This window comes from Cryobacterium sp. M23, assembly GCF_002929655.1.
GTDB classification, from domain to species: Bacteria; Actinomycetota; Actinomycetes; order Actinomycetales; family Microbacteriaceae; genus Cryobacterium; species Cryobacterium sandaracinum.
This window is the reverse complement of record NZ_PJJV01000076.1, coordinates 56,089-112,789: the sequence shown is the minus strand read 5'-3', so window position 1 is coordinate 112,789 and position 56,701 is coordinate 56,089. Positions and strand designations below refer to the sequence as shown.

The following is a 56,701-nucleotide window of genomic DNA, read 5'->3' as shown; positions in this document are numbered from 1 at the left end:
CCTCATCCGAGGAGGAGATCTTCGCGGTCATGCCGCGGATGAGTCCGAGTGACATCACGGCGAGCAGACTGGATGCATCCCTGCCGTTCACGGTGACTCGTGCCTCGAACGTACTGGCGAGCTTCACGAAGTCAGCAGCCGGTCGGGCATGCAGACCATCCTTGTTCACCAGGGTAACGGTTCGAGTGACCACCGGCGGCAGCGCTGGTTCCGCCCCAGGTGCGGAGACGGCCCCGGCTGCGGATTGCGCGGCCCGCACGACAGACTCGATGTCTCCCCCAATCTCGGCGGCGACGGCCGCAGCCACACCACCCTCGACCAGAGGCGCATCCACGATTCGTACTCGGGCACGCGCCGCGTCTCCGAGGAAATCCAACGCGGTTTCGGCCGTCAGGATCGCGGAGCCCAGGTCGCAGAGGAGCACGACGCCGGCGCCGGCGTCAGCCTGTGCAATGCCGCTGACCACCTTCGTGAAGCTCGTGCCGATACCCCCGTCGTCTGTCCCACCGGCCGGGACCATCCTCGTTTGGGGTGCCATCTGGGTTGCCAGATCGAGGAGACCGTCGGCGATCTTCGAGCTGTGGGAGATGAAAACGAGGCCGACAAGCCCCTCTGTGGCGGTCATTTCAAGCGGTCGCTGCGGTGTCGGCAGCTGCTCGCAACAGCAGGGCCGAAGACTGCGCTCCCGGGTCGCGGTGACCGATGGCCCGTTCGCCGAGGTAGCTAGCCCGTCCCTTGCGCGCAACCCAGGGTTCCGTCGCCTCTGCCCCTGCCTCGGCAGCAGCTGCCGCCGCCATCAAAATCGCCAGGTCGTTCGCACCGTCGGCACGGGCTGCTTCGGCGGCGTCGACCGCCGGAGTCCAGGCATCGACCATGGTCTTGTCTCCGGACTCCGCCTTGCCGCGCAGGACGATGCCATCACGCGCGGCCGCCAGGAGTGCGACTAGAGCGGCCCCGTCAAGGTCAGCCGAGCCGGAGATGGCCGCGGCCGCCTTGAGGAACGCTGTTCCGTACAGTGGACCCGCCGCACCGCCCACGGTTGAGATCAACGTGGTTGCGACGAGTTTGAAGACGTCCCCGGGGTTCGCCTCGGACGCAAGGTCATCGAGTTTCAACAGCACCGCCTGGAAACCGCGGTCCATGTTTTCGCCATGATCACCATCGCCGATTTCACGGTCCAGATCAATCAATTCCACACGGTGCTCATTCATTACCGCCGCACTGGTCCTGATCCAGGCTTTCGCCCACGTGCCGTCTAAATTCATTGGATCTCCTTCTACCGGCCTATCGTCCCCACCGTAGCGCTGCCGTCTGGACCGGCGCATCCCACAGGGCAGTCAATTCGTCATCGAGTTTCAGCACGGTGATGGATGTTCCCTGCATCTCGAGAGACGTCGTATAGTTCCCGACGAGTGTCCTGGATACTTCGATCCCCTGTTCGGCCAACACCTCGGCGGCCCGTCGAAACACGATGTACAGCTCGATTTGCGGTGTGCCGCCCATTCCGTTGACGAAGAGAAGCACCTTGTCCCCGGCTACGAACGGGATGTCCTCAAGGATAGGGCCGAGGAGCCGGTCGACGATGGCGTCGGCCGGCTCCAGCTTGATGCGCGCGCGCCCCGGCTCGCCGTGGATGCCGATCCCGATCTCGATCTCATCGTCGGCGAGCGTGAAGCTGCCTTCCCCGGCGTGGGGAGCAACGCACGGCGTCAGCGCCACACCCATCGAACGCACATCGGAGATGACCCTCTCTGCGATCGCGGCGACGGTCTCCAGGGCGTCTCCGCGCTCAGCCGACGCTCCAGCGATCTTCTCGACCAGGACCGTTCCGGCCACACCACGTCGCCCGGCCGTGTACAGCGAGTCCTTCACGGCGACGTCGTCGTTGACGATCACCGAGCGGACCTCGATTCCGTCCGCGGCGGCGAGGTCGGCGGCGGTCTCGAAATTCAAGACGTCCCCGGTGTAGTTCTTGACGATGTGGAGCACCCCCGCTCCCCCATCGACCGCCTTCGTCGCGGCGAGGATCGGGTCGGGTGTCGGTGAGGTGAAAACGGCCCCTGGTACGGCTGCGTCCAGCATCCCGAACCCGACGAACCCACCGTGAAGTGGCTCGTGTCCGCTTCCTCCTCCGCTGACCAGACCCACTTTCCCGGCAACGGGAGCTTCCGTGCGCACGATGTAGATCGGTTCCGTCGAAATCCGGACGATATCGGCGTGGGCCGCGCCGAAACCGGCCACGGCCTCAGCGACGACGTTCTTGGGATCATTGACGAGTTTCTTCATGTCTCTTCCTTCGATCGAGGTGGTTGGACGGCCCGTCGACGGGCTGTTGTGGAGCGCTGTGCACTCCAGGCTCAACCTACGCGCTGCCCTCGCTGCCGGTAAGGGGCGGTGAATTACGCGTCCACCGGCCCATTCCGCTGCGTTAATCGCCGCGCTATGGTAACGCCGATCGCTCACCGCTCAGGGTTGCTCCGGCATCTCCAGCCTCACCAAGAAAGGTCAACGTGGACAATATTGGAGTCGTATTCTTATCGGAAGTGCTGGGCACGGGGATACTCGTCCTCCTTGGAACCGGTGTGGTCGCCAACGTCGCGCTGGCCAAGAACAAGGGCCTTGGCGGCGGATTCCTCATGGTCACCATCGGGTGGGGTTTCGCGGTCTTCGCCGGCGTCATCGTCGCTTACAATTCTGGCGCACACCTCAACCCGGCAGTCACCCTCGGCCTGGTGACATCGGGTGCAACGGAGTTCGGTTCGGGCGTTCCCGTGAACTTCCTGTCTGTCCTCACCTACATCGCGGGTCAGTTCCTCGGCGCCTTCATCGGAGCCGTTTTTTGCTGGCTGGCCTACAAACAGCACTTCGACGCTGAGCCCAACTCCGCCAACAAACTCGGCGTCTTCTCGACCGGTCCGGCCATCCGCTCCTACGGCTGGAACCTGACAACCGAGATCATCGGCACATTCGTGCTTGTCTTCGTCGTTCTGGCGTTCGGTGGCGGGCGCCAGGGCGAGAGTGGCGGACTGGCCGCGCTCGGCGCACTGCCCGTCGCGCTGCTTGTTATCGTCATCGGCACCTCGCTCGGTGGGCCGACCGGATACGCCATCAACCCGGCTCGTGACCTGGGGCCCCGCATCGCGCACTTCGTCCTGCCGATCAAGGGCAAGGGAACGTCTGATTGGGCATATTCCTGGGTTCCTGTCGTGGGTCCGGTCATTGGCGGCATGCTCGCCGGATGGGCTTCCCTGTTCTTATTGCCCGTCCTCACGTAATCCTTCCCGCGGGCCGGTTCAGTCATTGAATCGGCCCGCACTGTGTGGCTTCACGCAACGGCGTGCGCCGCGTCAAGCACCGATTCTCGCAATCCAAGGAGGTATTTCAAGGCCGAGTACGTCATCGCGATCGACCAGGGAACCACGAGTTCCCGAGCGATCATCTTCGACAAAGCAGGCTCGGTGATCGCGATCGGTCAGCTCGAGCACGAGCAGATCTTCCCCCGGGCCGGCTGGGTCGAGCACGACCCGATGGAAATTTGGGACAACACCCGTGAAGTGATCGGCCAGGCTTTGTCCAAGTTGAACCTGACTCGGCATGACATCGAGGCCGTGGGAATCAGCAACCAGCATGAGACCGCAGTGGTCTCGGACCGCCGCACCGAGCTGCCCGTCCACAACGCGATTGTCTGGTGAGATTCCCGCACCCAGCCCATCGTGGACCGTCTCGCCGCCGACGGCGGAGTCGAACGGTTCAAGGCCCAGGTGGGGCTCCCCCTGGCGACGTACTTCTCCGGAACGAAGATCGTCTGGATTCTCGAGGACGTGAATGACGCGCGCGCAAGGCTGAAGCCGGCGATCTGATGTTCGGCACGACGGACTCCTGGGTGCTGTGGAACCTGACCGGCGGTCTCGAAGGCGGCGTGCACGCGATGGACGTGACCAACGCCAGCCGCACCATGTTCATGGATCTCGAGACTCTGCAATGGGACGACGACATCCTCGCCGCCTTCGGGGTACCCAAGTCGATGCTGCCCGAGATTCGTTCCTCGTCCGAGGTCTACGGCATCGCGAGCGGCCACTGCCTGCTGCGCGAAACCCCGATCGCGGGCATCCTGGGTGACCAGCAGGCCGCCACATTCGGTCAGGCTGCCTTCGACCAGGGTGAGGCGAAGAACACCTACGGCACCGGTAACTTCCTGATCTTCAACACGGGCACCGATATCATCCACTCCAAGAACGGTCTGCTCACCACGCTCGGCTACAAGCTCGGCGACGCCGAACCCCACTATGCGCTGGAGGGCTCCATCGCGGTCACCCGCGCCCTCGTGCAGTGGCTGCGAGACAATCTGGGAATGATCAGTACCTCCGAGGAAATCGAGACGCTTGGCAAAACGGTCGATGACAATGGCGGCGCCTACTTCGTGCCCGCCTTCTCCGGACTCTTCGCGCCGTACTGGCGCTCGGACGCCCGTGGTGCCCTCGTCGGCCTGACCCGATTCGTGGACAAGGGCCACATCTCCCGCGCCGCCCTCGAGGCGACCGCGTTTCAGACCCGGGAGGTCCTGGACGCGGTCAACGCCGACTCGGGTGTTCCATTGGCCGAGCTGAAGGTTGACGGGGGCATGATCGGCAACAACACGCTGATGCAGTTCCAGGCCGACATCATCGGCGTGCCAGTGGTGCGACCGGTCGTGGCCGAAACCACGGCTCTCGGCGCCGCGTACGCCGCCGGACTGGCGGTCGGTTTCTGGGGTGACCTTGACGAGCTGCGGGCCAACTGGCAAAAGGACAGCCGGTGGACCCCGCAAATGGGCGAAGAAGAGAGGAACCGACAGATGCGCAACTGAAAGACGGCCGTTACCAAGACGTTCGGCTGGATTGACGAAGACGTCGTCTAGCTCGTCTCGTTTTGTCTGGGCCAGCCGGGTCACACCCGACTGGCCGCGACCCACTCAGCGAGCTTGGCCGTGGCCGCACCGGAGTCGACTGCCTCCGCGGCCACGACCATTTTAGTGCGAAAGCGCTCGATAATATTGACTTGAGACTGCGCGGGATCGTTTGCAAGGTCAAACGCGACCAGGCCGGCGGCCGCGTTCAGCAGGACGATGTCACGCACCGCACCGACCTCACCGGCCAGCACTGAATGAACGACGGCCGCATTGTGCTCAGCGTCCCCGCCAACGAGCTCATTGATCAAGGCCCGTCGGATTCCCAGGTCACGCGGATCGATGTCGTGCTCCGTCACCAGGCCCCGCGACACCTCCCAGACATGGCTGTGGCCCGTCGTGGTCAGCTCATCGAGACCGTCGTCACCGCGGAAGACCAGGGCCGTCGCCCCGCGTGTCTGGAATACACCCACGATGAGCGGAACTCGGTCCAGGTTTGCGACTCCCACTGCTGACGCCTCGGGACGGGCCGGATTGCACAACGGGCCGAGGTAGTTGAACACCGTGGGGATGCCGAGCTCCTTGCGCGCAAGCGCTGCGTGACGGAACCCCGGGTGAAAAGCGGCAGCGAAGGCGAAGGTGATCCCGGCCGTATCCAAAATGGCAGCAACCTTGTCGGCAGACAGTGTCAGGTCAATGCCGAGGGCAGCAAGCACGTCCGACGAACCGGACGCCGAGCTTGAGGCCCGGTTCCCGTGTTTGATCACGGGAACGCCGACCCCGGCGCAGACGATGGAGGCCATCGTCGAGATGTTGACGGTGCCGAACCGATCCCCACCAGTGCCGACGATGTCCAGGGCCATCGGGTTCACCGCCAGCGGTACGGCATGGTCGAGGATCGCATCCCGAAACCCGACGATTTCGTCCACGGTTTCGCCCTTGGCGCGCAGGGCTACGAGGAAGCCGGCCAGCTGCGCCGAAGTTGCCTCCCCCAGCATGACCTGCTCCATGCTCCACGCGGCATCGGAGACGCTGAGGTCCTCCCCCGAAAGCAAAGCACTAAGGACGTTTGGCCAGGACTGAATTTCAAGCATGGATCGATTTTAGCGAGATCGACGATCCGTCCCGAATTCGCTTCCCGGGGCGCGTTTGTTCCAATCAGGTAGTCATTCCGGTAATTGAGCGACAGGTCCGCCCCGATGACAATAACCGATACGCAAATCGGCCATAATGGAAGAGTGACGAGTCCATCAATTACTTACACGGTCAATGCGCCCGTTGTTAACCGGCCCAACAGCGTGGCTGTTGGCACCATCGTCTGGTTGGGCAGCGAAGTCATGTTCTTCGCCGGGCTCTTCGCCATCTACTTCACGCTGCGGTCGACGTCGCCTGAATTGTGGTTATTCGAGACGGAGAAGCACGGCTTTGGATTCGCCCTTGTGAACACGCTGATCCTCGTGTCCTCTTCGGTGACCTGCCAGTTCGGAGTGTTTGCGGCAGAACGCCTGCAATCACGTTCGACCGGATGGAAACCGAGCCAGTGGGGCATGGTCGAGTGGTTCTTCCTCACCTACGCCCTCGGGGCCATATTCGTGTCCGGTCAGGTCTTCGAGTACGCGACTCTCGTTTCCGAGGGCGTCTCGCTTACCAGCAACGCGTACGGATCCGCATTTTACCTCACCACCGGTTTCCACGGTATTCACGTGACTGCCGGCCTGATCGCGTTCCTGCTCGTCATCGGGCGCGCCTTCGCGGTCAAGAACTTCGGTCACAAGGAAGCAACGAGCGCCATCGTCGTGTCGTACTACTGGCACTTCGTCGACGTTGTCTGGATCGGGCTGTTCCTCGTCATTTACGTTCTTAAATAGAAAGTCGGAGTGGACACCACGTATGACCACGATTAGCACACCGAAGCAGTCCGACGGTCGCAAAGCCGGCCGTCGCAGCCCGCTTGCCAGCGTCGCCCTCATCGCGATCGGACTCCTCTTCACCGGAGGCGCATACGCCGCTTTCAGCACGAGCAGTGCCAGTGCGGAGACGAACGCTGCGTCGCAGCAGACCGTCGGCGAAGGGCAGAAACTCTTCGCGGCCAACTGCGCCACCTGTCACGGATTGAAAGCAGCGGGCACCAATGCTGGCCCCAGCCTGATCGGCGTCGGCGCTGCATCGGTCGACTTCCAGGTGGGCACCGGACGCATGCCGATGCAGTTGAACGGACCGCAGGCTGAGAAGAAGGCCGTCCAGTTCACAGACGAGCAGATCGTGTCCCTCGCCGCTTACGTGGCGTCCCTTGCGCCGGGTCCGGCACTTCCGGATCCGTCTCTCCTCGACGCCGACGGCGATGCCGCCAAGGGCGCCGAGTTGTTCCGCATCAACTGCGCGATGTGCCACAACGTCGCCGGCGCCGGTGGTGCCCTCACTCAGGGCAAGTATGCGCCTGCCCTGGCCGGGGTTACGGAGAAGCACATCTACGAGGCCATGGTCACCGGCCCGCAGAACATGCCCGTGTTCAACGACATGAACATTTCCCCGGAGAGCAAGCGGGACATCATCACGTACCTCAAGTATCTGGACAACAACCCGTCCCCCGGTGGATTCGCTCTGGGCGCCCTCGGACCGGTCTCGGAAGGTCTTTTCCTCTGGATCTTCGGTCTTGGGTCCATCGTTGCCCTGACGGTGTGGATCACCGCCAAGTCGAACTGATCACCGACCAGGTCTGACACAAACTGTTTTATGAGAATTCCGATGAAGGAGAACAATGGCCAAGGACGATAACAGCGGGAAGGACTTGACCGCTGCTGACTCGTCGAGCGTCGGGCATGAGGGGGCTCCCGCAGGCACCGCCGTCGTCGTACGGGATGCCGTGGCCAATCCGGGTCTCCCCCCGCACCGACTGCGCGTCACCGACCTCAACCCCAGCGCGGAGCGTCGCGCCGAGCGAACCGTCTACACGCTCTTCTACCTGTCGATCGTGGGCAGTGTGTTCGCAATCGTGGCGTATATGGTCTTCCCGATCATCCCTGAGGAACCGGATTCGGTTCGTCTGAACAACCTCTTCATTGGTCTCGGCCTCACTCTCGCCCTGCTGGCAATCGGCATCGGCGCCGTGCACTGGGGCAAGGCGCTCATGTTCGACCACGAAGGCGTCGACGAGCGCCACCCGGTGCGGGGGTCCGACGAGACCCGCGAACGCGCGGTCGAGATCTTTCACGAGGCCAATGTTGAATCGGGCATCGGTCGCCGTACGCTCATCCGAAACAGCCTCATCGGTGCCTTGATCGCCTTTCCGCTGCCGGCCGTCGTGTTATTCCGCGGCTTGGGCCCGCAGGACACCAATCCGGCTGCAGCTCTCGAACACACCATGTGGAAGAAGGGCACCAGGCTCGCGATCGACCCCACGGGCACACCGATCAAGGCCTCCGACGTCACCCTCGGCTCGGCCTTCCACGTGATTCCCGAAGGACTGCAGGACCTCGGCCGCGGCAAACTCGAAGAGAAGGCCAAGGCCGCAGTTCTCCTGATGAGGCTGAAGCCGGAAGATATCAATGAGCCCGCCGACAAGAAGGACTGGTCGTACGACGGCATTGTTGCCTACTCAAAAATCTGCACGCACGTCGGATGCCCGGTCGCGCTTTATGAACAGCAGACCCACACGCTCCTGTGTCCCTGTCACCAGTCGCAGTTCGATGTGACGAACCAGTGCGAAGTCATCTTCGGACCGGCCAAGCGCCCGTTGCCGCAGCTGCCCATCACGGTAGACTCCGAGGGGTATCTCATTGCACAAAGTGATTTCACTGAACCCGTCGGACCGAGCTTCTGGGAGCGGAATTGAGCACTGCAACTACGACTACTGACCTGGTCGAAACAAAGAAGTCCGGTGGCCTCACCGGGGCCGCCGCGAACTACATCGACGAACGCACCAGCATTTCGACCGCGGTTAAGGAACTGGGTCGCAAGATCTTCCCCGACCACTGGTCTTTCCTGCTCGGTGAGGTTGCCCTCTACAGCTTCGTCATCATCCTGTTGTCCGGTTCGTTCCTCACGTTCTTCTTCAGCGCTTCGATGACGCCGGTGGAGTACGACGGTTCGTACATGCCACTCAAGGGTGTGGAGATGTCTGCCGCGATGGCATCCTCCCTGGACATCTCCTTTGATATTCGTGGCGGGCTCCTCATGCGCCAGGTCCACCACTGGGCAGCACTGCTCTTCGTGGCTGCAATCGGCTTGCACATGCTCCGCATCTACTTCACCGGTGCGTTCCGCAAGCCGCGCGAGCTCAACTGGGTCATCGGGTTCGTTCTGTTCATCCTGGCCATGGCCGAAGGATTCACCGGCTACTCCCTCCCCGACGACCTGCTCTCCGGAAACGGCTTGCGCATCATCGACGGAATGGTCAAGGGCATCCCGCTGGTCGGAACCTGGATTTCGTTCCTCCTCTTCGGCGGAGAGTTCCCGGGCGAGGCGATCGTCGGACGCCTGTACTCCCTCCACATTCTGCTGCTGCCGGCCATTATCGTGGCTTTGATCGCGATGCACCTGCTCTTCGTCGTCGTACACAAGCACACGCAGTACCCCGGTGCCGGACGCACCAACCAGAATGTAGTTGGCTACCCGGTTTTTCCCGTGTATGCGGCCAAGGCCGGTGGCTTCTTCTTCATCGTCTTCGGCCTCGTGATGTTGATGGCGTCGCTGTTTACGATCAACCCCATCTGGAACTACGGTCCCTACGATCCCTCCCCCGTTTCGGCCGGAACACAGCCGGACTGGTACATCGGTTTCGCTGACGGCGCCCTGCGCCTGATCCCGCCGGGACTCGAGATGGTCTGGCTGGATCGCACCTGGTCCTTCAACATCCTGATCCCGTTGGTGTCGCTGGGCCTGTTCATCCTGGTCGTGCTTATCTACCCGTTCATCGAGGGGTGGGTCACCGGAGACAAGCGTGAGCACCACATCCTCGACCGTCCCCGGAACGCCCCGACACGCACCGCCATCGGTGCCGCCGGAGTCACGTTCTACGCGGCGCTGTGGGCCACGGCCTCCTCGGACATCATCGCAACGCACTTCAAGGTGACGATGGAAGGCGTGATCCACACCATGCAGTTCCTGGTGATTGTGGGGCCCTTCATCGCCTTCTTCGTGACGAAACGTATCTGCCTGGCTTTGCAGAAAAAGGACCGTGAGATCGTTCTGCACGGTTACGAGTCCGGGCGTATCGTGCGTCTACCCGGTGGCGAGTACATCGAGGTTCACCAGCCCGTTGATGAATACGAGCGCTGGAAGCTGGTCAGCTACAACGACTACAAGCCGCTCATGATCCGCCCGAACGCCAAGGGCAAAATCACGGTGGGCCAAAAGGCTCGTGCCGGACTGTCCCGCTGGTTCTTCGAGGACCGGATCGAACCGGTATCGACCACTGAACTCGAACGGGCGCACGACCACCACCACTAGGCTCCGGCCGCGAACACAGAACGGGCATCGATGTCCCTCCAGACCCTGTCGGAGTGGCTTCGGTGCCCAAACTGTTTTCTTCCGCTTTCCCCCGCCGGGCCGCTGACGCTGCGCTGCGGGGCCGGTCACTCCTTCGACGTGAACAAGCGCGGATACGTGTCACTGGCAGGCGGTGCGCGCCGGCTGATCGGCGACAGCGTCGCGATGGTAGACGCGAGAGCACTTTTCCTCGAGACCGGCTGGTACGAGCCGCTGCGCAGCCGCCTTGCTGAGCGGGTGGCGGCTGAGAACCCCTCCCGGGTCATGGACATCGGCTGTGGAACCGGATACTACTTGCAGGGGGTTTTCGCGCTCTGTCCAGATGCGCGCGCCCTGGGCATGGACCTTTCCCCCGTGGCGATCAGGCGCACAGTGAGCGGCCGAGACAACGTCGACGGGCTCGTGGCGGATGTCTGGTCCCCGCTGCCGGTGCGGGACGCGTCAGCAGATGTAATCCTGAACGTCTTCGCTCCCCGGAACCCGTCCGAATTCCACCGGGTCCTGCGCGAAGACGGCCTGCTCGTCGTCGTCGTGCCGCAGGCGTCCCACCTGCAGGAGCTCTGGGCGTCCGGTCTGGCGTTGGACGTGCCCGCGAACAAAGGCGAGCACCTGTCCGAGGCGCTGTCCCCCGCCTTCGAACTGGAAACACGGAACGAGTTGTCGTATTCGCTGCGCCTCAACCTCGCCCAGGCATCCGCTCTAATCGGGATGGGTCCGTCCGCCCACCACACGGATGTCGACGCGCTGACGGACCATCTGAGTGGCGTGCAGACCGTCACGGCGTCCTTCGAGTTACTCGGCTACCGTCGCATCACGATCTGAAGCCCGGCAACCACGCGAAGCATCTTACGACCTGAACGAATTCGACGGAGACTCTGGCAGAATCGTACCCCGACGGGCCGGGAAGACGCGAATACCCGAGAATCCCCGTCGAATTCGTTCGAGGCCATGCAAGCGGGAACTGCGGATCAGGCTGCGTGGAACTGTGAACTTGCCCGGCCGTGTCACTCCGAGGCGATGCGCGGTGCATAAACATAGGTGGCGTCCAGAACCTGTGTCCTGGACGCCGCCGTACGTGCCAGAAGCACGTGTCTCAATTCAGATCAGCGAGCGAAGTTGCCCCGATAGTACTCGTATACCCAGCCGACGAGGCAGATGACCCCGATGCCCAACGCGATGATCGAGATCCACACGCCGACAGCCAGCCCCATGAAGAGCAGAGCAGCACTGGCAGCCAAGAGGATGGGCCACCAGCTCCACGGGCTGTAGAAACCAACCTCAGGGTCGCCGTCGTCGATATTCGCGTCAAGACGATCTTCGGGAAGCTCGCCACCCTGAGCACTGTGCACCCGGCTCAGGTAGAACGCGACGAAGCTGAAGAAGATCGCGCACAGGCCGAGTGTGAACGTCCCCGCCCACTCGATCTTGTTCTGGTTAGGGTCAAGAAGACCCCAGACCACATAGGCCGTCGTGACCACCACGAAGAACCCGCTCAGAACCAGAAGGAGATTGACGTTGGCTCTCATTTACTTCGTCCTTTTCGACGTTACGTCGTACGTGGGGGCATCCGGGGCGTCCTTCGCCGGCCCGATTCCGACTGTCATGGGCGCCTCCGGGTGGTTCAGGTCAAACGCGGGGCGCTCGGACCGGATGCGCGGGATGGAGGTGAAGTTGTGGCGCGGCGGCGGGCAGGAGGTAGCCCACTCGAGCGAGCCGCCGTGGCCCCACGGGTCGTTCACGGTGACCTGCGGTGCCTTACGGGCGGTGATATAGACGTTCAGGAAGAACGGGATCATCGAGATCGCGAGAATGACCGAGCCGACCGTAGACAACTGGTTCATCCAGGTGAAGCCGTCTTCGGGCAGGTACGACGCGTACCGACGCGGCATGCCGACGACGCCCAGCCAGTGCTGCACCAGGAAGGTTGTGTGGAAACCGATGAAGAGGAACCAGAAGTGCCACTTGCCGAGGCTCTCATTGAGCATCTTGCCAGTCCACTTCGGCCACCAGAAGTAGAACCCACTGAACATCGCGAAAACCACGGTTCCGAAGATGACGTAGTGGAAGTGCGCGACGACGAAGTAGGTGTCCGAGACGTGGAAGTCGAGCGGCGGCGAGGCCAGGATGACGCCGGTGAGGCCACCGAAGGTGAAGGTGACCAGGAAGCCAAGGGCCCACAGCATGGGCGTTTCGAAGGTCAGCGAGCCATGCCACATGGTGCCGATCCAGTTGAAGATCTTCACCCCGGTCGGAACGGCGATCAGCATGGTCATCAGGGAGAAGAACGGCAGCAGGACAGAGCCGGTGACGTACATGTGGTGCGCCCAGACCGCCACGGACAGTGCCGCGATGGAGATGGTCGCGTAGATGAGGGTCTTGTATCCAAAGATCGGCTTGCGGCTGAAGACCGGGAAGACTTCCGAAACGATGCCGAAGAACGGCAGCGCGATGATGTACACCTCAGGGTGACCGAAGAACCAGAACAGGTGCTGCCACAGGATGGCTCCACCGTTGGCCGGATCGTAGATGTGCGAGAGGAAAATGCGGTCGGACGCGGCGGCCAGAAGGGCTGCGGCGAGAACGGGGAAGGCCATCAGGATGAGGATCGACGTGACCATGGTGTTCCACGTGAAGATCGGCATCCGGAACATGGTCATTCCGGGGGCGCGCATCGTGATTACCGTGGTGATGAAGTTCACGGCGCCGAGAATGGTGCCGAAGCCGCTCAGCCCAAGCCCGACCATCCACAGGTTGCCACCGACGCCTGGGGAGAACGTCGTACTGGCCAGAGGCTGATAGGCGAACCAGCCGAAGGATGCGGCACCCTGCGGAGTGAGGAATCCACCGACGGCGACGAGACTGCCGAAGAAGAAGGCCCAGAAGGAAAAGGCGTTCAACCGGGGGAAGGCCACGTCGGGGGCGCCGATCTGCAGCGGCATGAGGGAGTTGGCGAACCCGAAGAACAACGGCGTAGCGAACATCAGCAGCATGATCGTGCCGTGCATGGTGAAGAGCTGGTTGTACTGCTCCTTCGTCTGGACGACCTCGAGGCCGGGGGCGAAAAGCTGTGCGCGGATAACCAGTGCCATGACACCGGCAAGACAGAAGTAGACGAACGACGTGATCAGGTACATGTACCCGATGACTTTGTGGTCAGTGGAGGTGATCCACCGGACGATGACGTTGCCCTTGCGCTCGACACCGGTGGGCCGACGCGGGGCAGTGGGGGCTGCCGGCGCGGAAGGTGCCGTAGTGGTAGTAGTAGTCATGGACTAGTTGCCCTCCTGCTCGGTTGGTGCTGTCGTTCCCGGCAGATTTTGGTTGCGTGCGTAATCGAGGCCGAGCTGGCCGTCGTTGCCTGCAGCACGCAGAGAGTCGATGTACGACTCGTAGTCTGCCTCGGACACGACCTCGACCGTGAAGAGCATCAGCGAGTGATTCTCGCCGCACAGTTCGGCACACTTTCCGTCATAGGTGCCGATGCGCTCCGGGATGATCGACATGTAGTTGGTCTTGCCGGGGATCATGTCTTTTTTGTACAGGAAGTCAACGACCCAGAATGAGTGGATGACGTCGCGGGCGTCGAGCGCCAGTTCAACCTTCTGGCCGACCGGCAGGACGAGCGTGGGGATCTCAGACTGAACCAGCGAACCGGCGGGGCCGTCGACGTCGGGCTGGCCCTGGATGCCGGCACTGTAGACGTCTTCGTTGACGTAGTTGAAGTCCCAAGCCCACTGCTTGCCGATGACCTGGATTTTGACCTCCGGCTCATCGAAACGAGCCTCGATCTCTGCCTGGTCCCGCGCGGTGAAGGCGAAGAAGCCGACCACGAGAATAAGGGGAACGACCGTGTAGAAAATCTCGATCGGCATGTTGTAACGAAGCTGCACCGGAAGGCCGGTCTGACCCTTGCGGCGGCGGTAGACAACGACGGCCCAGATGATGAGCCCCCAGGTGATGAGCCCCACAATCATCAGAACGATCCATGATGTGGTCCACAGCCCGGAGATGCGCTCCGTCTGGTTGGTTACCGCCGGCTCACCCTCGATGAAGCCGGGGAGGTAGCCATGAAGCTGGGCTTGCGAGCAACCTGCGAGAACGAGGGCCAACGACGCTGCGATCGGAATTGCAGCCCATCGGAGACGATGGTTTTTGCGCACCAGTAACCTTTCGGTGAGACTCGACGACACTTAACTGGAAGTGCTTCTATAGACTCCCAGCCTACTGCGGGTGGCACGTTCCGTTGTGCAAGAACCGGCCTCCGAGATAACGAATTCGCCGCCAGTCATAGTATTTGCGGAGATACGAGCCCGTCGCGCTTTGTCTGGCGCCGGTGGGTCAGCTGAAGGAATCTCCACATGCGCAGCTTCCGCCGGCGTTCGGATTGTCGATCGTGAACCCCTGCTTTTGGATGGTGTCCTCGAAGTCGATGGATGCCCCGTCCAGGTAGGGGACACTCATTTTGTCTACGACGATCTCGACCCCATCGAAGTCGACGAGAGCGTCACCGTCGAGTAGCCTCTCGTCGAAATAGAGCTGGTAGATGAGGCCGGAGCAGCCGCCGGGTTGAACGGCAACGCGCAGGCGGAGGTCCTCGCGGCCTTCCTGGGCGAGCAGGCTGCGTACCTTGTCAGCGGCGGTGGCGCTCAGGCCCACGCCATGGGCGGCTGTGCTGGCGGCGACTGTGTCGGTCATGGTGCTCCTCAGTGTTCGAGTCGTTTTCACACGGTCTTTCGCGGCGGCTGAATGCCGCTGGTGGCCACGAAGATTGTACCGACCACAACCGGGAATACACCATCTGCATTCCCGGATTTCTGCGCTCTCGGTCGGGTCAGCTCCCGGTGCGCTGATTCAGACGGCCGAGTAGGAAGGCCTCACTGAGGATGGCCCGCTTGAACACTCCGAGATGCAGAGATTCGTTGGGGCTGTGCGCCCTGGAATCCGGGTCCTCGACCCCGGTGACCAAGATCTGAGCATCCGGAAACACCCGCACTAGGTCGGCGATGAAGGGGATGGACCCGCCGACGCCGATGTCCACCGGGCTTTCGCCCCAGGCTTCGGCCATGGCGCTCCGCGTCTCAGCGACGGCCCAGCCGCCCGTGTCGACCAGGAAGGCCTCCCCCGTGTCGACGTCATCGATGTCGATCCGGGCGCCGAATGGAGCCTTGGCGTGCAGATGCGCCTCGAGCGCACGGAACGCCTCGTCCGCCGACTGACCGGGAGCGATCCGGGTGCTTAGGCGAACGGTGACGGCCGGGGTGAGCGTGTTCGACGCGTTGGCCACGGACGGCGCGTCGATCCCGGTGATTGTGATGGCCGGCTGGGACCAGATCCGGCTGAGCACCGAGCCGTGACCGATCGGGCCGACGCCGTCGGTGAGCCCGGTTTCCAGGCGGAGCTGCTCCACCGAGTAGTCCGGAGTCGGAACATCGATGCTCGTCAGCCCGCGGACGGCGACGGCGCCGTCGTCGGCGTACAGGCTGTCGAGCAGACGAACGACGGCCATCATCGCGTCGGGAACCGCTCCCCCGAACATGCCCGAGTGCGACGCGTGGTCAAGGGTGCGTACCGTCAGTCGGAACGTGACATTGCCGCGCAGCGCCGTGGTCAGTGCGGGGGTGTTGATGTCCCAGTTGTTCGAATCTGCGACGACGATGGCGTCCGCGCGCAGGGACTCCCGGTTCTCCTCCAGGAAGGTGGCGAAGGACCGGCTGCCGAACTCTTCCTCGCCTTCGATGAAGAGCGCCAGGCCGAGGTCGAAATCGGGTCCTTCTGCTTCCACGAGAGCTCGGATCGACGCGATGTGGGCCATGACTCCCGCCTTGTCGTCCGCCGCACCGCGTCCGTAGAGGCGGTCGCCACGCACGGTCGGTTCGAACGGGTTGGAGTCCCAGTCCGCATCCTGGCCGGGAGGTTGCACATCGTGGTGCGCATAGAGCAGAACCGTCGGGCGCCCGTTGCGTGCCGCGCGCGTGGCCAAAACGGCCGGATGGCCGAGTTCGGCACCGCCCGGGATCCCGGCCCGCTTGATCTCGACCGATTCGAACACCCCGAGGTCGCGGACCAGGACCGCGACGGCATCCGCGCTGGTGGTCACCTGAAGTGCGTCGAAGGCATCCCAGGAGACGGAGGGAATCCGCACCAGGGAGCACAGGTCGGCAATGGTCGTGGGAAGGCCGCGTTCGACTGCCGCACGAAGAGCCGGGGCGGCCGGTGAGATTGCCGGGGGCGCTGTTTCTCGAATATCGGTCATCAGGTAATCTTAAGGCAACCAATTGCAAGGAACTGATGTGGCTAAGCCTGTGAACCCAGACGCACAACCATCCATGGAGACCCCGGACGAGACCAGGTCTCGCCTCGCGGCCACCCACCCTGTCGGCAAAGGGCAGGCGACGCCCAGCCGCAAGCAGCAAGAGGCTCTGAATCGGCGCCCGCTTGTTCCAGATGACCGCAAGCTCGCGGCCAAGCAGGCCAGAGGCAAGGCCGCCGAGGCTCGCGAGCGTGCCCGGGTGGGTATGGCTGCCGGAGATGAGAAGTTCCTCCCCGTGCGCGACCGCGGTGTGCAGAAGCGCTTCGTGCGCGACTTTGTCGACGCCCGCTTCAACGTGGGCGAATTCATGATTCCGGTGATGTTTCTGGTCATCCTGCTCAGCGTATTCCCCGACGCGGCCGTGCAGACGTACGGAATCCTGGGCCTGTGGGCCTTCGTCATCGTCGCCGTTGTCGACTCCGTCATCCTGGGCTTTATCGTCACGCGCAAGCTCAATGCCAAGTTCGGCGCTGAGAAAGCCGAGCGTGTGCGCTGGTACGCAGCGATGCGTGCACTGCAACTGCGTGTGCTTCGCCTGCCGAAACCACAGGTCAAGCGCGGCCGCTACCCCGCCTGACGCCGGAACTTCTCACGCGCTCAGGCGGAGAAGGTCCCCGACCTGATCAGGGGCACGCGGAGTTCCTCGTCCGTCAGCGATCCGTGCTGACCGACCATCGAACGTGCGGACTGATTCGGCTCGCGGGAGTCGTAGTAGGCTATGAGCTTGCGTGCGGCCACGATCACGTCGCCGATGCGTGGCAGGACCTCGGGTGCAACATCGCCGAACAGCCCGGACTCGACTGCTTCCGCGCGGCTGAAGACCCAGGCGCGGTGGCCTTCAATACCGCGCCACGTATCGGCGAGGGCCGCGCCTGAGTCGGAACCGAGTTCGGGTTCGAGGTAGAGGTGCAGGCACCGGGGATCCCCGCCGATGTGGCGGACGCCGCCGATGAGTTCGGGGACCGTGTCGAAGAGCACGTGTCTGGTCATCGGGACGTCGATGATTCCGTGGTCGGCCGTGACCAGGAGACCCTCATCGGCTTTCAGTGCGGCTGCGAAGCGGGCGGCCGCGCCGTCGAGGTTCTCCAGCGCGGCCAACCACCGTTCGGACTCCCAGCCGTGCGCGTGTGCGGCCACATCCAGCTCGGGGACGTAGACGTAGACGAGGGCGCGCGGCTCGGTGTCCAGAAGGTGTCGCGCGGCGGCAAACCTGTCGGACACGCTCTCCGCGGGCACGTAGTGCGCGCCGCGAAGCGCCGCCTGGGTGAAGCCGGATGTGGTGTACCGGCGGGGTCCGATGGCGAAACCGGGGATGCCGGCATCCGCGGCCCGTTCGAAGACGGTGCGCGCACGCTGCCAGGTCTCCGGTCGCATGTCGTCGTCCCAGCCGGTCAGCTGGTTCACCACACGGTCCCGGTCGGCGTCTCGGACCCGGTAGCCGACGAGTCCGTGCTGCCCGGGTGCGACACCCGTGGTAAGGGTCGTGATGCCTGCAGCCGTGGTGGATGGGAAGACGCCGTCGACCACGCTGGACTTGGTCAGCAGCGAGTTCAGGAATCGGGCGTGCCCGGGACGGGCTCGGAGGGAACTGACGCCGAGGCCGTCCGCCAGAAGGACGACCGCCTTGTTCGTCTGGCCGAGGTCCAGAATGTTGGAAAGGCCCTCGATCGATGACAGGGAACTTGTGAGAACGTCGGCAAGGCGCAGGGTGCCGAATTGGCGGGCCGGTAGCATGGGGGGCATCGTGCCAAGTCTGACATAGACAGGGACGGATCGATCCAGCGCCTACCCGACAGCGCGCGTCCCTCAACGCACGCCTCAGCAGAATTCACGAATGAGCCGTTCAGACAGCACCACGCCCGCCACGTTCACCGAGCGCATCGAAGACGTCGATGTATCCACCGAGATGCAGGGCTCGTTCCTCGAATACGCCTACTCGGTCATCTACTCCCGGGCGCTCCCGGACGCCCGGGACGGGCTCAAGCCAGTGCAACGGCGCATCCTGTATCAGATGAGCGAGATGGGGCTCCGCCCCGATCGCGGCCACGTCAAGTCGGCGCGGGTCGTCGGCGAGGTCATGGGAAAGCTGCACCCGCATGGCGACACCGCGATCTATGACGCTCTCGTGCGCATGGCGCAGGCGTTCACGCTCCGGGTCCCTTTGATCGACGGCCACGGCAACTTTGGCTCGCTCGATGATGGGCCGGCCGCCCCGCGGTACACCGAGGCCAGGCTGGCCGCGCCGGCCCTGGCCATGACGGAAAACCTCGACGAGGACGTCGTCGACTTCGTACCCAACTACGACAACCAGCTCACCCAGCCGGACGTTCTCCCGGCCGCCTACCCCAACCTGCTCGTCAACGGCGCGAGCGGTATCGCCGTCGGCATGGCCACCAACATGGCTCCGCACAACCTGATCGAGGTCGTCGGCGCGGCACGTCATTTGCTCGCCCACCCAAACGCGACCCTCGAAGACCTGATGGAGTTCGTCCCGGGGCCTGACCTGCCCACCGGCGGCACGATCGTCGGGCTGACGGGAATCATGGATGCCTACGCCACCGGGCGCGGCAGTTTCAAGACCCGGGCGCGGGTATCCGTCGAAGCCATCACCGCCCGCAAGGCCGGTCTCGTAGTCACCGAACTTCCCTATCTGGTCGGGCCCGAGCGGGTCATCGAGAAGATCAAGGACGGGGTCAATTCCAAGAAGCTCAGTGGCATCTCCGATGTCACCGATCTGACGGACCGCACCAAGGGACTCCGTCTCGTCATCGGGATCAAGACCGGTTTCAGCCCGGAGGCCGTGCTCGAGCAGTTGTACCGGGTGACCCCGCTCGAGGACTCCTTCAACATCAATGCGGTGGCCCTCGTCGACGGCGGCCCGCAGACACTGGGTCTGCGGGAACTCCTGCTCGTCTACATCGGACACCGAATCGAGGTCGTGACCCGGCGCTCGGCCTACCGACTGGCCCGACGAACGGAGCGTCTGCATCTTGTCGAAGGCCTAATGGTGGCAATCCTGGACATCGACGAGGTAATCCAGGTCATCCGCGCCAGCGACGACAGCGAGCAGGCGCGCGCCAAGCTGATCGACGTTTTCGACCTGAGCCAGATTCAAGCCGAGTACATTCTCGAGCTCCGCCTGCGGCGCCTGACCCGCTTCTCGCGCATCGAACTCGAAACCGAGCGGGATCAGCTGCTGGCGGAGATCGCGGCGCTGAAGAAGCTTCTCGGCAGCAGGGCCTCCATCCGCACCCTGGTGTCCGACGAACTGGCCTCGGTGGCCGAGCGTTTCGGCACACCGCGGCGAACCCTGTTGACCGAGGCCAAGGCGAGTGTCGCCGGCGCCAACAGCGCCGCCGCCAAGCGGAAGGCCGCCATCCTCGAGGTGACGGACACTCCGACCCGGGTCTACCTCAGCGTGACGGGCAAGATCGCCCGGGTGGAGATTCCGGCCGGCACCACTTTCCAGCCGGAGCGGATCACCCCGGCTCAGAGGCGCAGCAAGCATGACGCCGTCCTGTCCGTTCTGGACACGACCAGTCGCACCGAGATCGGAGCGGTCACCAGCCTGGGACGGCTCATCCGCTTCTCCCCCGTCGACCTCCCCTTGCTGCCGCCGACCTCGGTCCAGCTCGGGGCCGGCGTACGCGTGCGCGACTACCTGGCCCTGCCCAACACAGCGGAGAAGATCGTCGCGCTCGTCGCGCTCGATTCCAAGCATTCGATCGTTCTCGGGACCAGACAGGGCATCGTGAAGCGCGTCACCCCCGGCGACTGGGCAAACAAACCCGATTTCGAGATCATCGCGCTGAAGCCCAAGGACATGGTGGTCGGCGCGGCGCAGGGTGCGGAAGACGACGAACTCGTCTTCATCGCCTCCGACTCACAGCTGTTGCGTTTTCCTGCCGGGTCGGTGCGCCCGCAGGGGCGCACCGCCGGCGGTATGGCGGGCATCAAACTGGCCGCGGACGCGCACGTGGTGTATTTCACCAGCGTGGAAACGCACGGCGCGGCGGCGCTCGTGGTTGCGACCGTCGCGACCGGCAGCCACACCCTGCCCGGAACAGACCCGGGCAGCGCCAAAGTGTCCGACTTCTCCGAGTACCCGGCGAAAGGCCGGGGAACGGGTGGGGTGCGCTCCCAGCGGTTCCTGAAAGGCGAGGACACCGTCTCCGTCGCGTGGGTGGGGCCTCTGCCGGCCCGGGCGGTCGCGTCGGACGGCACACCCCGCATGCTTCCTGAATCAGGGTCGCGGCGTGATGCGTCCGGGGCCATGCTCGACTCCGTGATCGGCGCCATCGGCGCCCGGATCGGCTGACGCCCGAGCGCGATCTCCAGCCATGTGCGGAGGGTGGTGCGTTATGGTGGCCAAATGACACACCTCGACGATTCCGTCATTCTCGTCCTCGGCGCCTCGGGGGGTCTGGGAAGTGAAATTGCCCGACTTCTGGCTGCCGGCGGCGCCCGACTCGTCCTAAGCGGACGCAACCAGGCGAAACTTGAGGCGCTCTCGATTCCCGGAACCCCGCTCGCCGCCGACCTCATCGATCCGGACGCAATCACGACCCTCGTCGCCGACGCGATCAGCGTGAACGGACGGCTCGACGGCATCGTCAACGCGTCGGGGGTCGTTGCCTTCGGACCGGCGATCGAGGTGAGCGATGAGACGCTCGTCGAGCTGTTCGCCGTGAACACGCTGGCACCGATCCGCCTGCTCCGTGCGGCTCGGGCCGCGCTGAGCGAATCCGCCGAGCAGGGGCGAGAGCCCTTTATCGTCACCCTCAGCGGCGTCGTCAGCGAGAGCCCCACTGCCAACCTTGCCGCATACTCGGCGTCCAAGGCCGCCCTCGCTGCCTTCGGACAGGCCGCCGGCCGGGAACTGCGGCGTAGCGGCATCCGCATTCTGGACGCGCGGCCCGGTCACACCGAGACCGACCTCTCCACTCACCCGATCTCCGGAATCGCCCCGCGCCTGCCGGCCGGCTACCCTCCGGTCGTCGTCGCCCAGCGCGTCGTCGACGCCATCATCAACGGCGAACGCGACCTGGCAAGCACATCGTTCCACTCGTAGGCCCCCCGGTCACGGGCGTCACACGTCGATACGGTCGCGACTCAGTTTGTCCGAGCTCTCGATGATGAATTCCTTGCGCGGCGCGACGTCGTTGCCCATCAGGAGCTCGAAGACGTTGCCGGCCATCTCCGCGTCGGCGACCCGCACGCGGCGCAGCGTGCGATGCGCCCGCTCCATCGTCGTCGTCGCGAGCTGGTCGGCATCCATTTCGCCGAGGCCCTTGTAGCGCTGGATCGGATCCTGGTAGCGCTTGCCGCTTTTCTTGAGTCCGGCGAGCACGGCCTGAAGCTCCACCTCCGAATACGTGTAGATGGTCTCGTTCGGCTTCGTGCCCGGGTTCATCACCACGACCCGGTGGAGCGGCGGTACGGCCGCGAAAACGCGTCCCTCCGTGATCATCGGGCGCATGTAGCGGAAGAACAGGGTGAGCAGCAGCGTGCGGATGTGCGCGCCGTCGACATCCGCGTCGCTCATGATGATGACCTTGCCGTAGCGCGCGGCTGACAGGTCGAAACTTCGTCCGGACCCGGCGCCGATCACCTGGATGATCGACGCGCACTCGACGTTCGACAGCATGTCGGCAACGGATGCCTTTTGCACGTTCAGGATCTTGCCGCGAATGGGGAGGAGTGCCTGGTGCTCGCTGTCCCGGGCGAGCTTGGCCGTGCCCAGGGCGGAATCTCCTTCGACGATGAAGAGCTCGCTCGTCGAGACATCATTGCTGCGGCAGTCGACCAGTTTCGCGGGCAGGGACGAGCTCTCCAGCGCGTTCTTCCGGCGCTGGGTTTCCTTGTGGGCGCGAGCCGAGATTCGCGATTTCATCTCGGCCACGATCTTGTCCAGCACCACCGCGGCCTGCGTTTTGTCATCGCGCTTCGTGGACACGAAACGCTCGTTCATGGCTTGGGCGACGACGTTGGCCACGATGGCGCGAACCGCGGGGGTGCCAAGCACCTCCTTGGTCTGCCCCTCGAATTGAGGCTCGGGCAGCCGCACGGTGAGCACGGCTGTGAGGCCGGCCATCACGTCGTCCTTCTCCAGCTTGTCCGACCCCATTTTGAGCCGTCGAGCGTTCAGCTCGACCTGCGCTCGCAAGAACTTGAGCAGGCCCGCGTCGAACCCGGCCTGGTGCGTTCCGCCCTTCGGGGTGGCGATGATGTTCACGAAGCTGCGGACAGTCGTATCGTAACCTGTCCCCCAACGGAGGGCGATGTCCACGGCACAGTCCCGGACCAGCTCGGTGGGCACCATGGCGCCCGTCGGGGTCAGCACCGGGACAGTCTCCCGGAAGGTCCCGTTTCCGGTCAGTCGCCAAGTGTCGGTGATCGGGCTGTCGGTGGCGAGGTGATCGACGAACTCCGAGATCCCGCCCTCGAACATGAAGGACTCGAGCACGTGCACGTCTGTGCGCTCGTCTACGATCTCGATCCCCAGGCCCGGGACGAGAAAGGCCGTCTGACGCGCTCGCTCGAGCAATTCCTCGGTCTGAAACGACGCACCCTTCGTGAAGATCTGACGGTCGGCCCAGTAGCGCACCCGCGTCCCGGTCACACCGCGCTTGACCTTGCCGATGACGCGTAGTTCGCTCTGCTTCTCAAAAGGCGTGAACGGCGCGTCGGGGCTCTTCTTCCCCGAGTCCGCGAAAATCCCGGGTTCGCCGCGGTGGAACGACATGGCCCAGGTCTTGCCGTCACGGTCGACCTCGACATCGAGGCGCTCGGACAGGGCATTGACGACGGATGCGCCCACGCCGTGGAGGCCACCGGACGCGGCATACGATCCGCTGCCGAATTTGCCGCCGGCGTGCAGTTTGGTGAAGACGACCTCGACACCGGTCAGTCCCGTCTTCGGCTCGATGTCAACCGGAACGCCCCGAGCCGTGTCGCGCACCTCCACGCTCTCGTCAGCATGGAGCACGATGTCGATGCTGGTGCCGAAGCCGCCCAGTGCCTCGTCGACCGAGTTGTCGATGATCTCCCAGAGACAGTGCATGAGGCCGCGCGAGTCGGTGGACCCGATGTACATGCCCGGGCGTTTGCGAACCGCTTCCAGCCCTTCGAGGACTGACAGGTGGCGGGCAGAATAATCAGAAGAACTCACAACGGTCAAGAATACCGAACCAACGCCCTTCCCCGGTCATCAACACCCGATTGAAGTGCGCTACGCGGTGAGCGAAATAACGGGCAACCGACTCGATAACCTTGCCAGACCGTGTTTCCATTAGGTACAGGTTAAATTGGTATCAGTTGGTATCAGTCTGGAGGAGGAAACCATGTCCCAGATCGCAGCCGAAAATGGTGCCATCAATCACGAGAAGGCTCCCCACCAGCTCACCGCGGCAGACCGCTGTGATGCATGTGGAGCGCAGGCCTACATTCGTGTGGTCGTGAACAACAGCGAACTGCTGTTCTGCGCGCACCACGGCCGTAAGCACCAGGAGAAGCTCGCCGCCATCGCGGACAGCTGGCACGACGAGTCGAGCCGCCTCCTTGAGGACCAGCGCTCCTAGCGGTATCGGTCGGCCTCAGGCAGCTCGAACTGTCCCGCGACCGGCCGATGGGCATCTACTCCATGGGGAGTCCGAGCCGCACCGCGATCTGATTGCGTGCGGCTTGTGCCATGTCGTCGGCAGCCAGCGAATGGTCACCGGGCAAATACTCATGAACGATACGAGCTAGGGCCGTACGCAGCAGGTGATCGGCCAGCCCGGGGTTTTTGGCGAGAACGGGACCGTGAAGATGGGTCCCGACGACGCTACCCATGACCAGTCCCTCCGTACCCGCGCCATTGCCCGTTCCGGAGATCACCTGGCCGAGCGGCGCCGCCTCGCCACCGACATAGCTGCGCTGATGATTCTCGAAACCGATCAGACGTCCGAACCGGGAGGCGACCACGATGTCTTCCGTGGCCCGTGCCGGCATCGGAACAGCGCGACCGGCCACGATGCCCAGCCCCTCGACAACGGATCCGTCGGCGAGTTCGATGCCCCAGCTCAGAAGTTCCCAGCCGGTTCCGACCAGGAGGATGGGGACACCCGCGGTGGCCCAGGTGCGCAGCTCCGTGGTCATCGTCGCGAGGATGTCCCTGGCGCGCACCATGTCGGAGTCGGAGCCCGATCCGATGACGACGGCATCGACCTGGTCCGGCAGATCGGCCGCGGAGCGCACCTCCACGACCGTGGCGTCGGCACCGGCCCATCGGGCCCGCTGGGCGAGAACGCGGGCGTTGGCGGCATCGCCATTGGTGCCCAGGAGCTCGGGAAGCAGCGACACGATCGAGAGCGGACGGGTCATTCCTGCTCCTCCTTGTTGGTGACGAGCCCCAAGTATGTCCTGGTGCGTCGCATGGAGTCTGCGGAGAAGATGATCGTCTTCAAACCAGTCAGTGGTTCGGGCAGAGCCAGGAAATCATCCAGGGCCAGGCCCAGGTTCGGCTCGATGCGGTCGACGACGACGTCGTCGTACACCAGCTGGAGGGCGATGTCGTGCGCCTTCGAACCGGATGCAATGCGGACCCGGCCCAGACCCGAGGTGTTGACGGGCCAGAAGTAGGACGGGTCGCGCACGTCTGACCCGATTGCGATGAGAATCTGCTCGGTCTTTGGCTCGAGGCTGTCGACGTTCAGTTGGAAACTGGCCGGGTTCTGCACCAGCACGAATTCAACCTGCTGGCCGCGAACCGTGACGATCTCACCACGGCCGAAGACCGGTGGGATGGCCGAGATGGCGTTGATGGCCAGCACCGGGTCGAAGCGGTCGCCGAGTGCGGCCTGCGCCGTGCACAGCGCTGTCAAGGCGTCGACGGCATAATGCGTTCCGCGGGCAGGCAGCCCGAGCGGGTAAACCACACCCGCAATGCTCACGGTGGCGCGGCGGCCCTGCACTGAGGTGAGGAGCATCCCCTCCCCCGCGTCCAGCCTGGTGGCGGTGGTCGCACTGTAGCCCAGGCCCCGCGGATTATCGGCGAGAACGTCGGCGGAGACGCCGTAGCGCGCGACTGCCGAGGAGCCGGGTAGGCGTCCGGCGAGGTCGGTCAAATACTGGTCGTCCGCGTTGACCACGACGGTTCCGGTGGCGCTGGCGGCGATCTTGGCGAGCATGGCCGCGACCATGTTCGAGTCATGAAATCGGTCGATCTGGTCGACCATGACGTTCGTCAGCGCAACGACGCGCGGCGTCAACGTACCGGAGATCAGGGCTCCGTGGCCCTCATCCATCTCCAACACGGCGATGTCGCCCGCGATATGACCGCTCAGGCTGGCCTGCTCGAGTAGCGCGGAGGTCAGACCCTGGCTGATGTTGGCCGTGGACTGATTGGTGAAGACAACGCTGCCGTGAGCTCGGAGCGCCGCGACCAGCATCTTGGTCGTCGTTGATTTGCCGCTCGACCCGGTGACGATGACCAGGCCGCCGGGAAAGCTGTTCAGGCTGAGAGGAAGGAATCCGGGTGCGATCCTGTTGACGACGAGGCCAGGGATCGCGGATCCGCCGCCCGGCTTCCGCCAACGGGCCATTTTCCGTACGACTCGTCCCAGAAGAATCGCCGGTACGTAGCGCAAAACGCGCTCTACTCGAGGTAGTCGCGTAGGGACTGCGACCGTGAGGGGTGACGCAGTTTGGCCATGGTCTTGGACTCGATCTGACGGATGCGCTCGCGTGTCACGCCGAACGTGTCGCCGATCTGGTCGAGGGTCTTCGGCATGCCGTCCCCGAGGCCGAAGCGCATGCGGATGACGCCCGCTTCTCGTTCGGAGAGCGAGTCGAGCAGGCTCTCCAGCTGCTTCTGCAACATCGTGAACCCGACGGCGTCCGCAGGCACGACGGCTTCCGTGTCCTCGATCAGGTCGCCGAACTCGCTGTCGCCGTCCTCACCGAGCGGAGTGTGCAGGGAGATGGGTTCGCGGCCGTATTTCTGGACTTCGACGACCTTCTCCGGGGTCATATCCAGTTCGCGGCTCAGCTCTTCCGGTGTGGGCTCCCGGCCGAGGTCCTGAAGCATCTGGCGCTGCACGCGGGCGAGCTTGTTGATGACCTCGACCATGTGCACCGGAATTCGGATCGTGCGGGCCTGGTCGGCCATCGCACGCGTGATCGCCTGACGGATCCACCAGGTTGCGTAGGTGGAGAACTTAAAGCCCTTGGTGTAGTCGAATTTTTCGACGGCACGGATGAGGCCCAGGTTGCCCTCCTGGATCAGGTCGAGGAATTGCATGCCGCGGCCCGTGTAGCGCTTGGCGAGCGAGACGACCAGGCGAAGGTTCGCCCCCAGGAGGTGGCTTTTGGCGCGGGCGCCGTCTTTGGCGACCCACATGAGCTCGCGTCCAAGGGCGCTCTTCTTCTCGGCGTCGCTCATCTGGGACATCTTGTCTTCGGCGAAAAGCCCGGCTTCGATTCGCATCGCGAGCTCGACCTCTTCGGCGGCGTTCAGCAGGGCGACCTTGCCGATCTGCTTCAGGTAGTCCTTGACAGGGTCGGCCGTCGCTCCGGTGATTGCGCTGGAGTAAACCGGTACCTCGTCGTCGTCGTCGACCAGTGACAGTACCAGGGCGCCGCTCGGGAGTGCCTCGGCGGATGCTGCGCGCTTCTTTTTGGCCTCGTCGGAGTCGTCGTCGGCATCCGCGTCATCGCCGCGTGCGGCCTCATCGTGTTCGTCAGATGCCGGCTTGGCCTTCGCCTTCGTGCTGGCGGTGCGCTTGCGCGGCGCAGGCTTCTCTTCACCGTTTGCTGCGGCAGCGGCCGCAGCAGCGGCCTTGGCCAGGGCGGCCTTGGTCGGCTTCTTCGCGGCGGCCTTGGCTGCCGGCGCAACTGCGTCTGGAACCGCAGTGGTGCTCACGGTGGACTCTTCGGTCTGCTCGATTTTTGTGCGGGTTGCCATTCGAACACCTCTCATGCCGTGGCTCGGGAGCCTGCGGCGCTGCCAGGCGGGTCCCGACCGGGTGGGTATGGCGGGAGATGAGCCTGGGCAGTGTGGATTTTGGGCAGTACTAGGACCCATGTCAAGTCCCGGGCCATTCACACCGACACTGCTGTCGTTGCTCCCAGGACCAGAACGGGCCCTATTGACAATTATTGCATGCTTTGTGTAGGAGACAAGCCAGGCGCGCAGCTACTCCGGCTGCTGCCGCCGGCGCCAGGCCCGCGCCACGGCGACCCAGAGCGGCGCGACTTCCACTCCCTCGTCGCGGGACAGCTGGCTGCGGGTGCGGGCCCGGGCGTGCAGCAGAAAAATCACGCCGAGTCCCACAACCAGGAACTGCACGGAGAACGCAACCCGAAAGGAGTCGAGCGAATATAGATCGCTCGCCTCCCCCCTGGCGGTGCGCCAGCCGTCCTGAAGGTCAAGCAGTAGCCCGATCAGGTAGACCATCACGAAACTGGCGGTGAAGCCGCCCACGTTCACGACGCCGTTCGCTGAGCCGTGGCTGCGCTGGGGGTTGAAGGTGCGCGCGAAATCGAAGCCGATCAGTGAGCCGGGTCCCCCGATGCCAAGTGCGACGAGCAGCACCAGCATCAACCAGAACGGCGGCTGCTCCGGCCACAGCAGCACCGCGGCCCAGGCCGCGCCCATCAGCGCGACGACGCCCAGCACGATGGTGCTGCGGCGCAGCGGAAAGCGCGCCGTCAGGATCCCGAGGACCGGCCCGCACACCATGCCGGCACCCACCAGGACCATCAGCATCGCCGCGGCGAGGGACGGGTCGTAGCCAAGTCCGTACACCATGAAGGGGAACCCCCAGAGCAGGGTGAAGACGGTTCCGGAGGACTGTGTGACGTAGTGCGACCAGAAGCCGAGCTGGGTTCCGGGCCGTTTAAAACTGTGTGTGAGCTGCAGGAGCGCGCCACGCCAGCTGGTGGTTCGGTTCTGCATGGATGCGAGGTCCGGCTGGTCCTTCACCACGACGATGACCATGATGAGGGCCACCACGGCAACTGAGGCGGCGGAGAGGAACGTCGGCGTCCAGCCCCAGGTGTGCAGCACCCAAGCCAGCGGGAGGGCGGACAGCACCTGGCCGAGCTGACCGATGTTCCCCAGCCACTGCGAGAGCTGAGGAACGATGCGTCCGGAAAACCACGAGGCGATGAGACGAATCATAGAGATGAAGATGCCGGCGTCGCCGGCACCGACGAGGATGCGTCCGAGCACGGCAATCGAGATGTCGGGGGCGAAGGCGAGCGTGGTCTGACCGACCACCATCAGCCCTGTCCCGGAGGCCACCAGCACGCGAGGCCCGTACCGATCGATCAGGACGCCCACCGGAATCTGTGCCGCCGCATAGACGGCGAGTTGCACGACGGCGAGACTGGACAGCAGCGCGGCAGACCCGCCGAACCGCTCGGTGGCGGCGACACCGGCGATCCCGAGGGAAGAGCGCTGCAGGACGGCGGAGAGGTATGCGAACGATCCGACGTAAAAGATCAACCAGGAGCGGCGCGTGTTCATTGGCCCAAACTTACCCGGGCCGGAGCATCCGGATTCACGGCGACGCTCGACAGATCAGGCCGGCGAACCGTCGTCTCTGCTGCGCCGGGTGGCGAGGAAGTTCTCCAGTTCGGCGGCGATCTCGTCGGCGCTGGGCAATTCGCCGGCCTCGTCGGTCAGTGGGGAGCGCAGCGTGCTGCCCTCCATATAGGCGTCGTAGCGCTCTTCGAGCGTGCCGACGAGCTTGCCCAGCTCGGGGTTGTCCCGCACTTGCTCGTCGATGCGGGCGACGAATTCGCGATTCTTCTCTCGCACCCGATCGGTGGGGAAGATCAGACCGGTGGAGGCACTTGTGCTGTCCAGCGCCGCGAGGGCGGCGAGGGGGAATTCCGTGTCGGCCAGATAGTGCGGGATCAGCAGTACGAACCCGACGACGGAGGCGCCAGCCTCCTGCAGCCGGTATTCCACCAGGTGCAGCGCGTTCGCCGGAACCTGGGTGTTCGGACGCCAGACCGACATGCTCTCGACCAGATCGGACCGGTTTCCGCTGACGGTCACGCCGATCGGACGGGTGTGCGGGACCGGCATCGGAATCGCGTGCACCCAGGTTGTGGAGGCCACCTTGAAGCGGCGCTCGAGCTGCAGCACCGCGGCGGTGAACTGTTCCCAGCGGAAATCCGGCTCGAAGCCGGTCAGAAACAGGAACGGCTGGCCGATCTCGTCCCGGGCCTGGTACACCCTCAGGGCGGGAGGCTGATAGTCGGTGAGGTGGTCCTGGTCGAACTGGATGATCGGCCGCCGCGCCCGGTAGTCGAGCAGCACGTCGGCGTCGAAGGTCGCGACGACGGTGTGGTCAAGGGTTTCCAGAAGGTATTCCGCGAATTGCGAGACGGCACCACCGGCATCCGCGAAGCCCGTCAGACCCGCCACAAGGTGGAGCCCCTCCGGGACGTTTTGCGCGTCCGCAGTCAGCTCGTAAATGTCACCAGGATCCCGCATGACATTAACTGTAAGCGCCAAATTCCGGGCAGTGCGGGAATCGACGACCCCGCCGTGATGCCGAGAGCGAACACACCCGGAGCGTACGATCGGGGGATGAACGCACCCCGCCTGACCATATCCGCAGCACCCGCCCTCGAATCGGAGGTGGACGTTCTCATTGTCGGGGCGCTCCAGTCCGGCGACTCCGCCGCCCTGTTCGCTGACGCCGCCTTCGCCGGCCTCGCGGACCAACTCGCCCCCCTGGGTATCACGGGCGGTCGCGATCAGGTGGTGCGACTGCCTGCGTCGATCGGCAACGCCCTCAGCATCGCCGTTGTCGGAATCGGCAAGGAGGCCACGGTCGATGCGCTGCGCCATGCTGCCGGGTCGGCCGTTCGCCAGCTGACCGGCGTGACCTCGGTTGCCTTCGCCTTCCCCATAACCACGGATGCCCAAGCGGAGGCCGTCCTGGAGGGTGCCGCGCTCGGTGCGTATTATTACACCGCGTACCGGCAGAACTCGCTCGCCGCGACCAGGATCCCGGCGCAGGAGATCACGGTGCACACCGCCGCGGAGGCGGCCGGATCCTCCGCCCGCGTCGGAGTCATCGCCGAGGCCGTCAACCTGGTCAAGGACCTGGTCAACATGCCGCCCTCCGACCTCTACCCGGAGGCACTCGCGCGCCTGTCCATGGACGCCGCCGCGGGCCTTCCCGTCGCCGTGCGCGTCTGGGACGAGGCGGAGCTGGCCGCGGATGGTTTCGGCGGGATCGCGGGCGTCGGCCAGGGTTCCAGCCGGCCGCCGCGCCTGGTCAAGGTCAGCTACACGCCGGAGGGCGCGACGCAGCACCTTGCCCTGGTCGGCAAGGGCATCACCTTCGACACCGGCGGACTCTCACTGAAGCCGCCGGCATCCATGGTCGGCATGAAATACGACATGACCGGCGCGGCGACCGTGCTGGCCGTGACCCTGGCGGCCGCCCGCCTGGGGCTCAACGTGCGCATCACCGCCTGGCTCTGCATCGCGGAGAACATGCCGTCCGGCTCGGCCATCCGACCCAACGACGTGTTGCGGATCCGCGGAGGCCGCACGGTCGAGGTGCTGAACACGGATGCGGAGGGTCGCCTGGTTCTTGCGGACGGTCTCGTCGCGGCCGGCGAGGAGTGCCCGGATGCGATCGTGGACGTGGCGACGCTGACCGGCGCCGCCCTCGTCGCACTCGGCACCCGCTACTACGCCGCCATGGGTGAGGATGCCCTGGTCGCCCGGGTGCTCACCGCCGGCAAATCGGTGGGTGAGCTGGTGTGGCCGATGCCGCTTCCCGAGGAACTGCGCCCTCTACTCAACTCGGATGTCGCCGACATCGCCAACGCGAAGATCGGCAGCACCCACGGCGGCATGCTGCTCGCCGGAGTATTCCTGCAGGAGTTCATCGGGACCCGCGGCAACGGGGACGGCACCGAGACGATCCCGTGGGCCCACCTGGACATCGCCGGGCCGGCCCACAACACCGGCAGCGGGTGGGGATTCACGAATGCCGGGCCGACCGGAATCTCGGTTCGGACTCTGCTCCGACTGGCCGAGGACTTTTCGCGCCCGTAGTACAGTCAAATGGGCGAGAAATCTCGCCCACTCTCGCCTGCCCGGATGCGTATCCTCGCTGCGGGCAGACCGGGTTGTGATGTATGAGGGAGTATCTGGGTGTCGGAACAGAATTTTGACCTTGTCGTTCTCGGCGGCGGAAGCGGTGGCTACGCGGCCGCATTGCGTGCCGTTCAGCTGGGGCTCACCGTTGGCCTGATCGAAAAGGGCAAACTCGGCGGAACCTGTCTGCACCTCGGTTGCATCCCGACCAAGGCACTCCTGCACTCGGCCGAGGTGGCCGATGTCAGCCGCGACGCCGCGAAGTACGGTGTCAAAACGCAGTTCGAGGGCATCGACATGCCAGCCGTGAACGCGTTCCGCAAGAGTATTGTGGCGTCGAAGTTCAAGGGGCTGCAGGGTCTGATCAAGTCGCGCGGCATCACAGTGATCGAAGGTGAAGGTCGATTGATTTCGCCGAACACCGTGCAGGTCGGTGCCAACACCATCGTGGGTAAGAACATCGTCCTCGCGACAGGCTCCTACTCCCGCTCCCTGCCGGGGCTCGCCATCGGCGGTCGAGTCATGACCAGCGAGCACGCCCTGGAGCTCGAGTTCGTCCCGAAGAAGGTCGCCGTGCTCGGCGGCGGCGTCATCGGCGCCGAATTCGCGAGCGTCTGGAAGTCCTTCGGTGCCGACGTCACCATCATCGAGGCACTTCCCCACCTGGTTCCCAACGAGGAAGAGTCCATCTCCAAGCAGCTGGAGCGCGCCTTCCGAAAGCGTGGCATCGAATACTCGCTCGGCATCCGGTTCCAGAGCGTCACTCAGCACGAGAACGGCGTCGTCATCACCCTGGAGGACGGCACCATCATCGAGGCGGAGATTCTGCTCGTCGCCGTCGGGCGTGGCCCGTCGACCGCCGGACTCGGCTTCGAGGAGGTCGGCGTCACCATGGACCGCGGCTTCGTCCTGACCGACGAGCGCCTCGCGACCAACATCCCCGGCGTCTTCGCCGTGGGCGACATCGTCCCCGGCCTGCAGCTCGCGCACCGCGGATTCCAGCAAGGCATCTTCGTCGCCGAGGAGATCGCCGGTCTCAACCCGATCGTCGTCGACGACCTCAACATCCCCAAGGTCACCTATTGCGACCCGGAGATCGCCTCCGTCGGCTACTCGGAGGCCAAGGCTGCCGAAAAGTTCGGCGCCGACCAGATCTCCACCGTCGAGTACAACCTGGGTGGAAACGGCAAGAGCTCCATCCTCGGCACGAGTGGCTCCATCAAGCTCGTCCGGGTCAAAGACGGCCCCATCCTCGGTGTCCACATGATCGGCGCCCGCGTCGGCGAGCTGATCGGTGAGGGACAGTTGGTGGTGAACTGGGAGGCCTACCCGGAAGACATCGCCCCGTTCCTGCACGCGCACCCCACCCAGAACGAGGCACTCGGCGAGGCCTTCCTGGCGCTGGCCGGCAAGCCGCTTCACGCGTAGCCGCCGAACCTCTGCATTCAGACACTCAGTACTCTAATTACAGACAATACGTTTTGAAGGAGACAATCGCATGAGCGAATCCGTTAACCTCCCGGCACTCGGTGAGAGTGTCACAGAGGGTACGGTCACCCGCTGGCTGAAGAACGTGGGAGACCGCGTCGAAGTCGACGAGCCGCTGCTGGAAGTATCGACCGACAAGGTGGACACGGAAATCCCGTCCCCCATTGCCGGCGTGATCGAGGCCATCCTGGTTCAGGAAGATGAGACCGTCGAGGTCGGAACTCCGCTGGTCACGATCGGTGACGGTTCCGGTGCCTCCACTCCCGTCGCGGAAGCGCCTGCGCCGGTGGACGCTCCCGAGCCCGTCGCGGAAGCTCCGGCACCGGTGGCGGCACCCGCACCCGTGGCGGCACCCGCACCCGTTGCAGCACCGGCACCGGTGGCGGCCCCCGCACCCGTGGCGGCACCCGCACCGGTGGCGGCACCCGTACCGGTCGCGGCACCCGTACCGGTCGCGGCACCCGTACCGGTCGCGGCACCCGTACCGGTCGCCGCACCCGAACCCGTCGCTGCACCCGCACCGGTGTTCGCGCCCACACCGGTCGCGGCACCCGTTGCTGCTGCGGCTCCTGCCGCTGCACCCGTCGCCGCCCCGGCACCTGCCGCTTCCCCCGTGGTCGCGCCGGAGCCGGCCGTCTCCCGCGGATCGCACGCGGGAACATCCGGCTACGTCACCCCCATCGTCCGCAAACTCGCGAACGAGGCCGGTGTCGATCTGTCCCGCGTGGTCGGAACCGGTGTCGGTGGACGCATCCGCAAGGAGGACATCGCGCTCGCCCAGGCCAGCGCTCCCGTCGGGACGGCTGCAGCAACAGCTCCGGCCGTGGAGGTTTCCGCCCTGCGCGGGACCACCCAGCCCATGTCGCGTCTGCGCAAGGTCGTCGCCGAGCGCGCCGTCATCTCGATGCAGTCATCGGCTCAGCTGACCACGGTGGTCGAGGTCGACGTCACCCGGGTCGCGGTTCTTCGCGACCAGGTGAAGGCCGATTTTCACGCTAAGACGGGCAACAAGCTGTCCTTTCTGCCGTTCTTCGCTCTCGCTGCAGCCGAGGCACTTCAGGCCAACCCAATCATCAACGCCACCATCGACGGCGACACGATCGTGTTCCCGAGCCAGGAGAACATCAGCATTGCGGTCGATACCGAACGCGGCCTGCTGACCCCGGTCGTGCGCAACGCGGGCGAGCTCGATCTGGCCGGATTCGCCGCTCAGATCGCCGACCTCGCCCAGCGCACCCGCGACAACAAGCTCAAGCCCGACGAACTGTCTGGTGGAACGTTCACACTGACCAACACCGGTTCGCGCGGTGCGCTCTTCGACACCCCGGTCGTCTTCCTGCCGCAGAGCGCCATCCTCGGCACCGGGGTTGTCTACAAGAAGCCCATCGTCGTCAGCCAGGGTGGCCTCGACGCGATCGCGATCCGCTCGACCGTGTTCCTGGCTCTGTCCTATGATCACCGCATCATTGACGGCGCGGATGCTTCACGCTTCCTCGTCACCATGAAGCAGCGTCTCGAGGCAGGTGCCTTCGAAGCAAACCTCGGCATCTAGTCGATGTCGTCCGTGAGACCGGACCTTGACTAGTAGTCGAAAATATCCCTGATTCGCCAGCCGGCCTCGCCCTTGATCACAAGGACCGAGGCCGGCTGTCGTTCTGCATCCGGGGCCTGAAGCGACACGAGCGCGACATCCCCCATTCGCTCCACCAGAACCGCCGCCCACGACGACCAATCCTCGAATTCGGCGACCTCGCCGCCCTGTTGCATCATGCGCAGGGTGAAGCTGTCGGCCGCCAGAGCCGCCGATTGCGCCTGGTGCACGGCATCGAGGCAGACCACCGAAACCTCCGCAAGGCACCGGCTGCGGACCCGCAGCAGGGCAGGAAGCGCGACCACCGGGTCGTCGCCGGTCACCACGGCTTCCTCTCGGGGGGACCCGTCACCGCCTACTTCGTCGCCGTCAGCGGTGGTCGACTCGGCCGGCTTTGAGGAGCCCTCCGGCCGCGCTCCGTCGGTGTGCGCGGATCCACCCGCGGCCAGCGCCGTCACCGCCAGTCCCGTACTCAACAGGGCCACGAGGGCCACGAGGAGCAGCGGCCCACGGCGGAGGCGGAACCGCCGGCCCAGCAGCGACTTCAGCCCACCGGTCGGGTGACCTTCCCACAGCCGGCGAACCGCCGTGCGAGCACGCGAGACCCGGCTGCCGAGCATCCGTTTGGCTCGGGGATCCTCTGCGGCAAGGCGGACCTTCTCCGTGGGAGCACGTCCGACGAAATCGTCAATCAGAGGTCTCCGGAGCCAGTCGACGGCCGGTTGCGGCCCGCTGACGGCCTCGGGGCTCCGACCCAGCCTCACCGGCACGGCCTCGGCCCAGGCGAACAGGAGATGCTCGACCTCGCCCCAGGTGCAGGCCGCCGAGCCAGCGGCCGGCACCGCGCACCACCGTTCCAGGTCGCGGAGGACCGTCGGGACCGGCACGACGGGATCGACGTGGTCGAGCACCGTCCGGATGACCTGCGCGAGCCGGCCGTGCACCAGGGCGAGCGCCTCGGACCGCCCGCGACCGGCCTCGGGCAGCGCCCGGAGCTCTCCCAGCCCGGTCAGGACCGGGCGCCCGCTGGAGTCGAAGAGAATGCTCGCGAGGCTGACGGCCGGATGGATCAGGCCGATGGCCTGCAGCTCCGCCAATGCGGCCGCGATCGGGGCCAGGATCGTGACCGCCTCCCCGGGAAGCAAGTGACTGCGGCCCTCCAGAAAGCCGCTCAGCGACCCGCCCGTGAGCTGTTCCAGTACGAGGCAGGTGCGGCCATCGGCCAGGGTGCCGACATCGACGAGCGTGGTCAGCCGTCCGACCGTCAGGGTGGTCAGGGCTTGGACCTCCCGTTCGATCGAGAGGTCCTCCGTTCCCGGATGGAAGACCTTGAGCACGACGGACGTCGTGGAGCCACCCTGCTCCCACCCCCGCGCCTCGTCCCCGGTCGAGGTCGACGGGGACGGCGCCACGCCCACATACAGGTCGGACCGGTCGGTTGACGCCAAGCGCCGCAGAACGCGGTAGCCTGCGACCAATGCGGGGCCGCCGCCGGGTACCGAGCCGGTCGAGTGGGGCAGGGACGCGGGCCCCGGATTGCGGACGCGTCGACCGCGAGTTCTCATACCGGACATGCTGGCCTCGCCGCTCCCCTCCCGGCCGACCCGGACTCGGTTCGGGGACAACCGGGCCGCCAACTTCGTGGGGAGGAACGCCGGGGTTTAGGATGAGTGCATGCTCGACTTTGTCGTCGCGGGGCTAAGCGCCAACTCCGTGCCGTATGTTGAGGGCCTTGAGCTCCAACGCGCAGTCCACCGTTCCGTCGTCTCCGGGGAGCGGCCGGACACCGTCATCTTTCTCGAACATCCGAGTGTGTATACCGCCGGGAAGCGCACAGCTCCCGAGGAGCGTCCCCGAAACGGAACCCCCGTCATCGACGCGGACCGCGGTGGGAAGATCACCTGGCACGGCCCCGGGCAGCTGGTCGGGTATCCGGTCATTCGCCTCCGGGAGCCCGTCGACGTCGTCGGCTACGTGCGCCTCCTCGAGGGGATCCTCATCGACGCCCTCCTGGGCTTCGACATCGTCGGCTGCCGAATCTCGGGCCGTTCAGGAGTCTGGGTCGGCCCGGAGGGCCGGGAAGACAAAATCGCCGCCATCGGAATCCGCGTCGCGGAAGGAGTGACCATGCACGGCTTCGCCCTCAACTGCAACAACTCGCTCGAACCCTACGACCACATCATCGCCTGCGGGATCAAGGACGCCGGCGTCACCACCATCTCGAGAATGGTCGGCCACGACGTGAACCCGGCCGACCTCATCGCCCCCATCACGGCCCAGTTCGAGACCGTCTGGGCGGTGTCCGCATGAGCGCGGCGCCCGAGGGACGCAAGATGCTCCGCCTTGAGATCCGCAATATGGAAACGCCGATCGAACGTAAGCCCGCCTGGATCAAGACGGTGGCGAAGATGGGACCGGAGTACCGCAAGCTCCAAAACCTGGTGAAGGGCGAAAACCTGCACACCGTGTGCCAGGAGGCCGGCTGCCCTAACATCTTCGAATGCTGGGAAGACCGCGAGGCGACCTTCCTGATCGGCGGGTCACAGTGCACGAGGCGGTGCGACTTCTGCCAGATCGATACCGGCAAACCTGCCGAGTACGACACGGATGAGCCGCGCCGCGTCGCGGAATCCGTCGTCAAGATGAATCTGCGCTACGCCACGGTGACGGGCGTCGCCCGCGACGACCTGCCCGACGAGGGCTCCTGGCTCTACGCGGAGACCATCCGGCAGATCCACCAGCAGAGTCCCGGAACCGGCGTTGAGATTCTGGTCCCGGACTTCTCCGGCAACCCGGACCACCTCGGCGAGGTCTTCTCCGCCCAGCCCGAGGTCTTCGGCCACAATGTGGAGACCGTCCCGAGAATCTTCAAGCGAATCCGGCCGGCATTCCGCTACGAACGGTCCCTGGACGTCCTCACCCAGGGCCGCGATGCGGGACTTATCACGAAATCGAATCTGATCCTGGGCATGGGTGAGGAGCGCGCGGAGGTCAGCCAGGCCCTCCAGGACCTGCACGACGCCGGGACCGACATCATCACGATCACCCAGTATCTGCGGCCGAGCGCGCGTCATCTGCCCGTGGCCCGCTGGGTGAAGCCGGAGGAGTTCGTCGAACTCAAGGAGGAAGCCGAGGCCATCGGTTTCCTTGGTGTGCTCTCCGGCCCGCTTGTGCGCTCGTCCTATCGGGCGGGCCGGCTCTGGGCCCAGTCCATGCTGGCGACCGGTCGCGAGGTTCCGCCGCAACTGCGCCACCTGGCGGACGCATCCCTCGGGTTCGCGCAGGCGGTCTCCTGATCAAAAATCGGTCACGAGACATTCGGGTGACTGGGTAGTCTTGGAACCATGGCACGCAGCAAGGACAAGACTCCCCGCCCCCCCAAGAAGCCCGGCCGCATGAAGCAAATGTGGCAGGTGTTCCAGATGACACGCCGCTACGACAAGAAGATCGTGTTGTTCATGGTTCTCGGCTTCGTGGTGCCCGTCGCGGTCGCGCTGGGACTTGCCCTTATTCTGTCCCCCGGGAGCATCCTCAACATCGTCTTGTGGACAATTTCGGGTGTGCTCACCGGAATCCTCGCCATGCTCATCATCCTGGGCCAGCGGGCCGAAAAAGCAGCATACACGCAGATCGAGGGCCAGCCCGGCGCCGTCGGCGCGGTGCTGCGCGGTTCACTGAAGCGCGGTTGGGTGGGAAGTGAGATGTCCGTCGCCGTCAACGGCAAGACCCAGGATGCCGTGTACCGGGCTGTCGGCCGCGGCGGCGTGGTGCTGATCAGTGAAGGGCCGCGCACCCGAACGGCCCGCATGCTCGAGGAAGAGCGCCGGATGGTGACCAGGCTCGGCGGCAGCATCGCCGTCACCATCATCAGCGTCGGCCCCGACGCCGATGCCGTGCCGCTGCACAAACTGGCCCGGCGCCTCACCCGGATCAAGCCCACCCTGACCAAGGTCGAGGTGCTCGCCGTGAACAACCGGTTGAATTCCATGACCAAGAAACTGCCGATCCCCAAGGGCGTCGACCCGATGAAGGCGCGTCCGCAGCGCGGAAACTAGGCACTTCCCCTCGCGGCTCAGGCTAGAAGCGGATGAGCACCGTTCCCGCGACCTTGTCGTGGAAACCGCGCTGGTCCGAGTCCCAGACTAGAGCGGGGACCGCCAGCCCGAGCAGCAGGGACCGCACGACGGGGCGCCACAACCCGACCCAACCCGGCTGGAGCGGGACGACCCGGAGCCCGACCAGACGGTGGCCGATGCTGCCGCCGATGGTCGGGATGAACACGATCTGGAGCCCCACGAAAATGGCGGTCACAGCGAAGCCGTTGACCACGCCGCTCATGCTGAAGAACAGTGCCGCCGCCCCGTAGGCCAGGGCCCAGTCCAGCGCGAGGGCGCCGATCCTGCGGCCGACGCGCCCCACGGATCGGGTTCCCTCGTTCGGCAGGCCGAGGCGCTCCCCCGGCCAACGGCTCGGTGGAAGTTGTCCAAAAGTGGTCGAATTCGAGGCTGCGGCAGACACGGGCTGAGTCTACCGAGCGGGCCCCGCTGTAACATGTGTGAAACATAAGCGTCACTGCCGGGTAATGGCATCCCAGTAGCCTCAAAGGAGCCGCAGCGCGCGACTTACACGTTCTATGCCCACGTCGTTTGGAGAAAAAACCGCATGTTCCGCGATTCGTCAGAAGTGCTCAAGTTCATCAAAGACACGGACGTCAAGTTCCTTGACATCCGTTTCACCGATTTGCCGGGTGTTCAGCAGCACTTCAACATCCCCGCGTCGACCGTCGATGAGGAGTTCTTCACGGTCGGACAGATGTTCGACGGTTCGTCGATCCGCGGTTTCGCGTCGATCCACGAATCCGACATGCAGCTGATCCCGGACGTGACCACGGCCTACATCGACGCGTTCCGCACCGAGCGCACCCTCATCATGCTTTTCGACATCTACAACCCGCGTAACGGCGAGATCTATTCGAAGGACCCGCGTCAGGTTGCCAAGAAGGCCGAGAAGTACCTGGCTTCGACCGGGATCGCGGACACCGCATTTTTCGCTCCGGAGGCCGAGTTCTACATCTTCGACGATGTTCGCTACGAAGTGAACCAGCACTCCAGCTTCTACTCCGTGGACTCCAGCGAGGGTGCCTGGAACTCGGGCAAGGAAGAGGTCGGCGGGAACCTCGCCAACAAGACGCCTTTTAAGGGCGGCTACTTCCCCGTCAGCCCGGTCGACCAGCACGCCGACCTGCGCGACGACATCTGCCTCAAGCTGATTGACGCCGGACTCATCCTGGAACGCAGCCACCACGAGGTCGGCACCGGCGGCCAGGGCGAGATCAACTACCGCTTCGACACCATGGTGCACGCAGCCGACGATCTGCTCAAGTTCAAGTACATCGTCAAGAACACCTCGGCCGAGTGGGGAAAGACCGCCACCTTCATGCCGAAGCCTCTGTTCGGCGACAACGGCTCCGGCATGCACACGCACCAGTCACTGTGGGCCGACGGCAAGCCCCTTTTCTACGACGAGTCCGGCTACGGCGGGCTGTCCGACGTCGCCCGCTGGTACATCGGTGGTCTGCTCAAGCACGCACCGGCCGTACTCGCCTTCACAAACCCGAGCGTCAACTCCTACCACCGTCTGGTGCCGGGGTTCGAAGCTCCCGTCAACCTCGTCTACTCGGCGGGCAACCGTTCGGCGTCCATCCGGATCCCGATCACGGGCACCAACCCGAAGGCGAAGCGCATCGAGTTCCGCGCTCCCGATGCCTCGGGCAACCCGTACCTCGCCTTCGCCGCCCAGCTGATGGCCGGCCTGGACGGTATCAAGAACCGGATCGAACCGCACGAGCCGGTCGACAAGGACCTCTACGAGCTGCCGCCCGAAGAGGCCAAGAACATCCCGCAGGTTCCCGCGTCGCTCGGTGAGGCCCTCGTAGCCCTCGAGAACGACCACGACTTCCTGCTTGCCGGCAACGTCTTCACGCCCGAACTGATCGAAACCTGGATCGACTACAAGCGTGAGATGGAAATCAAGCCGCTCGCGCAGCGTCCGCACCCGTTCGAGTTCGAGCTCTACTACGGCGTCTAGACCGTAGCCCCGGCAACCGGCTGGGTATAGGCAGGAGGACCTCATCCCCTCGGGGATGCGGTCCTTCTCTGTACCGGACCTACCCGCCGAAGGGGCCGGCGCGCTCCACCGGCCCGTAGAACAGGCGCTCGAACACCGCGCGGGCGCGGCGGGTCACCGAGAGGTATTCCTCCTCGAGCTGGTTGGCAGAGCCCGGCGGGTATTCCATCACCCGGGCGACGCCCTCGAGCTGCACGCGGTCGGTCGGGAGGACATCCGCGGTCTTGTTGGTCCAGAGGGTGATCGCGGACCGGCAGCGGGACGCGAAGAGCCACGCGGTGGTGAGAGTTTCGGCATCCGTCTCGTTGACCAGGCCCGCGGCGACGGCCGCGCGGAGGGCACCGAGCGTCGACGAGTTGCGCAGCTCGGCGATGTCGGCCGCATGCTGCAGCTGAAGCAGCTGCACGAACCACTCCACGTCGCTCAACGACCCTCGGCCGAGCTTGAGGTGCCGGTTGGGATCGGCGCCCTGCGGCAGCCGTTCGTTTTCGACTCTGGCCTTGATCCGCTTGACCTCACGGATCGCCTGTTCGCTGATCGATGACGGATACCGCACCTCGTCGGCGACGGCCTCGAAGTCGGCCAGGAGCCGGGCGTCGCCGGCGACTCCTCTCCCCCGCAACAGCGCCTGTGCCTCCCAGGTGAGCGACCAACGCCGGTAGTAGGCCTCGTAGGACTCGAGGGACCTGGCAACGGAACCGTTCTTCCCCTCAGGGCGCAGCCCGATGTCCAGGTCCAGAGGCAGGCGGTTGTCATCGGTGAGCCGCGACAACTCCTTGACGATGAACTTCGCCCGGTCGTGGGCTGCCTCGCCGGTGAGGGTGCCTGGGCGAAAGACGTACATCACGTCGGCATCCGAGCCGAACCCCAGTTCCGAGCCGCCGAACCGGCCCATGCCGATCACGGCGAATTCGATCCCGTCGGCGTCCTGACCGTCTTCGGCACCGTCGAGCGTCGTGCCACGGATGGCGGCGAGCACCCCCTCGATGATGATGGCGGTGACGTCGGTGAGCCCCGTCGCCAGCTCGTCGATGCTGACCTGGCCCAAAATCGCCGAGAACGCCAGCCGCAGCATTTCGCGGCGCCGGGCCGTGCGCAGGATCGAGGCGGCCGCATCCGGACTCTCGTGCCGTGCCAGCACGGCGCGGGCCTCCGCACGGAGGGTGGCCGCGCTGCGGGGCCGCAGGTCGTCCTCGTCTTCCAGCCAGGCCACGGATTCGGGAATCGTCTCCAGGAGCTCGCCGACGAAACGGGATGAGGACAGCACCCGGGTGAGTCGCTCGGCGGCCCCGGATGAGTCGCGGAGCATGCGCAGGAACCAGTAGGTCGTACCGAGACTGTCGCTCAGGCGCCGGAACGCGAGCAGCCCGTAGTCGGGGTCGGCTCCCTCGGAGAACCATTGCAGCAGCACAGGCAGTAGATTGCGCTGAATCGTCGCCCGTCGGGACACCCCGCCGGTGAGGGCCGCGATGTGACCGAGGGCGCCCTTGGTGTTGCGGAATCCGATGGCGGCCAGCCGGGCCTCGGCCTGGGCGCTGGTGAGGCCCAGCCCGTCCGCGGGAAGCGCGGCCACCGCCGACAGGAGAGGGCGGTAGAACAGGCGCTCATGCAGGCCACGCACTCGGTGCTTGGTGTTCAGCCACCGGACGCTCAGCTGGGCGGCGTTCGGGGCGAGCCCGGTCGCCCGGGCGAGGACGCGCAGGCTCGACTCGTCGCGCGGGACAAGGTGGGTGCGCCGGAGCTTCTCCAGCTGCAGGCGGTGCTCCATCAGCCTCAGGATGCGGTACTCCTGAGCGAACTCGGCCGCTTCAGCGCGCCCGACGTATCCGCTCTCGGCCAGCGCGGTCAGCGCTGGCAGGGTGCCGGCCTGCCGAACCGCCGGATCCGCCTGACCGTGCACGAGCTGCAGAAGCTGCACGGTGAACTCGATGTCGCGGAGGCCGCCGGGGCCGAGCTTCAGCTGCACGGCGACTTCGTCCTCCGGAATGTTCTTGGTGACGCGCTTGCGCATCCGCTGCACGGACTCGACGAAATTCTCCCGGCTGGCACTGGTCCACACCTTCGGGGACACCGCCGCCACATACCGGCCCCCGAGCTCGAGGTCGCCCGCCAGCGGTCTGGCCTTCAGCAGCGCCTGGAACTCCCAGCTCTTCGCCCAACGGTCGTAGTAGGCCAGGTGAGACTCAAGGGATCGCACCAGGGCGCCGGACTTGCCCTCGGGACGGAGGTTCGGGTCCACTTCCCAGAGCTCGGGTTCGACGGCGGGCTGATTCAGGCCCCGCATCAGCAGGATCGCGAGCCGGGTGGCGATATCGACCGCGCGCGGCGCTTCCAGGCCGGCGGCCGGGTCACCCTCGGCGACGAAGATCACGTCGACATCGCTGACGTAGTTCAGTTCGCCGGCGCCGGCCTTGCCCATGCCGATCACCGCGAGCCGGGTGGCGCGCACCTCTTCCTCCGGGAATACGCCTCGCCCCGCGACCAGGCCGGTGGACATGCTCCGCGCGACGGCCAAGGAGGCCTCCAGCGCGGCGGCCGCCAGGTCGGCGAGCGTGCGGGCGACGGCGTCCAGGCCCGCGACCGGGTCGGCCTGCTCGAGGTCGTAGGCGGCCAGCTGCGCCAGGCGGCGCCGGTAGCGCACCCGCAGGGCGACCCAGCCCTCATCGTCGACGAGGCTGGCGAACCCGTCCCGCGTACCGACCGCATCCAGCAGGTCCTCGATCAGTTCCGGCAGGTCGGGAAGGGCCGTGAGCGGCTGGGCGAGAACCGTCAATTCCTCCGGATGACGCAGGAAGAACTCGGTCAGTCCGCTCGACGCGCCGACGACCCGCAGCAGCCGCTGGGTCGGCTCCGGGTGCAGCAACAACGCCCGCACCTCGTGCGGCGCCTGGCGCAGCAGCGACACGAGGGCCGCGAGGGCGGCATCCGGGTTGGCCGTCTTGCCGAGCAGCGGCAGCAGGGCGTCCGATTCGGGTCCGCCCAGGTCACCGACCTCGTCCAGCCGAAAACGCACCTCTCGCAGCTCGACGAAGCCTACCCGGGCGAGCTCGGTCAGAGTCAGCTGTTCCCGTGCCATCGGGTCTCGTCTCCCGACCGTTATAGCATCTCGAGGTTCTTGTCGAGCTCGAAGGGAGTGACCTGCGAGCGGTACTCCTTCCACTCCTGGCGCTTGTTGAGCAGCACATAGTTGAACACGTGCTCGCCCAGCGTCTCGGCGACCAACTCGGACTCCTCCATGTACTGGATCGCGTGGTCCAGGCTCGCTGGAAGCTGCCGGTAGCCCAGAGCGCGCCGCTCGGTGTCGCTCAGGCCCCACACATTGTCCTCGGCCTCGGGGGGAAGCTCGTAGCCCTCTTCGATTCCCTTGAGCCCGGCGGCCAGCATGAGGGAGTACGCGAGGTACGGATTCGCTGCCGAGTCGATAGCCCGGTACTCGACGCGGGCGCTCTGCCCCTTATTGGGCTTGTAGAGTGGCACCCGGATCAGGGCGGACCGGTTGTTGTGACCCCAGCACACAAAGCTGGGGGCTTCGTCCCCGCCCCACAGGCGCTTGTAGGAGTTCACGAACTGGTTTGTGACGGCGGTGATCTCCGGGGCATGCTTGAGCAGCCCGGCGATGAACTGGCGACCGGTCTTGGAGAGCTGGTATTGCGCGCCCGCCTCGAAGAACGCGTTGGTGTCGCCCTCGAACAGGGACAGGTGCGTGTGCATTCCTGACCCGGGGTGCTCCGACATCGGCTTCGGCATGAACGTCGCGTAGACGCCCTGCTCGATGGCCACCTCCTTGATGACCGTGCGGAAGGTCATGATGTTATCCGCCGTGGTCAGCGCATCCGCATAGCGCAGGTCGATCTCGTTCTGACCGGGACCTGCCTCGTGGTGGCTGAATTCCACCGAAATGCCAAGGTCTTCGAGCATCCGCACCGACCGGCGGCGGAAGTCGTGGGCTGTGCCGCCGGGAACGTTGTCGAAGTAGCCGGCGTGGTCCACCGGCACGGGGCCGTTCTTGCCATACTTGGACGACTTGAGCAGGTAAAACTCAATTTCGGGGTGGGTATAGAACGTGAAACCGCGGTCGGCTGCCTTGGCCAGCGTGCGCTTAAGCACATTTCGCGGATCGGCGACGGCCGGCTGACCGTCCGGCGTCATGATGTCGCAGAACATGCGGGCGGTCGGGTCGATCTCACCGCGCCAGGGCAGGATCTGGAACGTGGTCGGGTCCGGGTGCGCGAGCACATCCGCCTCGAACGACCGGGTGAGACCCTCGATCGCCGAACCGTCGAAACCGAGACCCTCGGCGAATGCGCCCTCAACCTCTGCGGGTGCGATGGCCACCGATTTGAGGGTGCCGACGACATCCGTGAACCAGAGTCGGATGAACTTGATTCCCCGCTCCTCGATGGTCCGAAGAACGAAGTCGCGCTGCTTGTCCATTCACGCCCTTTCTTGTCGCTCCCTAGGCTACTGTCTGGCGTCGGCTCTCGGGCGAAACCGGCCGCCGATCGGCCTGAACGCGCCTTGACTACACTTGAGGCATGCCAGAGTCGACCGTTCCGGATGAACCCCAGCCCGTCAGCGAGCTGAATCCCTTCGTTTCTGTGCAGTCCGGACCCAAACGGGTGCGCACGCGCCATTTTCACAACGCCAAGCAGCAGGGCATCCCGATAACGGGGCTCACCAGCTACGACATGCTCACGGCCCAGATCTTCGACCAGGCCGGCATCGACTTCCTGCTCGTGGGCGATTCGGCCGGCAACAACGTGTTCGGCTACGAGACCACCCTTCCGGTGACGGTCGACGAACTCATCCCGCTCACCCGGGCCGTCGCGCGCGCCGTGACCCGCGCACTCGTCGTCGCGGACATGCCCTTCGGTTCGTACGAGACCGGCCAGAGCGAGGCCCTGCACACCGCCGTGCGTTTCATGAAGGAAGCGCAGGCCCACGCGGTCAAGCTTGAGGGCGGGGTTCGCAGCCACAAGCAGATCAAGCGCATCGTGTCATCGGGGATCCCCGTGATGGGGCATGTCGGCTTCACCCCTCAGAGCGAGCACGGGCTGGGCGGACATATGATCCAGGGCCGCGGCGAGGCCGCGGATCAGCTGATCGAAGACGCCCTCGCGGTGCAGGACGCCGGCGCCTTCGCGGTCGTGCTCGAGATGGTCCCGGCGACGGTCGCGGCACTGGTCACCGCACGGCTCGACATCCCCACGATCGGGGTGGGTGCTGGGCCCGACGTAGACGGCCAGCTGTTGGTATGGACGGATTTCGCCGGCATGACCGAGGGGCGGGTGCCCCGATTCGTTCGGCAGTACGCCAACCTGCGCGGCGTGCTGACGGATGCTGTGCACCGGTTCAAGGACGACGTCGACTCCGGCGCGTACCCCGGGCCGGAACATAGCTACGAGTAAAACTCGCCGCTCGCGGGACTAGCGGTCGTTCTCGGCCTCTTCCGCGGCCCATTTGGCGCTGTTCGCGCGCAGCTTCTCCAGCGCGTGGACGGCCTCCTCCCGGGTGGCGAACGGCCCGACGCGGTCCGTGGCGGGGGACTGCATCCCCTGTTCGACCGCGCCCGTGCGCATGTTGTACCAGAACTGATGATCGGTGCCTTCGGACATAAGCTTGATCCTATGCCTAAGGATTCTGTTGGTCACCTCCTCCCGGGCGCGGTTTCTCCGCTCCGCTCCGTTCCCCGCCACATCGTGCGCCCGGAGTACGTCGGCAAGGGGATGCCCTCGGCCTTCACAGGATCGGATCTGTACTCCTCCGAGCGCATCGAGCTGATCCGGGAATCAGGCCGGATTGCGGCCGGGGCCATCGAAGCGGTCGCACAGGCCATCCGCCCCGGCGTGACGACAGAGGAACTCGACCGGATCGGCCACGAGTTCATGATCGAGCGTGACGCCTACCCGTCGACGCTCGGCTATCGGGGGTTTCCCAAATCACTGTGTAGTTCCGTGAACGAGGTCATCTGCCACGGCATCCCGGACGACACCGTTCTTGAGAACGGCGACATCGTCAACATAGACATCACCGCCTACAAAAACGGTGTGCACGGCGACACGAACGCCACCTTCATCGTCGGCGAGGCACGGGACGAGGTCAGGCTCCTCGTCGAACGCACCCGGGAGGCTCTCGCCCGCGGTATCAGGGCCGTCGCTCCCGGACGCCAGGTGAACGTGATCGGCCGCACCATCGAGTCCTACGCCAAGAGGTTCGGCTATGGGGTCGTTCGGGACTTCACCGGACACGGCGTCGGCGAGGCCTTCCACTCCGGCCTGATCATCCCGCACTACGACTCCGCTCCCGTCTACGACACCGTGATGGAGGTCGGCATGGTCTTCACGATCGAACCGATGCTCACCCTGGGCGGGACCGACTGGGACATGTGGGCGGATGACTGGACCGTGACGACCCGGGACAAGAGCATCACCGCCCAGTTCGAGCACACCCTCGTGGTGACCGACCGCGGCGCCGAGATCCTCACCCTCTCCTGACAACCGGTAGGTTTTGACTATGAGTTCAACCATGGCCATCGGCATTGACATTGGCGGCACCGGGATCAAGGGAGCGGTGGTCGATCTGTCCACCGGCAAGCTCCTGTCCGATCGCGTGAAGCTTCCCACGCCTAAAGGCGGCCGACCAGCCGACATCATCGAAACGACCAGGACCCTCCTGACAATCGTTTCCGCCGAGGAGGGTGCCGGCGCGCTGCCGGTGGGCATCTGCTTCCCCGCCGTCGTCAAGAACGGCCACACCATGTCGGCCGCCAACGTCTCGGACAAGTGGATCGGCCTCTCCGCCGAGAATCTCTTCCAGAAGGGTCTTGGCCAGCCCATTCACTTCGTGAACGACGCGGATGCCGCCGGCTACGCGGAGGCGCAGTTCGGCGCGGCGAAGGGGGTGAAGGGAGTGGTCATCATGACGACCCTCGGCACCGGAATCGGAACCGCACTGCTCAACGACGGTTTGCTGGTGCAGAACACCGAACTCGGCCATCTGCAGATCGAGGGCGTCGACTACGAAACCAAGGCCGCGTACTCCGCCAAGGAGCGGGAGAACCTGAGCTGGGAAAAATGGGCCGGTCGGCTGCAGAAGTACTACTCGACCTTGGAAGCACTGTTCTCGCCGGACCTCTTCATCGTCGGCGGCGGCGTGTCCAAGCACCACCAGGACTTCCTGCCCCTTCTGCGACTGAAGACAGCCATCATCCCGGCCGTGCATCGCAACAACGCGGGGATCCTCGGGGCCGCCGCACTCGCCGTCAAGCATCAGGACTGACCTGTCCGGGGCGGCAGAGCACCCCGGCGCAGAACCTGGAGGCCGGAAGGTGGAATGGGCCGGCTATTACGCCGGGTTCTGTCCCGATGCCGTAGCACCCTGGACGGCCATCTATCTCGGGACTACGTTGCCGCAGCCCTCTAGCGGTCTACCCGGAAACTCGGCGAGCCGCCTTGGCGTTTCCTGTCTGACCTTGCTCCGGACGAGGTTTACCTAGCCGACCAGGTCACCCTGGCCTCTGGTGGTCTCTTACACCACCGTTTCACCCTTACCACCGGCCGAAACCGGAGGCGGTCTACTTTCTGTGGCACTGTCTCGCGGGTTACCCCGGGTGGGCGTTACCCACCATCCTGCTCTGCGGAGCCCGGACGTTCCTCGGCATCCGCTGACCCGAAGGTAGCGGATGACGCGACCGTCTTGCCGACCCATTCCACAGTCTAGAGTACAGGCCGCCGGCGGGGCCCGGCTCCACCTAGATCCCGGACTCCTGCGTGCGAACCAGGATCGCCCCGCAGTCCGGGCAGAACAGGACCTCGTCGGCCGGCGAGGAACGCACGGCATCGAGGTCGCTGCCGGTGAGCGTCATCGTGCAGCCGCTGCAGGTGCGCGCCCGCAACAGGGCGGCGGCGTTGCCCCGCCCCGTCACGAAGCGCTTCTCGTACAGCGTGGCGAGGTCCTCGGCGACGCTGCCGGCGACGGCTGCCCGGTCCCGGCGGAGTTGGCCAAGCTGCCGGTTCAGATCGGCGAGGCTTTCGTTGCGCGCCTGCTCGGCGTCGTGGATCCGGAGCGCGATCGCGTCCCGCTCCGCCTCCACCGCGGAGACGGTCGCATCGCTCTCCTCGAGCCGTTCCATCACCGCGATCTCGATCTCCTCGAGCGCCAGGAGGCGCTTGCGCAGCGCCGCAAGCTCCGTCTCCAAAGCCTGCACGTCTTTCACCGAGGAAGTGTGCTGAACCCGGTCGGTGTCCCGCGCGATGCGCTTCTCGACCACTTCGACGTCGGATTCGATCCGCGCCAGCTCGGTGCGCACGTCATCACGTTCGCCGGCGCGGGTGCCGAAGGCCATCCGGGTGGTGTCGAACAACGTGGTGAGTTCCCGGATCTCGGCGTGCTGGGGCAGGGCCTTCGTCTGATGCTCGACCTGCTGCAGCCGGATGTCGAGGGCCTGAAGCCGGAGAAGCTCTTTCTGTTCTACTGGGGATGCCTTCACGATGTCCTGACCTTTGCGAATAGAAATATGAACGAGCGTTGGGGGTGGATCCGAACTTCATCGGCAGGCTACTGCACGATCGCGAAGTCCCAGGGATCCGTGCGCAGGGAACTGCTGGTGATGCGCACACCGGGCAGAAGAGCCCGCAGCTGTTCGGCGGCCGGCTCGATCCAGAGCCATTCACTGGCCCAGTGCGACACGTCGATCAGGGCAGGGGTGCCCCCCGACAGCCCGGACTGCTCACGGGCCTCCGACGCCGGGTGGTGACGGAGATCGGAGGTGATATACACATCGGACGCCTGCACGGCGGGATGAGGGAGAAGGGAATCGCCTGCACCACCGCAGAGCGAGACGGTTTCGACGACACTGCCGTACTCCCCCGAGACCCGGACGCCGGTGGCGGTCGCCGGCAGGAGCTGGGCGAGGCGGTGGGCAAGTTGGCCCAGGGTGGTCGGGTGCGCGAGCCGGCCGACCCGGCCGATTCCCGTTCCCGCCGCGGCGCCCGCCGTGATGGGGGTTGCGTCAACGAGGCCGAGTCGGGTGGCGAGGATGTCCGAGACGCCGTCCACGACGACATCCGCGTTGGTGTGGGCCGCAAGAAGAGCGCAATTCGCTCGGATCAGACGACCGATCAGGGCGCCCTTGTAACGGTCTTCGGCGACCGACGTGACGCCGCGCAGCAGGAGCGGATGGTGCACCAGCAGCAGGTCTGCGTCATGTCCGACCGCCTCGTCCACGGTCGCGGAGACGGCGTCCACGGCCAGGTGGATCGATTCGACCGGCTGGCCGGGGTTGCCGCAGACCAGACCCGGGGCGTCCCAGACTTCGGCACCGGACAACGGCCACAGTTCATGGATGATCCGACTTACATCGGCGAGTGAGACGGGCACCTCGTCAGCCTACCGGTGACGGGGCGGTGCGCCCTCCTGACGACGATTGACCGGAATTCCGAGGAACTGCAAGCGCGGCCACCGCCACCAGAACCAGCCCGAGCCCGGCCCAGCCGGACGGTGGCAACCGCTCGCCGACGATCAGGACCGCCAGCAGCGTAGCCACGAGAGGTTGGACCAGGGTAAGGCTGGTCGCCGTGCTGCCGCGGACCGTGCGCGGGCCGCGGCCTAAGAGCAGATAGGCGACGAACATGGGCCCGATCGCGCGAGCAGCCCGAGCAGCCCGAGCAGAACGCCCAGAGGAGCGGACCCGGCGGCCTGGTCCGACTGCCGGCCGGTGATCAGCAGAATCGTGCCGAGCAGAGCCACCAGTGTGCACAGTGTCCAGAGCCGTGTGACTGCCCGGCGCTCCGCCAGGAACTCGATCCCCGCGGCAAAGACGGGCGCAGACCCCAGCGACACGACCGTGCCGACCGCCACCCCGACCAGGTTCATCGCACTGTAGAAAGCGAGCGGGTAGACGACGATGCCGGCGACCCCGGCCAGCACCCAGCGGCGCACGGAGCAGTTTCGGAGGGTTGCCCGGGCGCTTCGGGCGGAAAGCGTGAAGAGCAGCGCGCCGCCCACGGCCATCGTGGCCGCCCTTGGTCGCCAGCGGGCTGACGCTGCCGGGCAGGAAGTGCGCGGCCGTGCCCGTCGTGCCCCAGAGCAGCGCGGCCAGAAAGATGGGGGCCACGCCGAGCCGGCTCGCGACGGTTCGCGGCGGCGTCACCATCCGAGAGTGCCGGGAGCCCCCTTGAACGGTCCGACGACCCGGGAGGTGATCCAGCCGCCGTAGAAGTCGCCCGGCTGAGGCAGCACCGCTTCCCCGTTCACGGTAACGAGGTCCATCCGTCCGGGGTACAGCGCGACGCGGTTCGCCAGATCCTCGAAGCCCCGCGTCGGCGACGGGTAGTACCACCCGGCCGCCTCCTCCACACGCCCCGGGGTGACCACGCTCAGGTACGACGCCTCGCCCTTGTACTCGCAGTACGATCGGCCGGTCACCGGTTCGAGGCTCCCCGCCCGGAACGCGGAGCGCGGCAGGTAGTAGACCGGCGGATGGCTGGTCTCGAGCACCCGTACGGCATCGTCGGTGTCGACCAGGACCAGGCCACCGAGGGTGACGACGACCCGGTCGGCACTCGTCTCCACGCGAGGCGGTCGCGGGTAATCCCAGACCGATTCCTGGCCGGGTCCGGGCACAACCCGGTTAGTGCGAAACGGCTTCATCCGGCCAGCGTACCGGGAGCGGCCGGGTGAATTCGAACATTGGACGAACCCTCCTGGCGCTGCAACTCCACCCCGAAGACGGCGGCCTGGGTGCGGCGCTCCATGCCGAGTTTGCTGAGCACCCCCGACACATAGTTCTTCACCGTCTTCTCCGCCAGGTCGAGGTGCTCGCCGATCTGGCGGTTGGTGAGGCCCCGGGAGATCAGATCGAGGACTTGCCGTTCCCGCGTCGTCAGCGCTCGGGCGGCAGGGTCGCCTCGGTCCAGCCCCAACGAGGTTGCCACCCGGCCGGCCAGCAGCGGGGTGAGCAGCGACTCCCCCCCTGCCACACGCCGGATTCCCTGCACCAGGCGATCACCGCGGATGTCCTTCAAGACATAGCCGGACGCCCCAGCCAGGACGGCGGCGCGGCTGGCCATGTCGTCGTCGAACGCCGTGAGCATCAGGCACCGGATGCCGGGATCCCTCCCCCGGATGTCCCGGCAGGCGTCGATGCCGCTTCCGTCGGGCAGCCGCACGTCAAGGACCACGACGTCCGGCCGGGTGGCGGCGACCCTGGCCACGGCCTGCCGCCTCGTTGCCGCCTCCCCCACCACTTCCAGGTCAGCTTCGGCGTTGATCAGGGCAGCCAGGCCGATACGGACGACGTCGTGGTCGTCGACCACGAACACGCGCGTCATCGGGAAGTCCCTGCGGAAGCGTCGCTCACGCGCGCCGTCCAACGCAGCTCGGCACCGCGCGGCGCCCGGTCGCGCAGCGACACCATCCCCTGCCAGCGTTCGGCTCTGACCGCCAGATTAGCGACGCCGCTGCGCCGACTTGCGCCGGTAAGACCGACGCCGGTGTCGCCGATCTCGACCGTGAGGATGTGCGCCGCGACCGAGACGCGCACTTCAGCCTCCCGGGTTCCGGAGTGCCGGACCACGTTGGTCAGCCCCTCGCGCACGACCGCCACGACATCATCAGCCAGCGAGGTGGAAACGAGCAGATCGATCGCCCCGGAGAACACCACCCGCGGCGGGTGCGCAAAGAGAGGTCCGACCTCGTCGAGCAGGTCGACGATGCTGCGGCGAAGCCCGTGCCGGTCGGGGTCCGCCTGCGTCGACAACCCGAAGATCGCGGTGCGGAGGTCGGCGATGACCGCGTCGAGGGCTCCCACCTGGTCGGCCAGCCGCCGCCCGAACACCGGGTCGGCGGTCATCCCGCCGAGGGCGCGCACGGCGAGCCCGACAGCGAAGACCCGCTGAATGACCCGGTCGTGCAGCTCACGTGCGATCCGGTCGCGATCGGTGCGCACCGCCAGACGCGCCCGGTCCGTGCTGCTCTGCTCGAGGTGGCGGCCCGCATATGCCAGTCGGGCGAAATCGACGGCCGTATCGAGGTCCACGGCAGTGAACGGGGGCGCCCCGCTGGGCCGGGAGGCCGTGAGCACCACTGCGGGCGGGCCGGTTTCCCCGGCTTTCCCCAGCGGGACCACCAGGGTCGACCCGAGTATCAGGAGCGACTCGGGGCCCGCAGCCTCGCGCTCTTCCCGGCCGACGAGGACCGGCCGGCCGGTGGCCATCGCCCGGCCGCACAGGCTACCCGCCACGGGGAAGGCCAGGCCGTCCAACGGTCGAGTGGCACTGCCATGAGCCGCGTGGACGACAAAACCGTCCCCCACGCCCGAATCAACACCAGGCGGCCCGATGACGCAGACTAGGTCCGCATCCGCAGCCGACGCGAAGATGTCTGCCAGCAACATCAGCGGGTCACCCGTTCGCTCACCCCGCAAACCCTCGATGAAATCGGCGGATGCGGCCACCCACCGCGACCGGCGCGGGAGGGGCAGGTGCGCCGGCAGGTCGATCACTGTCTCCGGGCAAGCCTCGGGACGTTCGTTCAGGGTGACTGGGATAGTTTCGTGGGGCATGACCGAGGACCGCCTCTCGTCTGGTAGCGGGGATACTACCCGCACGGGACCTTCGGCCCTGTCCCGGTCCGGCAGGCACTGCGATCATAGCGTGGAGCGGACTGTCCGGTGCGATTCCACCCCAGAGCAGGAGTCACACCCATGGTTGAAAAAGTGATCGTCGCCATTGACGGTGGGGCCGCGAGCAAGGCGGCCCTGGAGTGGGCACTCGACCGGGTCGTGACGCTCGAACGGATGCAGGGCACGCCCGTGCAACTCGAACTCACCACGGTGGTGGAGCTGGGCTGGTACCCCGCTGAGGGATCGGACTATTCCAGCCAGCCTGCCTACGAGCGCCCGCTCGCGGAAGCCCTTCGACGGGTCGAACAGGTGGCGCCTTCCTGCCGGAAGACGAGCTACATCCGACATGGCGTCCCGGTCGATGAGCTGGCGCGGGCGTCGGCGACCGCCGACCTTCTGGTCATCGGCACGAACAAGACCGGTGTTCTCGCCGGGACGGTCTTCGGCACCCTTCCCCTTCGCCTCGCGGCCCACGCCCGATGCCCCGTCGTCGTCGTCCCCGTCAACTGGCAGGCACGTGGCGGCCACATCGTCGTGGGCATGGAGAACGACGTCACGGCTCTGGTCGCCGTTGACTTCGCGGCCCGCGAAGCCGAGCGTTACAAACTCCCTCTCGATATCGTCCATGCCTGGAACATTCCCGCGACCGTGGCCGTCGAATACGGTGCCGTCCTGCCCTACGAGGAGATACGGGACGCCCACGCGCGCATCCTGTCGGGGGCAACGAGGAGGGTTCGCGACGCGCATCCGGCGCTGCATATCGCCGAGGTTCTGGAACAGGGCACCGCGGCATCCGTGCTCGTGAACGCCTCCCAAACGGCGTCCCTCGTCGTCGTCGGCACACACGGCCGGGGTGCCGTCGGCAGCCTCTTTCTCGGTTCGGTCAGCCACGACGTGCTGATGAACCTGCCGTGCCCGGTCGCTGTGGTCCCCCGCCCGGCCGGTGAACGCGCCGAGTCCCGACCGGACTCCACGGAAGGTGTGAAGAAGCGGTGAACACCTCCTACATCGGATTCGACGGATCGGATCCGAGCCGGTCCGCCTTCCGCTGGGGTCTGGCTCGGGCGGAAGCGGACGGGTCGCCCATGGTCCTGGTGCACGTCGTCGACGATGAGTGGGGGCTGCTGGGTCCCGACTACGCGCGGGAGGCCGAGCGCCGGGCGAGCAGTCTGCTCACGCAGGAGATCACCGCGGCGAAGACGCATCCCGGGCTGGACATCGGCGCGCTCGTCCTGCACGGGTCTCCCGCCTGGACGCTCGCCGCAATGCCGACATCCGACGATGTTTTGGTCGCCGGAACCCACAAGACTGGCTCCCTGAGCGGACACGTGCTCGGCTCGCGCAGCGTTCAGATCGCCGCGGCGGCCGGCTGCACCGTCGCCGTGGTGCCGGAATCGACCACAGACAGCCGAAGTGGAGTCGTCGTGGGTGTCGACCGTTTCGAGGGATCCACCTCGGCCGTCATTCGCGGCGCCCAGGAGGCGCGCCGCCTTGGCCACGAACTCATCCTCGTGCATGCGCCGTCGACTTTGCGTGCGGAGCCCGGAGCTCGCGACTGCCGCGACCCCCGGTGTGTTCGTGATTCCCCGGCTGGTGCATCGGCCGCCGGCCGAGGCTCTGCTCGATGTCGGCAGCGAAGCTGCCATACTGTGCTCGGAGTTTCACATCCGAGGCCCGTGACCCAGTCGGTGATCGATTCAGTCATCCACGACGTCCTGATGAAAATCAACGTGCCTGTGCTGATCGCACGGTCCGACTGACACCCTCCGATTCGCACGCTCCGATTCGAGCGTTGTGAATCATTTAGACGGGTTCGCTGACCGGTCCGGTCTCGGTGACGGCGACCCTGATCACGGCGACTGGGCAGGGCATGGTCAAAACGATCACATGACTGACCGAACCCAGCCAGAAGCGAGCGAACCCGTGACGACCGTGGCTGCCCACAACGAGAAGCCGCGCACCGGTCGCCGCCGACACGAGTGCGTCCGCCGGCAACCCGAGGTCGAGCCGCAGGTCAAGCACCAGGTCCGGATAGCGTTCGGCCAGTCCCGCCACCGCTTCGGCGAGGACCACGCGGTCCGCCTCATCGGGCACCATCGGCCAGTCGATCATGGCGCGCTCTTCGGTCCAAGGGGCCGGTGCGCTCCAGCAGTACAGCGCCGTCAACCGCTCGCCCAGGCGGTCCGCCTGATCCGCGGCGAATGTCACGGCGGCGAGGGATGCCTCGGAACCGTCCACCCCGACGACGACGCCGGTGCCGCGCTGTTCCTCCCGCTCGGGCACGACGACGACGGAACCGCCGGCGTAAGCCGCGATCTGCGCGGCTTGGGTGCTGAAGACATAGTCCCGAAACCGGCGCAGGGCGTGCGAGTCCACAACGAGGAGTTGCGCGCCGACTGCCCAGTCGGTGAGGGCCCCGGTGGGCGAGCCCTCGAGGACCGTCGTGCGAAAAGTCAGGTCAGGAGCGACACTGCGGGCCTCCTCGCCCTCACGGGCGAGCAACAGTTCGGCCTGCTCGCGGGCCGAGTGCAGAAACCCGACCGTGGTCGTGCCGAAGGTCGCGTCGAGGACGTGCACCAACTCGATCTCCAGGCGCCGGGGACGCGCATAGTCGATCGCCCACTGCAGCGCAGCCCGAGCCGCCGGCCGACCGCTGACCCCCACTACAACACGGTTGTCCATGACGACCTCCTCAGCTCCCCGGCACAGCGGGCAGAACGGGGTCTACGATGTCGCGCGACGATCCGACAGAACAGGGCCGAAAGTCCCGGCGTCGGTCAGGACGTCAGTAGTCGAACTCGTCGAACTGTGGCGAATCCAGGCCGTCGCCCGTCCACGAGGCTCGGCCCGAGGCCGTGCCGACCAGGGCCTTATGGCGGAGAGTGTCCACCGTCTCCGGCTCCAGCAGCTCTGACCGTGCGGAACCGGCAGTAACGCAGACCAATTGGCCGGATCCGCCGATCAGGATCTGGATGCGACCCAGCAGGCCGGTCTCTTTGACGATCGGGATGTCGACGACATCGACCTGGGGACGGAGACTCAACGCCTCGGCATAGTGCATGACGGCATCCGCAAGG

At 65.6% G+C, this 56,701-nt stretch carries 52 protein-coding genes, 1 other RNA gene and 1 pseudogene (2 of these 54 running past the window's edge); 23 read left to right on the top strand and 31 right to left on the bottom strand.

What is annotated here, in order from left to right:
• The 3 genes in view from dhaM to dhaK are tightly spaced (at most 19 nt apart) and all read right to left on the bottom strand, a layout consistent with a single transcriptional unit that may run on beyond the window.
• Positions 1–625, bottom strand: the 5' portion of a protein-coding gene (gene dhaM, locus CXY82_RS12065) for a dihydroxyacetone kinase phosphoryl donor subunit DhaM (RefSeq protein WP_104171135.1). It extends 62 nt beyond the left edge of the window; the window shows 625 of its 687 coding nt (coding positions 1–625); its start codon is at positions 623–625; the stop codon falls past the left edge of the window.
• A 1-nt stretch (position 626) separates the two neighbouring features.
• Positions 627–1,265 carry a dihydroxyacetone kinase subunit DhaL gene (dhaL, locus tag CXY82_RS12060; protein WP_104171134.1) on the bottom strand — a complete coding sequence of 213 codons (639 nt, stop codon included), beginning with the start codon at positions 1,263–1,265 and terminating at the stop codon, positions 627–629.
• Positions 1,266–1,284: 19 nt separating this feature from the next.
• Positions 1,285–2,286 carry a dihydroxyacetone kinase subunit DhaK gene (gene dhaK / locus CXY82_RS12055; RefSeq protein ID WP_104171133.1) on the bottom strand — a complete coding sequence of 334 codons (1,002 nt, stop codon included), beginning with the start codon at positions 2,284–2,286 and terminating at the stop codon, positions 1,285–1,287.
• A gap of 224 nt (positions 2,287–2,510) precedes the next feature.
• Here dhaK and CXY82_RS12050 point away from each other — a divergent pair, with 224 nt between their 5' ends.
• Both CXY82_RS12050 and glpK read left to right on the top strand, forming a co-directional pair.
• The gene (locus CXY82_RS12050; RefSeq protein WP_104171132.1) at positions 2,511–3,275 is read left to right on the top strand and encodes an MIP/aquaporin family protein; all 765 of its coding nucleotides are present in this window, start codon (positions 2,511–2,513) and stop codon (positions 3,273–3,275) included.
• A gap of 123 nt (positions 3,276–3,398) precedes the next feature.
• Positions 3,399–4,846: pseudogene (gene glpK, locus CXY82_RS18325) on the top strand (glycerol kinase GlpK).
• Between the two features lie 80 nt (positions 4,847–4,926).
• On the opposite strand, the gene trpD reads toward glpK, so the two are convergent.
• Complete coding sequence (gene trpD, locus CXY82_RS12040) at positions 4,927–5,979, bottom strand: anthranilate phosphoribosyltransferase (protein ID WP_104171131.1); 1,053 nt, start codon at positions 5,977–5,979, stop codon at positions 4,927–4,929.
• Between the two features lie 105 nt (positions 5,980–6,084).
• Between trpD and CXY82_RS12035 the strand changes: the two genes are divergently transcribed.
• The 5 genes from CXY82_RS12035 to CXY82_RS12015 are packed head-to-tail and all read left to right on the top strand — an operon-like array spanning position 6,085 to position 11,194.
• The gene (locus CXY82_RS12035; protein ID WP_104171130.1) at positions 6,085–6,753 is read left to right on the top strand and encodes a heme-copper oxidase subunit III; all 669 of its coding nucleotides are present in this window, start codon (positions 6,085–6,087) and stop codon (positions 6,751–6,753) included.
• A 22-nt stretch (positions 6,754–6,775) separates the two neighbouring features.
• Entirely contained in the window at positions 6,776–7,588 is an 813-nt protein-coding gene (locus CXY82_RS12030; protein ID WP_104171129.1) for a c-type cytochrome, read from the top strand.
• Positions 7,589–7,643: 55 nt separating this feature from the next.
• Complete coding sequence (locus CXY82_RS12025) at positions 7,644–8,717, top strand: ubiquinol-cytochrome c reductase iron-sulfur subunit (RefSeq protein WP_104171128.1); 1,074 nt, start codon at positions 7,644–7,646, stop codon at positions 8,715–8,717.
• A complete protein-coding gene (locus tag CXY82_RS12020) occupies positions 8,714–10,333 on the top strand; it encodes a ubiquinol-cytochrome c reductase cytochrome b subunit (protein WP_199180949.1) in 1,620 nt (539 codons plus the stop codon). Before CXY82_RS12025 ends, CXY82_RS12020 begins: the two co-directional genes overlap by 4 nt.
• A 30-nt stretch (positions 10,334–10,363) precedes the next feature.
• A complete protein-coding gene (locus tag CXY82_RS12015) occupies positions 10,364–11,194 on the top strand; it encodes a methyltransferase domain-containing protein (RefSeq protein ID WP_104171127.1) in 831 nt (276 codons plus the stop codon).
• Positions 11,195–11,475: 281 nt separating this feature from the next.
• Here the strand turns inward: CXY82_RS12015 and CXY82_RS12010 are convergent, their stop codons facing one another.
• The 5 genes from CXY82_RS12010 to CXY82_RS11990 form a co-directional block, all read right to left on the bottom strand.
• A complete protein-coding gene (locus tag CXY82_RS12010) occupies positions 11,476–11,898 on the bottom strand; it encodes a cytochrome c oxidase subunit 4 (protein ID WP_104171126.1) in 423 nt (140 codons plus the stop codon).
• Positions 11,899–13,641 carry a cytochrome c oxidase subunit I gene (gene ctaD, locus CXY82_RS12005; RefSeq protein WP_104171125.1) on the bottom strand — a complete coding sequence of 581 codons (1,743 nt, stop codon included), beginning with the start codon at positions 13,639–13,641 and terminating at the stop codon, positions 11,899–11,901.
• A gap of 3 nt (positions 13,642–13,644) precedes the next feature.
• Positions 13,645–14,532 carry a cytochrome c oxidase subunit II gene (gene coxB, locus CXY82_RS12000; RefSeq protein WP_104171124.1) on the bottom strand — a complete coding sequence of 296 codons (888 nt, stop codon included), beginning with the start codon at positions 14,530–14,532 and terminating at the stop codon, positions 13,645–13,647.
• Positions 14,533–14,710: 178 nt separating this feature from the next.
• Positions 14,711–15,067 (bottom strand): iron-sulfur cluster assembly accessory protein, encoded by a 357-nt coding sequence (locus CXY82_RS11995; RefSeq protein ID WP_104171123.1) that lies wholly within the window; start codon positions 15,065–15,067, stop codon positions 14,711–14,713.
• Between the two features lie 136 nt (positions 15,068–15,203).
• Positions 15,204–16,625 carry a dipeptidase gene (locus tag CXY82_RS11990; RefSeq protein WP_104171122.1) on the bottom strand — a complete coding sequence of 474 codons (1,422 nt, stop codon included), beginning with the start codon at positions 16,623–16,625 and terminating at the stop codon, positions 15,204–15,206.
• A 37-nt stretch (positions 16,626–16,662) separates the two neighbouring features.
• Between CXY82_RS11990 and CXY82_RS11985 the strand changes: the two genes are divergently transcribed.
• A complete protein-coding gene (locus tag CXY82_RS11985) occupies positions 16,663–17,259 on the top strand; it encodes a DUF3043 domain-containing protein (protein WP_233199314.1) in 597 nt (198 codons plus the stop codon).
• Positions 17,260–17,279: 20 nt separating this feature from the next.
• Here CXY82_RS11985 and CXY82_RS11980 read toward each other — a convergent pair whose 3' ends face one another.
• Complete coding sequence (locus CXY82_RS11980) at positions 17,280–18,425, bottom strand: alkaline phosphatase family protein (protein WP_198411968.1); 1,146 nt, start codon at positions 18,423–18,425, stop codon at positions 17,280–17,282.
• A 91-nt stretch (positions 18,426–18,516) separates the two neighbouring features.
• Here CXY82_RS11980 and CXY82_RS11975 point away from each other — a divergent pair, with 91 nt between their 5' ends.
• Together CXY82_RS11975 and CXY82_RS11970 are read left to right on the top strand one after the other, a co-directional pair.
• Positions 18,517–21,000 carry a DNA topoisomerase (ATP-hydrolyzing) subunit A gene (locus CXY82_RS11975; RefSeq protein ID WP_104171120.1) on the top strand — a complete coding sequence of 828 codons (2,484 nt, stop codon included), beginning with the start codon at positions 18,517–18,519 and terminating at the stop codon, positions 20,998–21,000.
• 54 nt (positions 21,001–21,054) lie between these two features.
• Positions 21,055–21,753, top strand: a complete 699-nt coding sequence (locus CXY82_RS11970; RefSeq protein WP_104171119.1) for an SDR family oxidoreductase — start codon at positions 21,055–21,057, stop codon at positions 21,751–21,753.
• An 18-nt stretch (positions 21,754–21,771) separates the two neighbouring features.
• Here CXY82_RS11970 and CXY82_RS11965 read toward each other — a convergent pair whose 3' ends face one another.
• Entirely contained in the window at positions 21,772–23,853 is a 2,082-nt protein-coding gene (locus CXY82_RS11965; protein WP_104171118.1) for a type IIA DNA topoisomerase subunit B, read from the bottom strand.
• 172 nt (positions 23,854–24,025) lie between these two features.
• Here CXY82_RS11965 and CXY82_RS11960 point away from each other — a divergent pair, with 172 nt between their 5' ends.
• Positions 24,026–24,262, top strand: a complete 237-nt coding sequence (locus CXY82_RS11960) for a hypothetical protein (RefSeq protein WP_104171117.1) — start codon at positions 24,026–24,028, stop codon at positions 24,260–24,262.
• A gap of 55 nt (positions 24,263–24,317) precedes the next feature.
• Here the strand turns inward: CXY82_RS11960 and CXY82_RS11955 are convergent, their stop codons facing one another.
• The 5 genes from CXY82_RS11955 to CXY82_RS11935 form a co-directional block, all read right to left on the bottom strand.
• A complete protein-coding gene (locus CXY82_RS11955) occupies positions 24,318–25,046 on the bottom strand; it encodes a type 1 glutamine amidotransferase (RefSeq protein WP_104171116.1) in 729 nt (242 codons plus the stop codon).
• A complete protein-coding gene (locus CXY82_RS11950; RefSeq protein ID WP_104171115.1) occupies positions 25,043–26,266 on the bottom strand; it encodes a MurT ligase domain-containing protein in 1,224 nt (407 codons plus the stop codon). The genes CXY82_RS11955 and CXY82_RS11950 overlap by 4 nt, the downstream gene beginning before the upstream one ends.
• A 53-nt stretch (positions 26,267–26,319) precedes the next feature.
• The gene (locus CXY82_RS11945; protein WP_370443702.1) at positions 26,320–27,747 is read right to left on the bottom strand and encodes an RNA polymerase sigma factor; all 1,428 of its coding nucleotides are present in this window, start codon (positions 27,745–27,747) and stop codon (positions 26,320–26,322) included.
• A gap of 111 nt (positions 27,748–27,858) precedes the next feature.
• Positions 27,859–29,193, bottom strand: coding sequence for a nitrate/nitrite transporter (locus CXY82_RS11940; RefSeq protein WP_104171113.1), 1,335 nt, complete (start codon positions 29,191–29,193; stop codon positions 27,859–27,861).
• A 54-nt stretch (positions 29,194–29,247) separates the two neighbouring features.
• Positions 29,248–30,171 (bottom strand): proteasome assembly chaperone family protein, encoded by a 924-nt coding sequence (locus CXY82_RS11935; protein ID WP_104171112.1) that lies wholly within the window; start codon positions 30,169–30,171, stop codon positions 29,248–29,250.
• Positions 30,172–30,267: 96 nt separating this feature from the next.
• On the opposite strand from CXY82_RS11935, the gene CXY82_RS11930 reads away from it, so the two are divergent.
• From CXY82_RS11930 to CXY82_RS11920, 3 genes are all read left to right on the top strand, one after another.
• Complete coding sequence (locus tag CXY82_RS11930; RefSeq protein ID WP_104171111.1) at positions 30,268–31,755, top strand: leucyl aminopeptidase; 1,488 nt, start codon at positions 30,268–30,270, stop codon at positions 31,753–31,755.
• Positions 31,756–31,854: 99 nt separating this feature from the next.
• Positions 31,855–33,225 carry a dihydrolipoyl dehydrogenase gene (lpdA, locus tag CXY82_RS11925; protein ID WP_104171110.1) on the top strand — a complete coding sequence of 457 codons (1,371 nt, stop codon included), beginning with the start codon at positions 31,855–31,857 and terminating at the stop codon, positions 33,223–33,225.
• 70 nt (positions 33,226–33,295) lie between these two features.
• Complete coding sequence (locus CXY82_RS11920) at positions 33,296–34,837, top strand: 2-oxo acid dehydrogenase subunit E2 (protein ID WP_104171109.1); 1,542 nt, start codon at positions 33,296–33,298, stop codon at positions 34,835–34,837.
• A 29-nt stretch (positions 34,838–34,866) separates the two neighbouring features.
• Here the strand turns inward: CXY82_RS11920 and CXY82_RS11915 are convergent, their stop codons facing one another.
• The gene (locus CXY82_RS11915; RefSeq protein WP_158252182.1) at positions 34,867–36,441 is read right to left on the bottom strand and encodes a protein kinase; all 1,575 of its coding nucleotides are present in this window, start codon (positions 36,439–36,441) and stop codon (positions 34,867–34,869) included.
• A gap of 109 nt (positions 36,442–36,550) precedes the next feature.
• Between CXY82_RS11915 and lipB the strand changes: the two genes are divergently transcribed.
• The 3 genes from lipB to CXY82_RS11900 are packed head-to-tail and all read left to right on the top strand — an operon-like array spanning position 36,551 to position 38,931.
• Positions 36,551–37,186 (top strand): lipoyl(octanoyl) transferase LipB, encoded by a 636-nt coding sequence (gene lipB, locus CXY82_RS11910; RefSeq protein ID WP_104171107.1) that lies wholly within the window; start codon positions 36,551–36,553, stop codon positions 37,184–37,186.
• Positions 37,183–38,172, top strand: coding sequence for a lipoyl synthase (gene lipA, locus CXY82_RS11905; protein ID WP_104101966.1), 990 nt, complete (start codon positions 37,183–37,185; stop codon positions 38,170–38,172). The genes lipB and lipA overlap by 4 nt, the downstream gene beginning before the upstream one ends.
• 48 nt (positions 38,173–38,220) lie before the next feature.
• Positions 38,221–38,931: a DUF4191 domain-containing protein gene (locus CXY82_RS11900; RefSeq protein WP_104171106.1), complete on the top strand. Its 711-nt coding sequence runs from the start codon at positions 38,221–38,223 to the stop codon at positions 38,929–38,931.
• 22 nt (positions 38,932–38,953) lie between these two features.
• Here CXY82_RS11900 and CXY82_RS11895 read toward each other — a convergent pair whose 3' ends face one another.
• Positions 38,954–39,394 (bottom strand): RDD family protein, encoded by a 441-nt coding sequence (locus tag CXY82_RS11895; RefSeq protein WP_104171105.1) that lies wholly within the window; start codon positions 39,392–39,394, stop codon positions 38,954–38,956.
• 144 nt (positions 39,395–39,538) lie between these two features.
• On the opposite strand from CXY82_RS11895, the gene glnA reads away from it, so the two are divergent.
• Positions 39,539–40,963, top strand: a complete 1,425-nt coding sequence (glnA, locus tag CXY82_RS11890) for a type I glutamate--ammonia ligase (protein ID WP_104101957.1) — start codon at positions 39,539–39,541, stop codon at positions 40,961–40,963.
• A 79-nt stretch (positions 40,964–41,042) separates the two neighbouring features.
• Here glnA and CXY82_RS11885 read toward each other — a convergent pair whose 3' ends face one another.
• A complete protein-coding gene (locus CXY82_RS11885) occupies positions 41,043–44,078 on the bottom strand; it encodes a bifunctional [glutamine synthetase] adenylyltransferase/[glutamine synthetase]-adenylyl-L-tyrosine phosphorylase (RefSeq protein ID WP_104171104.1) in 3,036 nt (1,011 codons plus the stop codon).
• Positions 44,079–44,098: 20 nt separating this feature from the next.
• The gene (locus CXY82_RS11880) at positions 44,099–45,436 is read right to left on the bottom strand and encodes a glutamine synthetase family protein (RefSeq protein ID WP_104101951.1); all 1,338 of its coding nucleotides are present in this window, start codon (positions 45,434–45,436) and stop codon (positions 44,099–44,101) included.
• A gap of 101 nt (positions 45,437–45,537) precedes the next feature.
• Between CXY82_RS11880 and panB the strand changes: the two genes are divergently transcribed.
• On the top strand, positions 45,538–46,410 hold the full coding sequence (gene panB, locus CXY82_RS11875) for a 3-methyl-2-oxobutanoate hydroxymethyltransferase (RefSeq protein WP_104171103.1): 873 nt from the start codon (positions 45,538–45,540) through the stop codon (positions 46,408–46,410).
• Positions 46,411–46,428: 18 nt separating this feature from the next.
• On the opposite strand, the gene CXY82_RS11870 is transcribed toward panB, so the two are convergent.
• Entirely contained in the window at positions 46,429–46,617 is a 189-nt protein-coding gene (locus CXY82_RS11870; protein ID WP_104171102.1) for an SPOR domain-containing protein, read from the bottom strand.
• A 12-nt stretch (positions 46,618–46,629) separates the two neighbouring features.
• Between CXY82_RS11870 and map the strand changes: the two genes are divergently transcribed.
• On the top strand, positions 46,630–47,496 hold the full coding sequence (gene map, locus CXY82_RS11865; RefSeq protein WP_104171101.1) for a type I methionyl aminopeptidase: 867 nt from the start codon (positions 46,630–46,632) through the stop codon (positions 47,494–47,496).
• Positions 47,497–47,515: 19 nt separating this feature from the next.
• On the top strand, positions 47,516–48,280 hold the full coding sequence (gene ppgK, locus CXY82_RS11860; RefSeq protein WP_104171100.1) for a polyphosphate--glucose phosphotransferase: 765 nt from the start codon (positions 47,516–47,518) through the stop codon (positions 48,278–48,280).
• Between the two features lie 51 nt (positions 48,281–48,331).
• Here ppgK and rnpB read toward each other — a convergent pair.
• The 8 genes from rnpB to CXY82_RS11825 all read right to left on the bottom strand — a co-directional run bounded on the left by rnpB (position 48,332) and on the right by CXY82_RS11825 (position 53,564).
• Positions 48,332–48,708: RNase P RNA component class A (gene rnpB / locus CXY82_RS11855), an RNA gene on the bottom strand.
• A 44-nt stretch (positions 48,709–48,752) separates the two neighbouring features.
• A complete protein-coding gene (locus CXY82_RS11850; protein WP_104171099.1) occupies positions 48,753–49,490 on the bottom strand; it encodes a zinc ribbon domain-containing protein in 738 nt (245 codons plus the stop codon).
• A gap of 68 nt (positions 49,491–49,558) precedes the next feature.
• Positions 49,559–50,380, bottom strand: coding sequence for a Nif3-like dinuclear metal center hexameric protein (locus tag CXY82_RS11845; protein ID WP_104171098.1), 822 nt, complete (start codon positions 50,378–50,380; stop codon positions 49,559–49,561).
• Positions 50,381–50,384: 4 nt separating this feature from the next.
• The gene (locus tag CXY82_RS18010; protein WP_233199312.1) at positions 50,385–50,633 is read right to left on the bottom strand and encodes an EamA family transporter; all 249 of its coding nucleotides are present in this window, start codon (positions 50,631–50,633) and stop codon (positions 50,385–50,387) included.
• On the bottom strand, positions 50,609–51,013 hold the full coding sequence (locus CXY82_RS18005; protein ID WP_233199311.1) for a hypothetical protein: 405 nt from the start codon (positions 51,011–51,013) through the stop codon (positions 50,609–50,611). The genes CXY82_RS18010 and CXY82_RS18005 overlap by 25 nt, the downstream gene beginning before the upstream one ends.
• Before the next feature lie 135 nt (positions 51,014–51,148).
• A complete protein-coding gene (locus CXY82_RS11835) occupies positions 51,149–51,652 on the bottom strand; it encodes a DUF427 domain-containing protein (RefSeq protein WP_104101929.1) in 504 nt (167 codons plus the stop codon).
• Complete coding sequence (locus tag CXY82_RS11830; RefSeq protein WP_104101926.1) at positions 51,649–52,332, bottom strand: response regulator transcription factor; 684 nt, start codon at positions 52,330–52,332, stop codon at positions 51,649–51,651. Before CXY82_RS11830 ends, CXY82_RS11835 begins: the two co-directional genes overlap by 4 nt.
• A complete protein-coding gene (locus CXY82_RS11825; RefSeq protein WP_104171097.1) occupies positions 52,329–53,564 on the bottom strand; it encodes a sensor histidine kinase in 1,236 nt (411 codons plus the stop codon). Before CXY82_RS11825 ends, CXY82_RS11830 begins: the two co-directional genes overlap by 4 nt.
• A gap of 141 nt (positions 53,565–53,705) precedes the next feature.
• Between CXY82_RS11825 and CXY82_RS11820 the strand changes: the two genes are divergently transcribed.
• Both CXY82_RS11820 and CXY82_RS11815 read left to right on the top strand, forming a co-directional pair.
• Positions 53,706–54,620: a universal stress protein gene (locus CXY82_RS11820; RefSeq protein WP_104171096.1), complete on the top strand. Its 915-nt coding sequence runs from the start codon at positions 53,706–53,708 to the stop codon at positions 54,618–54,620.
• Positions 54,617–55,384, top strand: coding sequence for a universal stress protein (locus CXY82_RS11815; RefSeq protein ID WP_104171095.1), 768 nt, complete (start codon positions 54,617–54,619; stop codon positions 55,382–55,384). The genes CXY82_RS11820 and CXY82_RS11815 overlap by 4 nt, the downstream gene beginning before the upstream one ends.
• A gap of 43 nt (positions 55,385–55,427) precedes the next feature.
• Here CXY82_RS11815 and CXY82_RS11810 read toward each other — a convergent pair whose 3' ends face one another.
• Both CXY82_RS11810 and CXY82_RS11805 read right to left on the bottom strand, forming a co-directional pair.
• On the bottom strand, positions 55,428–56,306 hold the full coding sequence (locus tag CXY82_RS11810) for a universal stress protein (RefSeq protein ID WP_104171094.1): 879 nt from the start codon (positions 56,304–56,306) through the stop codon (positions 55,428–55,430).
• Positions 56,307–56,409: 103 nt separating this feature from the next.
• Positions 56,410–56,701 carry the 3' portion of a hypothetical protein gene (locus CXY82_RS11805; RefSeq protein WP_104171093.1) on the bottom strand. 47 nt of this gene lie beyond the right edge of the window, so 292 of the gene's 339 nt are visible here — the last part of the coding sequence; its start codon lies off the right edge, out of view; the stop codon is at positions 56,410–56,412.

Bases quoted from the DNA above. Each gene is read 5' to 3' on its own strand.
- dhaL (WP_104171134.1), bottom strand. From the start codon at position 1,265: ATGAATTTAGACGGCACGTGGGCGAAAGCCTGGATCAGGACCAGTGCG.
- dhaK (WP_104171133.1), bottom strand. From the start codon at position 2,286: ATGAAGAAACTCGTCAATGATCCCAAGAACGTCGTCGCTGAGGCCGTG.
- trpD (WP_104171131.1), bottom strand. From the start codon at position 5,979: ATGCTTGAAATTCAGTCCTGGCCAAACGTCCTTAGTGCTTTGCTTTCG.
- CXY82_RS12035 (WP_104171130.1), top strand. From the start codon at position 6,085: ATGACAATAACCGATACGCAAATCGGCCATAATGGAAGAGTGACGAGT.
- CXY82_RS12030 (WP_104171129.1), top strand. From the start codon at position 6,776: ATGACCACGATTAGCACACCGAAGCAGTCCGACGGTCGCAAAGCCGGC.
- CXY82_RS12025 (WP_104171128.1), top strand. From the start codon at position 7,644: ATGGCCAAGGACGATAACAGCGGGAAGGACTTGACCGCTGCTGACTCG.
- CXY82_RS12015 (WP_104171127.1), top strand. From the start codon at position 10,364: ATGTCCCTCCAGACCCTGTCGGAGTGGCTTCGGTGCCCAAACTGTTTT.
- CXY82_RS12010 (WP_104171126.1), bottom strand. From the start codon at position 11,898: ATGAGAGCCAACGTCAATCTCCTTCTGGTTCTGAGCGGGTTCTTCGTG.
- ctaD (WP_104171125.1), bottom strand. From the start codon at position 13,641: ATGACTACTACTACCACTACGGCACCTTCCGCGCCGGCAGCCCCCACT.
- CXY82_RS11995 (WP_104171123.1), bottom strand. From the start codon at position 15,067: ATGACCGACACAGTCGCCGCCAGCACAGCCGCCCATGGCGTGGGCCTG.
- CXY82_RS11990 (WP_104171122.1), bottom strand. From the start codon at position 16,625: ATGACCGATATTCGAGAAACAGCGCCCCCGGCAATCTCACCGGCCGCC.
- CXY82_RS11980 (WP_198411968.1), bottom strand. From the start codon at position 18,425: ATGCCCCCCATGCTACCGGCCCGCCAATTCGGCACCCTGCGCCTTGCC.
- CXY82_RS11975 (WP_104171120.1), top strand. From the start codon at position 18,517: ATGAGCCGTTCAGACAGCACCACGCCCGCCACGTTCACCGAGCGCATC.
- CXY82_RS11970 (WP_104171119.1), top strand. From the start codon at position 21,055: ATGACACACCTCGACGATTCCGTCATTCTCGTCCTCGGCGCCTCGGGG.
- CXY82_RS11960 (WP_104171117.1), top strand. From the start codon at position 24,026: ATGTCCCAGATCGCAGCCGAAAATGGTGCCATCAATCACGAGAAGGCT.
- CXY82_RS11955 (WP_104171116.1), bottom strand. From the start codon at position 25,046: ATGACCCGTCCGCTCTCGATCGTGTCGCTGCTTCCCGAGCTCCTGGGC.
- CXY82_RS11950 (WP_104171115.1), bottom strand. From the start codon at position 26,266: ATGGCCCGTTGGCGGAAGCCGGGCGGCGGATCCGCGATCCCTGGCCTC.
- CXY82_RS11945 (WP_370443702.1), bottom strand. From the start codon at position 27,747: ATGGGTCCTAGTACTGCCCAAAATCCACACTGCCCAGGCTCATCTCCC.
- CXY82_RS11940 (WP_104171113.1), bottom strand. From the start codon at position 29,193: ATGAACACGCGCCGCTCCTGGTTGATCTTTTACGTCGGATCGTTCGCA.
- CXY82_RS11935 (WP_104171112.1), bottom strand. From the start codon at position 30,171: ATGCGGGATCCTGGTGACATTTACGAGCTGACTGCGGACGCGCAAAAC.
- CXY82_RS11930 (WP_104171111.1), top strand. From the start codon at position 30,268: ATGAACGCACCCCGCCTGACCATATCCGCAGCACCCGCCCTCGAATCG.
- CXY82_RS11920 (WP_104171109.1), top strand. From the start codon at position 33,296: ATGAGCGAATCCGTTAACCTCCCGGCACTCGGTGAGAGTGTCACAGAG.
- CXY82_RS11915 (WP_158252182.1), bottom strand. From the start codon at position 36,441: ATGAGAACTCGCGGTCGACGCGTCCGCAATCCGGGGCCCGCGTCCCTG.
- lipB (WP_104171107.1), top strand. From the start codon at position 36,551: ATGCTCGACTTTGTCGTCGCGGGGCTAAGCGCCAACTCCGTGCCGTAT.
- lipA (WP_104101966.1), top strand. From the start codon at position 37,183: ATGAGCGCGGCGCCCGAGGGACGCAAGATGCTCCGCCTTGAGATCCGC.
- CXY82_RS11900 (WP_104171106.1), top strand. From the start codon at position 38,221: ATGGCACGCAGCAAGGACAAGACTCCCCGCCCCCCCAAGAAGCCCGGC.
- glnA (WP_104101957.1), top strand. From the start codon at position 39,539: ATGTTCCGCGATTCGTCAGAAGTGCTCAAGTTCATCAAAGACACGGAC.
- CXY82_RS11885 (WP_104171104.1), bottom strand. From the start codon at position 44,078: ATGGCACGGGAACAGCTGACTCTGACCGAGCTCGCCCGGGTAGGCTTC.
- CXY82_RS11880 (WP_104101951.1), bottom strand. From the start codon at position 45,436: ATGGACAAGCAGCGCGACTTCGTTCTTCGGACCATCGAGGAGCGGGGA.
- panB (WP_104171103.1), top strand. From the start codon at position 45,538: ATGCCAGAGTCGACCGTTCCGGATGAACCCCAGCCCGTCAGCGAGCTG.
- CXY82_RS11870 (WP_104171102.1), bottom strand. From the start codon at position 46,617: ATGTCCGAAGGCACCGATCATCAGTTCTGGTACAACATGCGCACGGGC.
- map (WP_104171101.1), top strand. From the start codon at position 46,630: ATGCCTAAGGATTCTGTTGGTCACCTCCTCCCGGGCGCGGTTTCTCCG.
- ppgK (WP_104171100.1), top strand. From the start codon at position 47,516: ATGAGTTCAACCATGGCCATCGGCATTGACATTGGCGGCACCGGGATC.
- CXY82_RS18010 (WP_233199312.1), bottom strand. From the start codon at position 50,633: ATGTTCGTCGCCTATCTGCTCTTAGGCCGCGGCCCGCGCACGGTCCGC.
- CXY82_RS18005 (WP_233199311.1), bottom strand. From the start codon at position 51,013: ATGGCCGTGGGCGGCGCGCTGCTCTTCACGCTTTCCGCCCGAAGCGCC.
- CXY82_RS11835 (WP_104101929.1), bottom strand. From the start codon at position 51,652: ATGAAGCCGTTTCGCACTAACCGGGTTGTGCCCGGACCCGGCCAGGAA.
- CXY82_RS11830 (WP_104101926.1), bottom strand. From the start codon at position 52,332: ATGACGCGCGTGTTCGTGGTCGACGACCACGACGTCGTCCGTATCGGC.
- CXY82_RS11825 (WP_104171097.1), bottom strand. From the start codon at position 53,564: ATGCCCCACGAAACTATCCCAGTCACCCTGAACGAACGTCCCGAGGCT.
- CXY82_RS11820 (WP_104171096.1), top strand. From the start codon at position 53,706: ATGGTTGAAAAAGTGATCGTCGCCATTGACGGTGGGGCCGCGAGCAAG.
- CXY82_RS11810 (WP_104171094.1), bottom strand. From the start codon at position 56,306: ATGGACAACCGTGTTGTAGTGGGGGTCAGCGGTCGGCCGGCGGCTCGG.